Source organism: Candidatus Omnitrophota bacterium (genome assembly GCA_028712255.1).
In the GTDB taxonomy this organism is placed as follows: Bacteria; Omnitrophota; Gorgyraeia; order Gygaellales; family Profunditerraquicolaceae; genus UBA6249.
Genome location: JAQTQJ010000011.1, coordinates 1 through 57,671 on the forward strand (window position 1 = coordinate 1; position 57,671 = coordinate 57,671).

General features: G+C 37.7%; 56 protein-coding genes (1 of these 56 running past the window's edge). 55 read left to right on the forward strand and 1 reads right to left on the reverse strand.

The window, feature by feature from the left end; translation table 11 throughout:
• The 43 genes from PHC29_06005 to PHC29_06215 form a co-directional block, all read left to right on the forward strand.
• Positions 1-180: hypothetical protein (locus PHC29_06005; protein ID MDD5109043.1), on the forward strand; the 180-nt coding region annotated here is incomplete at its 5' end.
• 150 nt (positions 181-330) lie between these two features.
• Positions 331-2,169: a nucleoside-diphosphate sugar epimerase/dehydratase gene (locus PHC29_06010; protein MDD5109044.1), complete on the forward strand. Its 1,839-nt coding sequence runs from the start codon at positions 331-333 to the stop codon at positions 2,167-2,169.
• 2 nt (positions 2,170-2,171) lie between these two features.
• Complete coding sequence (locus PHC29_06015; protein MDD5109045.1) at positions 2,172-3,443, forward strand: O-antigen ligase family protein; 1,272 nt, start codon at positions 2,172-2,174, stop codon at positions 3,441-3,443.
• Between the two features lie 21 nt (positions 3,444-3,464).
• Complete coding sequence (locus PHC29_06020; protein ID MDD5109046.1) at positions 3,465-4,316, forward strand: polysaccharide deacetylase family protein; 852 nt, start codon at positions 3,465-3,467, stop codon at positions 4,314-4,316.
• Complete coding sequence (locus PHC29_06025) at positions 4,313-4,960, forward strand: class I SAM-dependent methyltransferase (protein MDD5109047.1); 648 nt, start codon at positions 4,313-4,315, stop codon at positions 4,958-4,960. The genes PHC29_06020 and PHC29_06025 overlap by 4 nt, the downstream gene beginning before the upstream one ends.
• A complete protein-coding gene (locus PHC29_06030) occupies positions 4,953-5,732 on the forward strand; it encodes a glycosyltransferase family 2 protein (GenBank protein MDD5109048.1) in 780 nt (259 codons plus the stop codon). Before PHC29_06025 ends, PHC29_06030 begins: the two co-directional genes overlap by 8 nt.
• Before the next feature lie 49 nt (positions 5,733-5,781).
• The gene (locus PHC29_06035; protein ID MDD5109049.1) at positions 5,782-6,396 is read left to right on the forward strand and encodes a hypothetical protein; all 615 of its coding nucleotides are present in this window, start codon (positions 5,782-5,784) and stop codon (positions 6,394-6,396) included.
• 7 nt (positions 6,397-6,403) lie between these two features.
• Entirely contained in the window at positions 6,404-7,351 is a 948-nt protein-coding gene (locus tag PHC29_06040) for a GtrA family protein (protein ID MDD5109050.1), read from the forward strand.
• Between the two features lie 11 nt (positions 7,352-7,362).
• Positions 7,363-9,453 carry a hypothetical protein gene (locus tag PHC29_06045; GenBank protein MDD5109051.1) on the forward strand — a complete coding sequence of 697 codons (2,091 nt, stop codon included), beginning with the start codon at positions 7,363-7,365 and terminating at the stop codon, positions 9,451-9,453.
• A 3-nt stretch (positions 9,454-9,456) separates the two neighbouring features.
• The gene (locus PHC29_06050; protein MDD5109052.1) at positions 9,457-10,188 is read left to right on the forward strand and encodes a class I SAM-dependent methyltransferase; all 732 of its coding nucleotides are present in this window, start codon (positions 9,457-9,459) and stop codon (positions 10,186-10,188) included.
• Complete coding sequence (locus PHC29_06055; protein ID MDD5109053.1) at positions 10,181-11,164, forward strand: radical SAM protein; 984 nt, start codon at positions 10,181-10,183, stop codon at positions 11,162-11,164. The genes PHC29_06050 and PHC29_06055 overlap by 8 nt, the downstream gene beginning before the upstream one ends.
• 37 nt (positions 11,165-11,201) lie before the next feature.
• Positions 11,202-11,771, forward strand: coding sequence for a class I SAM-dependent methyltransferase (locus PHC29_06060; GenBank protein MDD5109054.1), 570 nt, complete (start codon positions 11,202-11,204; stop codon positions 11,769-11,771).
• A gap of 42 nt (positions 11,772-11,813) precedes the next feature.
• A complete protein-coding gene (locus PHC29_06065; protein ID MDD5109055.1) occupies positions 11,814-12,476 on the forward strand; it encodes a class I SAM-dependent methyltransferase in 663 nt (220 codons plus the stop codon).
• 3 nt (positions 12,477-12,479) lie between these two features.
• A complete protein-coding gene (locus PHC29_06070; GenBank protein ID MDD5109056.1) occupies positions 12,480-14,558 on the forward strand; it encodes a hypothetical protein in 2,079 nt (692 codons plus the stop codon).
• Positions 14,555-15,253: a glycosyltransferase gene (locus PHC29_06075; protein MDD5109057.1), complete on the forward strand. Its 699-nt coding sequence runs from the start codon at positions 14,555-14,557 to the stop codon at positions 15,251-15,253. The genes PHC29_06070 and PHC29_06075 overlap by 4 nt, the downstream gene beginning before the upstream one ends.
• 1 nt (position 15,254) lies before the next feature.
• Complete coding sequence (locus PHC29_06080) at positions 15,255-15,932, forward strand: glycosyltransferase family 2 protein (GenBank protein ID MDD5109058.1); 678 nt, start codon at positions 15,255-15,257, stop codon at positions 15,930-15,932.
• 4 nt (positions 15,933-15,936) lie between these two features.
• Positions 15,937-17,172: an O-antigen ligase family protein gene (locus PHC29_06085; GenBank protein ID MDD5109059.1), complete on the forward strand. Its 1,236-nt coding sequence runs from the start codon at positions 15,937-15,939 to the stop codon at positions 17,170-17,172.
• 14 nt (positions 17,173-17,186) lie between these two features.
• On the forward strand, positions 17,187-19,019 hold the full coding sequence (locus PHC29_06090; GenBank protein ID MDD5109060.1) for a carbamoyltransferase: 1,833 nt from the start codon (positions 17,187-17,189) through the stop codon (positions 19,017-19,019).
• A gap of 1 nt (position 19,020) precedes the next feature.
• The gene (locus PHC29_06095) at positions 19,021-19,410 is read left to right on the forward strand and encodes an SxtJ family membrane protein (protein ID MDD5109061.1); all 390 of its coding nucleotides are present in this window, start codon (positions 19,021-19,023) and stop codon (positions 19,408-19,410) included.
• A 9-nt stretch (positions 19,411-19,419) separates the two neighbouring features.
• Positions 19,420-19,578, forward strand: a complete 159-nt coding sequence (locus PHC29_06100; protein MDD5109062.1) for a DUF5989 family protein — start codon at positions 19,420-19,422, stop codon at positions 19,576-19,578.
• Between the two features lie 6 nt (positions 19,579-19,584).
• Entirely contained in the window at positions 19,585-20,487 is a 903-nt protein-coding gene (locus tag PHC29_06105; GenBank protein MDD5109063.1) for a glycosyltransferase family 9 protein, read from the forward strand.
• Positions 20,484-21,590 (forward strand): glycosyltransferase family 9 protein, encoded by a 1,107-nt coding sequence (locus tag PHC29_06110; GenBank protein ID MDD5109064.1) that lies wholly within the window; start codon positions 20,484-20,486, stop codon positions 21,588-21,590. Before PHC29_06105 ends, PHC29_06110 begins: the two co-directional genes overlap by 4 nt.
• A gap of 87 nt (positions 21,591-21,677) precedes the next feature.
• Entirely contained in the window at positions 21,678-22,835 is a 1,158-nt protein-coding gene (locus PHC29_06115) for a DegT/DnrJ/EryC1/StrS family aminotransferase (protein MDD5109065.1), read from the forward strand.
• Between the two features lie 53 nt (positions 22,836-22,888).
• Positions 22,889-23,656, forward strand: a complete 768-nt coding sequence (locus PHC29_06120) for a glycosyltransferase family 2 protein (protein MDD5109066.1) — start codon at positions 22,889-22,891, stop codon at positions 23,654-23,656.
• An 89-nt stretch (positions 23,657-23,745) separates the two neighbouring features.
• Positions 23,746-24,282 (forward strand): D-glycero-beta-D-manno-heptose 1,7-bisphosphate 7-phosphatase, encoded by a 537-nt coding sequence (gene gmhB / locus PHC29_06125; protein MDD5109067.1) that lies wholly within the window; start codon positions 23,746-23,748, stop codon positions 24,280-24,282.
• Positions 24,283-24,357: 75 nt separating this feature from the next.
• Positions 24,358-25,449 carry a glycosyltransferase gene (locus PHC29_06130; GenBank protein ID MDD5109068.1) on the forward strand — a complete coding sequence of 364 codons (1,092 nt, stop codon included), beginning with the start codon at positions 24,358-24,360 and terminating at the stop codon, positions 25,447-25,449.
• Positions 25,436-27,280 carry a primosomal protein N' gene (gene priA / locus PHC29_06135; GenBank protein ID MDD5109069.1) on the forward strand — a complete coding sequence of 615 codons (1,845 nt, stop codon included), beginning with the start codon at positions 25,436-25,438 and terminating at the stop codon, positions 27,278-27,280. Before PHC29_06130 ends, priA begins: the two co-directional genes overlap by 14 nt.
• Before the next feature lie 113 nt (positions 27,281-27,393).
• Entirely contained in the window at positions 27,394-28,335 is a 942-nt protein-coding gene (fmt, locus tag PHC29_06140) for a methionyl-tRNA formyltransferase (protein MDD5109070.1), read from the forward strand.
• Between the two features lie 36 nt (positions 28,336-28,371).
• Positions 28,372-29,397 carry a galactose-1-phosphate uridylyltransferase gene (gene galT, locus PHC29_06145; GenBank protein ID MDD5109071.1) on the forward strand — a complete coding sequence of 342 codons (1,026 nt, stop codon included), beginning with the start codon at positions 28,372-28,374 and terminating at the stop codon, positions 29,395-29,397.
• A complete protein-coding gene (gene galT, locus PHC29_06150) occupies positions 29,398-30,396 on the forward strand; it encodes a galactose-1-phosphate uridylyltransferase (protein MDD5109072.1) in 999 nt (332 codons plus the stop codon). It begins immediately after the preceding gene.
• Positions 30,397-30,521: 125 nt separating this feature from the next.
• Positions 30,522-31,574, forward strand: coding sequence for a type I glyceraldehyde-3-phosphate dehydrogenase (gap, locus tag PHC29_06155; GenBank protein ID MDD5109073.1), 1,053 nt, complete (start codon positions 30,522-30,524; stop codon positions 31,572-31,574).
• Between the two features lie 108 nt (positions 31,575-31,682).
• Positions 31,683-32,864 carry a phosphoglycerate kinase gene (locus tag PHC29_06160; protein ID MDD5109074.1) on the forward strand — a complete coding sequence of 394 codons (1,182 nt, stop codon included), beginning with the start codon at positions 31,683-31,685 and terminating at the stop codon, positions 32,862-32,864.
• A gap of 1 nt (position 32,865) precedes the next feature.
• Positions 32,866-33,639, forward strand: coding sequence for a triose-phosphate isomerase (gene tpiA / locus PHC29_06165; protein ID MDD5109075.1), 774 nt, complete (start codon positions 32,866-32,868; stop codon positions 33,637-33,639).
• The gene (gene secG / locus PHC29_06170; protein ID MDD5109076.1) at positions 33,636-34,055 is read left to right on the forward strand and encodes a preprotein translocase subunit SecG; all 420 of its coding nucleotides are present in this window, start codon (positions 33,636-33,638) and stop codon (positions 34,053-34,055) included. The genes tpiA and secG overlap by 4 nt, the downstream gene beginning before the upstream one ends.
• Positions 34,056-34,121: 66 nt before the next feature.
• On the forward strand, positions 34,122-35,267 hold the full coding sequence (locus PHC29_06175; protein ID MDD5109077.1) for an MFS transporter: 1,146 nt from the start codon (positions 34,122-34,124) through the stop codon (positions 35,265-35,267).
• Positions 35,268-35,419: 152 nt separating this feature from the next.
• The gene (locus PHC29_06180) at positions 35,420-36,019 is read left to right on the forward strand and encodes a MarC family protein (GenBank protein MDD5109078.1); all 600 of its coding nucleotides are present in this window, start codon (positions 35,420-35,422) and stop codon (positions 36,017-36,019) included.
• Complete coding sequence (glgC, locus tag PHC29_06185) at positions 36,019-37,239, forward strand: glucose-1-phosphate adenylyltransferase (GenBank protein MDD5109079.1); 1,221 nt, start codon at positions 36,019-36,021, stop codon at positions 37,237-37,239. Before PHC29_06180 ends, glgC begins: the two co-directional genes overlap by 1 nt.
• An 89-nt stretch (positions 37,240-37,328) precedes the next feature.
• Positions 37,329-37,778: an N-acetyltransferase gene (locus tag PHC29_06190; protein MDD5109080.1), complete on the forward strand. Its 450-nt coding sequence runs from the start codon at positions 37,329-37,331 to the stop codon at positions 37,776-37,778.
• A 126-nt stretch (positions 37,779-37,904) separates the two neighbouring features.
• Positions 37,905-39,056: an acyl-CoA dehydrogenase family protein gene (locus PHC29_06195; GenBank protein MDD5109081.1), complete on the forward strand. Its 1,152-nt coding sequence runs from the start codon at positions 37,905-37,907 to the stop codon at positions 39,054-39,056.
• A gap of 80 nt (positions 39,057-39,136) precedes the next feature.
• Entirely contained in the window at positions 39,137-39,919 is a 783-nt protein-coding gene (locus tag PHC29_06200; protein MDD5109082.1) for an electron transfer flavoprotein subunit beta/FixA family protein, read from the forward strand.
• Positions 39,920-39,922: 3 nt separating this feature from the next.
• Entirely contained in the window at positions 39,923-41,125 is a 1,203-nt protein-coding gene (locus PHC29_06205) for an FAD-binding protein (GenBank protein MDD5109083.1), read from the forward strand.
• A gap of 142 nt (positions 41,126-41,267) precedes the next feature.
• The gene (locus PHC29_06210) at positions 41,268-41,447 is read left to right on the forward strand and encodes a helix-turn-helix domain-containing protein (protein MDD5109084.1); all 180 of its coding nucleotides are present in this window, start codon (positions 41,268-41,270) and stop codon (positions 41,445-41,447) included.
• A 58-nt stretch (positions 41,448-41,505) separates the two neighbouring features.
• Positions 41,506-44,736 carry an AAA family ATPase gene (locus PHC29_06215; protein MDD5109085.1) on the forward strand — a complete coding sequence of 1,077 codons (3,231 nt, stop codon included), beginning with the start codon at positions 41,506-41,508 and terminating at the stop codon, positions 44,734-44,736.
• Between the two features lie 115 nt (positions 44,737-44,851).
• Here the strand turns inward: PHC29_06215 and PHC29_06220 are convergent, their stop codons facing one another.
• Positions 44,852-46,018 (reverse strand): sensor domain-containing diguanylate cyclase, encoded by a 1,167-nt coding sequence (locus PHC29_06220; GenBank protein MDD5109086.1) that lies wholly within the window; start codon positions 46,016-46,018, stop codon positions 44,852-44,854.
• Between the two features lie 195 nt (positions 46,019-46,213).
• Here PHC29_06220 and PHC29_06225 point away from each other — a divergent pair, with 195 nt between their 5' ends.
• The 12 genes from PHC29_06225 to hisF form a co-directional block, all read left to right on the forward strand.
• Complete coding sequence (locus PHC29_06225) at positions 46,214-46,930, forward strand: hypothetical protein (GenBank protein ID MDD5109087.1); 717 nt, start codon at positions 46,214-46,216, stop codon at positions 46,928-46,930.
• 137 nt (positions 46,931-47,067) lie between these two features.
• The gene (locus tag PHC29_06230) at positions 47,068-48,435 is read left to right on the forward strand and encodes a hypothetical protein (protein MDD5109088.1); all 1,368 of its coding nucleotides are present in this window, start codon (positions 47,068-47,070) and stop codon (positions 48,433-48,435) included.
• 109 nt (positions 48,436-48,544) lie between these two features.
• Positions 48,545-48,910 carry a four helix bundle protein gene (locus PHC29_06235; GenBank protein MDD5109089.1) on the forward strand — a complete coding sequence of 122 codons (366 nt, stop codon included), beginning with the start codon at positions 48,545-48,547 and terminating at the stop codon, positions 48,908-48,910.
• Between the two features lie 137 nt (positions 48,911-49,047).
• The gene (recA, locus tag PHC29_06240) at positions 49,048-50,037 is read left to right on the forward strand and encodes a recombinase RecA (protein ID MDD5109090.1); all 990 of its coding nucleotides are present in this window, start codon (positions 49,048-49,050) and stop codon (positions 50,035-50,037) included.
• A complete protein-coding gene (locus tag PHC29_06245; protein MDD5109091.1) occupies positions 49,997-50,479 on the forward strand; it encodes a regulatory protein RecX in 483 nt (160 codons plus the stop codon). Before recA ends, PHC29_06245 begins: the two co-directional genes overlap by 41 nt.
• A gap of 72 nt (positions 50,480-50,551) precedes the next feature.
• Positions 50,552-53,161 carry an alanine--tRNA ligase gene (gene alaS, locus PHC29_06250; protein MDD5109092.1) on the forward strand — a complete coding sequence of 870 codons (2,610 nt, stop codon included), beginning with the start codon at positions 50,552-50,554 and terminating at the stop codon, positions 53,159-53,161.
• A complete protein-coding gene (gene hisD / locus PHC29_06255; GenBank protein MDD5109093.1) occupies positions 53,158-54,384 on the forward strand; it encodes a histidinol dehydrogenase in 1,227 nt (408 codons plus the stop codon). The genes alaS and hisD overlap by 4 nt, the downstream gene beginning before the upstream one ends.
• 75 nt (positions 54,385-54,459) lie before the next feature.
• Positions 54,460-55,068 carry an imidazoleglycerol-phosphate dehydratase gene (locus PHC29_06260; protein ID MDD5109094.1) on the forward strand — a complete coding sequence of 203 codons (609 nt, stop codon included), beginning with the start codon at positions 54,460-54,462 and terminating at the stop codon, positions 55,066-55,068.
• Positions 55,069-55,683, forward strand: a complete 615-nt coding sequence (hisH, locus tag PHC29_06265; GenBank protein MDD5109095.1) for an imidazole glycerol phosphate synthase subunit HisH — start codon at positions 55,069-55,071, stop codon at positions 55,681-55,683.
• A complete protein-coding gene (gene hisA, locus PHC29_06270) occupies positions 55,677-56,396 on the forward strand; it encodes a 1-(5-phosphoribosyl)-5-[(5-phosphoribosylamino)methylideneamino]imidazole-4-carboxamide isomerase (GenBank protein MDD5109096.1) in 720 nt (239 codons plus the stop codon). Before hisH ends, hisA begins: the two co-directional genes overlap by 7 nt.
• Positions 56,397-56,529: 133 nt before the next feature.
• Positions 56,530-56,964 (forward strand): peptidoglycan-binding domain-containing protein, encoded by a 435-nt coding sequence (locus PHC29_06275; GenBank protein MDD5109097.1) that lies wholly within the window; start codon positions 56,530-56,532, stop codon positions 56,962-56,964.
• Positions 56,965-57,098: 134 nt separating this feature from the next.
• Positions 57,099-57,671, forward strand: partial view of an imidazole glycerol phosphate synthase subunit HisF gene (hisF, locus tag PHC29_06280; GenBank protein ID MDD5109098.1) — the 5' portion only. It continues 186 nt past the right edge of the window; only the first 573 of its 759 coding nucleotides appear in the window; the start codon lies at positions 57,099-57,101; the stop codon falls past the right edge of the window.

Genomic DNA, 57,671 nt, shown 5'->3' on the forward strand with positions numbered 1-57,671 from the left:
ACGCATAAAGGCAGAACATTGCGGTACCGGCAGATAGCGCAGCGCTCCATAAAGGAGAAAAAGCTGCCCGTAATACACAAGGCTCCTGCTCAGCTAAAAGATAATCCCTGGAGATATTTTAGGCTTGCGGGGTCGAATCCTACGAAGGCCCCGGAAGAAGCATTGGCCGGCGTTCTTTAAAAACCTTAAAATAGGACATTTTAAAGTTGCTAGAAATAGGACATTTTAATCTTGCTAATGCAATCACTAATATTAATATTTACTGAAATCATTCCTTGTTGTATAATAATTGGTTATTACATTATAGTTTAATAGCGGAGTTAGCAGAAAATGCGCCTTAAAAGGTTTCTTTATACTTACCGTAGGTCTTTTATTTTTCTTGCCCATCTACTGATTTTTATTATTGCATTTTTGTTTGCTTTTGTGTTGCGTTTTGATTTTTCTTTCCCCTTGGAGTATAAGTGGTTGATTGTCAAGATATTAGCAATTTTAGCTATTATTAAGACTCTCATATTCTACTACTTTGGAGTTTTCTCTGGCCTCTGGCGTTATGTAAATATTGATGATGTCTGGAGGATTACTAAAGCCTCATTTATTTCCAGTGTAGTATTTGTTATTGTTGCTTTTTTTATTGGTATCAATTACTATTTGCCTTATTCGGTATTTGTCTTGGATTGGATTTTGTGTACGGGTTTAGTTACAGGGATGCGTTTTGCTACGCGCATGTTTAGGGAAAGATTTAGGCCTACTCCTAATATTTTTATGAAAAGGGTTTTGATTATGGGGGCTGGAGAGGCGGGGGTTATGGTTTTACGTGAAGTTAAGCATAATCAAGAGCTTGGGATGAGGGTAATTGGTTTTATCGATGATGATCCTAATAAAAAAAGACAGTATATTCAAGGGTTTAAGATTTTAGGTACCCGAAATGATATTGCTTCTATCGTAAAGGAAAAAAGTATTAATGAAGTTATTATTGCTATGCCTTCGGCAAGCGGGGAATCGATTAGGGATATAATCTCCCGTTGTCAGCTGCCAAATTTGACAGTAAAGATTGTTCCTAAGTTGAATAAAATTCTGGGAGGGGAGCTGGAGATAAGGCCGCGCGAGGTTAAACCGGACGATCTTTTGGGTAGAGAGACGGTAAATATCGATAAGCTTGAGATAAGAAAATACCTAAAAGAGAAAAGGGTTTTAATTACCGGGGCTGCTGGCTCCATTGGTTCGGAGTTATGCAGGAAAGTTGCCAATTTTTCCCCGGAAGAAATTATTTTAATTGATCATAATGAAAACAATCTTTATTTTTTAATTATTGAACTCAAGTCAAAATATCCTAGCCTTAATATCCAATCGGTTATTGGCGATATCAATGATATCGGTTTGTTGAAAGAAACATTCTCTAAATATAAACCGCAGGTAGTTTTTCATGCTGCAGCGTATAAACATGTACCGCTGATGGAGGATAATCCGATAGCGGCTGTAAAAAATAATGCTATTGGCAGCAGGAATATTATTTATGCTGCGCATCATTATCGTGTAGAGAGGTTTGTTTTGATTTCAACTGATAAAGCTGTAAATCCCGTAAATATTATGGGATTAAGCAAGAGATTGGCGGAGATTTTCCTGCAGGCTAAGGCAAAACGAAGCAAGACCAAATTTATGGCTGTGCGTTTTGGCAATGTCTTAGGTTCCGATGGAAGTGTCGTGCCGTTATTTAAAAAACAGATAGAAGCCGGTGGCCCTATAACTATAACGCATCCGGATGCAACCAGGTATTTTATGAGCATAAGAGAGGCTGCCCTTTTGGTTTTACAGGCAGGGGCAATAGGGGCAGGAGGAGAAATTTTTATACTGGATATGGGGGATCAAATTAAGATAGTTGATTTGGCTAAAGACCTGGTGACATTGTCCGGTTTAGAATTAGGCAAGAATATTTTTATAAAGTATGTGGGCTTGCGGCCGGGGGAAAAAATCCGCGAAGAGCTGTTGCTTGATAAAGATAAAGATAAAATTACTAAACATAATAAGATCTACATTAATCAGCCCGATGATTTCGATCTTGTTTCTTTGAGAAAACAACTGAAGGAATTGGAAAGTTATATCAATTCAACAAATAAAGATAAAGTTATAAGGAAAATGAAAGAAATAGTTTTTTCCGCTAAAGGTAATTAATTATGTTAGATAAGAAAAGACTTATTTTATATTGCGACAGGGCAATAGTAGCCTGTTTATGTTTGCTAATTTTTTGTTTACCGTTTACAAAAGCCGCAGCCGAGTCTTTTACTTGGGCTGCTATTTTTTTATGGTTGTTAAAGAGGATACTGGGATATCGGACAGAGGTTTTATGGGGCCTTTTCCCCAAGACAGCTTTAAATAGAGCTTTATCAGTTTATGTTTTTGCTAATATTTTATCAGTTATCTTTTGCTCTAAATTAAATTTATTTTTACGAGGATTTTTTGGCAAAGAATTAAAATTTTTGCTTATATATTTTATGCTAGTTGAGGTTATAAATAATAAGAAGCGTCTTTTGAGTATTCTAATTGCGATAATTGCTTCTGCTGTGTTATTAACAGTCGATGGGGGGGTGCAATATTTTACCGGTAGGGATTTTTTAAGAGGCAATTATATGAATAGTTTCTGCGCTTCTTTTTTCGCAGGTAGCGGTTTTGCCGGCTGGTTAATCATAATCATTCCAACACTCTTGGGGATCTTAGCGGCAAAGATAATTGCGAATGTTAAATTAAAGATTCTATTTTTCGTGATGATTGGCATACAAATTTTATATTTATTATTAACATATTCCCGCGGGGCTTGGATAGGATTTTTAATTGCCATCTTATTTGTGCTGGTTTATTTTATTAAAAAGTTAAGTTTAATAACCAGGGTCCTGTTTTTAACCGCATGTGTTTATTTATTGATTTTATTGATATTTTTGCCGCATATCTTGAACCCACAACTTAAATATGAAATATTAACGAAATTTAAATTTAGTCAAACTCTAAATAATCGCGTAAAATCAATACCACAAATAACCACAGGTTCTAATTTAGAAAGGGTTATGCTTTGGAAAGAAGCTCTAAAAATAATCAGAGATTACCCGATTACTGGGTGTGGGCTGAACAACTATTCCATAGTTGCCAGGCATTATAAAAGCTTTGAAGGAGGCGGCGTCTACCCGCATAATTCTTTTCTTCAAAAGACTGCTGAAATTGGCATTGTTGGTTTATTGGCTTTTCTTTTTCTTTTATTTAGTTTTTTTAAAATCGGAGTTATGCATTTAAAGAAAAAGAAAAATTATTTAGTCTTAGGTTTTTTAGCTGGTATTTTGGCTTTTTCAGTGCAAAGTTTCTTCGACACCAATCTTTATTCATTACAGATGGTGGTTTTATTTTGGTATATACTTGGCTTAACGATTGCTGTGATTAAATTAGATTCTTCAAAATAAGATAGATAACCTTATATCGCCATGAAATGCATATTTTCTGTAGATGTTGAAGATTGGTTTCATATCTCTGGGCTTGTCAATACTCCGGAATTGCCAACTTGGGAATCATTTCCTTCGAGATTAGAAAAAAATTTTATGCAGTTATTGGATATTTTTAGCCAAAAAAATGTCCAAGTAACCTGTTTCTTCCTCGGATGGGTGGCGGAAAAATTCCCCCATTTAGTAAAAGAAGCAAAAGAGCGCGGCCATGAGATTGCTTCGCATGGGTATTCGCATAGGTTAGCATATGAAATGAGCCAGGAGGAGTTTCTAGCGGATGTCCGTAAGGCCAAGCAGATAATTGAGGATGTAAGTAGAGTGGCTGTGCTGGGATATCGGGCTCCGGGATTTTCAGTAACTAAAGATACTCCTTGGTTTTTTAATAAGTTAATGGAAGCAGGTTATACTTATGATTCGAGTGTTTTTTCTGCCCCAAGGGTATTCGGAGGGCTAAAAAGTAAAAGATACGCACCATATGCGGTAGGCAATGGGTCTTGTGAGTTTATTGAATTTCCAATTACTGCGATTGAACTTTTTGGAAAGCCTTTTTGTTTTTTTGGCGGCGGCTATTTAAGGTTAACTCCGTATTTTCTTATTAAAGAGATGGGGTTGAAGGTTATAAAAGAGAAACGCCCGGTTGTGTTTTATATCCATCCTAGAGAGATCGATCCAGATCAGCCGCGTTTACTTATGAATATGCAACGAAGATTTAATTCTTATGTCAATTTGAAAACTACCAGAAATAAAATTATAAAGATACTCGATCAATTTGAGATTACGACTTTTACTAAATTCATTAAAGAACATAAAATCATGGAAGAGCCTATCCAATGAAGAAAAACCAGGTAAAAACATTTTTTAATAAATACGCTGTTGATTTCAGTTTGATTTACGGAGGGGGCAACAATTTTTTTAATAATTTTATAAATAATTATTTCAGAAAGTCGATGAAAGTAAGGTTTATAAAAACAATCCAGGGCTGCCAACCGCTTAGCGCAAAGAAGATAATTGATATTGGTTGCGGAGCTGGGCATTATGAGATTGCATTGGCAAAAGAAGGGGCGCAGTATATATATGCAGTAGATTTTGCCAAAGGGATGGTTGATCTGGCTAAAGAGAACGTTAAAAAAGCCGGTTTCGCAGATAAATGTAGGTTTGATCTGGTTAATTTTATATCGGATACTATTGGCGAGACCTTTGACTATGCGATTCTTATGGGCTTTATGGATTATATTAAAGACCCAAAAGTAGTAATAAAAAAAGTACTTTCTATTACTAAATCAAAAGCGTTTTTTAGTTTTCCAGTACGGGGAGGGATACTTGCCTGGCAGCGAAAACTCCGCTATAAAAACCGATGTGACCTATTTTTTTATGATCAAGAGCAAATATATAATTTATTCGAAGGCTTAGAGTATAAAAATCTAACAATAGAAAAAATTGGGCGGGATTTTTTTGTAACCGTAACCTGCAATGGATAAATATGATTTCTTAGATGCCAAGTCTCTCATAAACTTTATGCCTTATAAGAGGGAAATAGACCTTACTATTTTTGTGCCTTGTTACAATGAGGAAGGAAATATCATAGACACTTTCAATACTTTGACATCGGCACTATTAAAAACTAAGCTTTCCTGGGAAATTATAGTTATCGATGATGTTTCGACAGATAAATCTAAAGAGTTGATTTGTCAGTATATTGATGCCCATCCTGAGTATTCCATAAGGTTATTGGCTAGGAAAGTGAATATTGGTTTGGCTCAGAATTATATCGATGCGGCTTTTATCGCAAGAGGCAGATACTACAAGTTGGTTTCCGGAGATAACGCTGAGCATCAGGAAACCTTAGAAAATATTTTTAGCCTTTTAGGTAAAGCTGACATGATTATTCCCTGCCATCTTAGAGTTCAGGGGCGTTCTTTTATGCGGGACCTGTTCTCTAAAACTTATACTTTTATTGTTAACGCTATCAGTGGTTATAAGATTAAATATTATAATGGCGGGGCATTACATTTGACTCCTAATGTGTTACGCTGGCACACCGATTATCACGGGTATAGTTTTCAGGCGGATATTATCACTCGTTTACTGGACCAGGGGATGAGTTATATCGAGATTCCCGGCACTTCTCACGAAAGAAAAGCAGGGGTATCGCAAGCGCTTAAAGTAAAGAATTTTTTATCTGTCAGCCATTTCTTCCTTGATTTGTTAATCAGGCGGTTTGGCAGGATATACCGGAATAAAGCTAAATAGTTTAGTTTAATCGTTGCGCAGAAATCCCCGCCTTCTAAGGCGGGGCTGAATGCGCAACGATTATCCGCCAACGCTCCAGTGGCGGATAATCCAGAAAAGAAACCACGGGCTAAAGCCTGTGGAGATTCATTTTTATTCGGGAGATTTAATGGGAATTTTATGTTTTTCAGTTGTCCTGGTAATAGCTGCAATAGTTTTGCATTTAATTTTATTGAAGCTTAAGTTTCGTTTACCTAGCAATCCTCTGATAGCAATAATTTTGATTTTCTTTTTCGTTTTGGTAGCCGGTTTTACAATCTCCTTTTTTTTAAGAAATGAATACAATTTTTTGCCAAATTCAATTTGGGAATATCTGCAAGTATTAATTTTCTATTTTCCGGTTATGTTAAGTTATGTCATTACCTATGTTGCGCTGGAAGATGACTCTCCTTCTATGACTATTGCGCGTTTTGTAGAACAGGCTAAAGAAAAGGGGAGAAGCCGGAGCCAAATAATGCAGATTATTACCAATGAAGCTTTAATATTACCCCGAATCAAGATTATGCTAAAAGACGGCTGGATAGAATATAAAAATGGGCAGTATCTTGCAACGAAAAAAGGGCGATCCTATAACCAGTTTTTTGCCTTTGGGCTAAAACTATTAAGAATAACCAGAGAAGGCTAATATAAAAGTGTTAGAAAATTATACTCTATTAGTTTTGGCTCCTATTTTAGGTATGGTGAGCAATATTTTAGTTCATGTAATTGTGTCTCGTTTTAATCAGAGGCGCAGCCAGATAAAATGCCTTATTTTTGGTTTTATTTCCGGTTTAATTTGTGTGGTGATTCTATCTTTGGTAACCTATTGCAAGCAGATTAATAATTTAGATTTTATTGCTTATTTATTGTTGGGTTGCATTGCTTATTCTGCGTTTGCTTATGTTTATTTTCATTTTATTAATATAAATATTGCTTCTCTTAGAATCCGTATTCTGCAGGAAGTCATTGATTCCCCAGATGGCTTGACGGAAGAAGGCATACTTTCTCGATATAATGTTGAACAGATGCTTGATAATCGTATCCAGAGACTAGTCGATAGTGGCCAGCTTATAGAGAAGCAAGGTGTTTATTCGCTTGGAAGTAATCGTATTTTTCTTACATTATTCTGGTTTTTTGAGGCATTAAAATTCATTTTTCTCGGCCGAGGTAACCGTTTATTAAGCCCGAATGATCAGCAGCCATTGTCTTTTGGCCTACTTATCAGAGTTTTATGGCAGAATCAGTTTTTTCGATTTCTATGCATTGGCGCAATAAATACTCTTTTTGGATATTGCGCCTATGCTTTTTTGGTAATTTTGAATATTGATTATAGGATTGCCCTTACCATTAGTACTACTCTTGCGGTTTTGTTTAATTATTATACAAATGGCCGTTTCGTTTTTCGTAATTCCGGTAAAAAAGTTCTTTTGAGGTTTATTCTATTGAATGTAATCATGTATATATTTAATCAGCTACTTCTTATTACCCTGGTTAGCCTTAGAATGGGGAAATTGGTGAGCCAGGCGTTGATAGTTCCTATTGTAATTATTATTACTTTTATAATTAACAAAAGGTGGGTTTTCTTTAAAGGGAAATCCTAAAAGGAAAGAAAATGCAGATGATAAGTTTTATAATGCAGGCTGTAATTGCAATATTTAGTTCCTGGTTGTTTACAAGAGCTTATTTTTATTCACGGTCGTTTAGCGACACAATTTTAACCTGTTTTATATTATTATTTGCTCAGATTGTTTCAGTAGAGCTTGCTTTAGGAATGCTGGGGCAATTCTATTTTTTAAATGTTTTTATAGCGCATCTATTAATTCTAATATTAGCTTATCTGAGCTACCGTAATAAAAAAATCCCCTATCTTTTAAAGGTGGATTTAGGGATTTTTATGGACAGTAAATTATTAATTTTTGCTTTTTCAGTTTTTCTCGCCTTTTTTTCTGTGAAAGGTTACTTTAATCTGATCAATCCTCCTATTTCACCTGATAGTTTGCAAGGCCACCTTGCTTTTCCTGCCACCTGGATTATGCATGGAAATTTAGAGAATCGCCTTTGTATCTTTGGCGCAACCCCAATCCTGCATCCAGGTTCGTTAGAAACTACTGCCGGCACATATTATCCTATCAATGCCCAGTTATTTTTTGCCTGGCTTATGCTTCCTTTAAGAAATGCATTCCTGGCGGATATGGGAGAGGCTCCTTTTTATATCATTGGCATAATAGCAGTATATTCTATACTTAAGAATTATAACGTTGATAAAAGGCTGGCTTTGTTAAGCGGTTTCCTTTGGGTCCTTATTCCGAATATCTTTAAGCAGCTTAAAACTGCATCTCAAGTTGATGTTGTTTGTGCGGTAATGTTTCTTCTGGTGTTCTACGTTGTTTTATTGCTTAAGCAGAACTTCACTTTAAAGAATTCTTTACTCTTTGGTATCACAGCAGGGCTTTTTATTGGAATCAAGATTATTAATATAGTTTGGTTAGCCGCTCTTATGCCAGTGATTTGCTATATGTTTTATCATGGAGCAAGAACCGCCAAGGCTACTTTGAAGAAAATTTTAATTAATTTAAGTGTAATTGTTTTTTTTATTGTTTTATTTGGCGCATATATGTATATAAAGAACTTTATTTTGTTGGGTAATCCCGTATTCCCGGTTGATTTGACAATCTTTGGTAAAACTATTTTTAAAGGTTTAATTGATAATGCGACCTATGCTATAAAAATTGCTCCGGGAGATGGATTTAATTTTATGAGGATAACTTTTAGGGAAGGCCTGGGCTTGCAATTTTTGTTTTTTGTTTTGCCTGGTACCTTTGTACCGTTATTTTTTTATCAGTATTTAAAGAAAAACAAATATTCCATTACCGAATATATGTTGATTTTTGCTACTCCGCTTATAATGTTTATTCTCTATAGGGCTTATGTTAATGTATTTGTCGTTCGCTATCTTTTCCCATATATAAGTTTTGGGCTATTAACGGCAATTATTTTTGTGACTAGATTTTCCAAAGGGAACAGGTATTTAGCTGTTGCTTCGTTTATCTCTATTTTTGTAGCAAGTTTTGAATTAGCTAACAGGTATGAACTGGTAGTATCGATTTTACTTTATTTAATATTTTTTACCTGTTTAGTAGTTTATAAAGAAAAAGTAATTTTGTTCTACAGAAGCAAGAAGTTCGGTAAGTTTATATTAATCTCTTTACTTTTGGTATTTTTATTTTTAATCTATTTTAACGAAAAATATGATCGAGAAGAATTTGACCGCTATCCTAAGGTTTTTAGTAAGAAAGAATCTTGGCAGGTAGATATAGGAAGAGGCTGGAAGCGACTTAATGAATTAACTAATACCGGCTCCCGCGTAGCTTATACCGGCCGTCAGGAAGTTTATCCTTTTTTTGGCAGGAGGCTTAAGAATGAAGTAAAGTATATCTCTATTAACGAGAAAGAAGCCGCTCCTTATAATAAACCTGATGGCCGGTATCGGGAAGTCAAAGATTTTTTGGCTTGGAAAGAAAATTTAAAGAAAGAAAGGATTGAGTATTTGTTTATAGCTCTTCCTTTTGCCATTAATAGAGAGTCGCAAGACCCCAGTAAATTTCCCATCGAAGATGAATGGGCTGCAAATCAGCCGGAAAATTTCCGACTTTTATTTAGTAACTCATTATCCCATATTTATAAAGTTTCATTAAATAATTAAAGAATGAGCTCTCAGTCTAAAATAGAAAGCAGGATAATCCCGGAGGAAACCGGGCGTAACCTTTATATGCAACATCTTAAAGTTTATGAATTCTTAAATCAAAATGCCAAGAACAGGCAAATTTTAGAGATTGGTTGCGGGGATGGGTATGGGGCTGCTTTTTTGGCTAAAACTGCAAGATCTATAGTCGCAGTTGATTACGAAGACCAAGTAATTTTTACAGCACAGAATAAATATAAGGCGAATAATTTGCAATATCGCTGTATGGATGCAACAAGATTAGGATTTAAAGAGAATGAATTTGATCTCGTTTGTTCATTTCAGGTGATTGAGCATATTCCAGAAGATAAATTATTAGTTTATCTTAACGAATTAAACAGGGTATTGAAGCCCAATGGAGAGCTTTATCTTTCTACTTTGAATCTTGGGAAGGTAATGAAAAACCCGCAAACTTATAAAAAGAATCCGGCGCATTGTAAAGAATTTGTTGCGGAAGACCTGAAAGCTATTCTGTCAAAGGTTTTTGATAATTATGTAATATATGGTTTGCACCCAAGCTTAAAACATCAATTCTACCTGGTTTTGAAGAAAAGCGGGATTTTTAAATCGTTCCCATTTTTTCTTAATCCAGTCGAGAGATTTTATAAAAACTTAACCACGGATGATTTTAAATTAACCGCTTCTAACCTTAATAAAGCATCTGATTTTGTTTGTGTTTGCAAGAAAAATGCATAAAGCGCAAAAACGTAAGGCAAAGATATTTAAATTTTTTAAAGTCGCCAGGCTTCCTTATTTACCGTTTATTTTAGGTATTGAACCGGGAAATATCTGCAATTTAAACTGCCCATTGTGCCCTACAGGAGCCCAGTCAGGCGGAGCAAAAAAAGGTTTTATGAAATTTGAATTTTTTAAAAATATATTTGATCAACTTAAAAATAGTTTAGTTACCGTAAATCTTTATAATTGGGGAGAGCCGCTATTAAATAAAGACCTGTTTAAAATAATCAAATATATTAAAGATTATAAAAAAAACATATTTGTCGTCACCAGCACAAATCTTAATATAAATGAGAAGGGTGTATTACTCAAACTTTTGAATTCAGGCATCGATGAAGTTATAGTTTCTTGTGATGGTGCTAGTGTTGAGGCTTACAACAAGTATAGAGTAGGAGGAGATTTTAATCTGGTTATGGAAAATCTTAAATTTTTAGCCGATCAGAAGCGTAAATTAGGCAGCAACGTAGATATTGTTTGGAACTTTTTGGTATTTAAACATAATGAGCATGAAATAGCTACTGCTAGAGGTATGGCTGAAAAGCTTGGTGTTTCTTTTCGGTTAGGATTGATGCGGACTTCGATGAAAGATGAGGTTCTTAAGCCCCACCAAGAGGCAATAAAAAAGGATTTGGATTGGATTCCAGATAATCCTGAATATAGCGCTTACGATAAAGTTGGGCTTACTGCTAAAAAGATAATAAAAACATGCAAGAAACCGTGGCAAGAGATTGCTATAAACTGGAATGGTGAGGTTTTTCCTTGTTGCGCTGTTTACGGTGATAGTTTTAACTTTGGGGATACGGCCAAGGATTCTATAAGCAAGATTTGGAATAATGAAAAGTACATTTTGGCACGCAAAGAGATAATTAATAAAAAAGAAAATCCTTTTACTATTTGCGGTATTTGTAAGAACAATGGTTTTATGCACATGTAGGATTTAGCTAGATAATGATTAAATTAAAAAATTAACGATGAATACAGAAAATTTTAACTTTTTGGATAAGCTTACTTGCTGGTTTCGTTTATCTATGACTGCCAAGTATATTGAACAAAATGACGCGGTGCTTGATCTTGGCTGTGGTGTTCAGCACTATCTGCTTAAATGGGGCAAAGATAAATTCAGGGTTGGCTATGGGTTAGATTATGATGTAGAAGATTCTCAGAAAGAAAATATACATCTAGTAAATTACAAATTTCAAGAAAGCCTGCCTTTTAAGGATGAGTTTTTTAATAAGGTTTTCCTGCTTGCTGTTTTAGAGCATATTGAAGAAACTGGAGCTGGGGTTCTTTTTCTTGAATTTTCCAGGATTTTAAAAAAGAAAGGGCGTGTAATCATTACTATACCGACTCTGCGCGGGAAAGCAACTTTAGAACTTCTTGCCTTAAAATTAAGAATTCTTTCCTTTGAAGAAATTTCCGACCATAAACATTATTATAGCGCCAAAGAGATTTCTGATTTAGCAAGAGCAAGCGGGTTAAAAGTCATTCATTCTAAGCTATTTCAATTTGGGCTAAATAGCCTTTATGTATTGGAAAAGTAGCTTCGGTTTAAATTTTAACTCATTAAGAGAAAGAAAATAAATATGCAGATAAATAAAGAACTTTATAAATTACGTTTTGATGAAAACGAAAAAAATTGTAAAAATAATTTGTGGAAAGTACTTTGCAAAGATTTTTTACAGGATTTTATTAATCCCGATTCAAGTGTCCTTGACTTAGGAGCAGGCTTCTGTGAGTTTATTAACAATATTAAAGCAAAGATTAAATATGCCGTAGATATAAATCCTCAGCTGAAGGAGTACGCCAATAGGGAAGTACATGTTATAAATACCCATTCTGCTAATCTTCAAGGGATAAATACCGGCTCGCTAGATGTTGTTTTTTCAAGTGAGTTTTTTGAGCACCTGAAAAATAAGGAAGAGCTGTTTTTGACTCTTAAAGAGGCCCATAGGGTATTGCGTGAAGGAGGCAGGTTAATTATTATCTGCCCAAATATTCGTTATGTTGGGCATAGGTATTGGGATTTTATTGACCATGGTTTACCACTTACTCATTTGGGGATGCGCGAGGCACTCTTAGTAAATAAATATACTTTAATTAAGCTAATACCAAGATTTTTGCCTTATACTACTAAGAGCTGTTTGCCAAAAAACTTGTTTTTACTTAAAATGTATTTAAAGATGCCATTTTTATGGCGTATATTTGGAAGCCAGATGTTTATTATTGCCCAGAAGGAGAAGGTGTAAATAGTGGAGACACTCTTATTTTTTCTTTTGAATATTAGCCCGGTATGCGGAGCCTATCTATTAGTACGTAGATATTTCTCTTTTAAAGAGGCTGTGGATTCTTTTCTTGCCTACATCGTATTGTTTTATGCGCAGATTATAATAACAGTAATCTTTTTGGGGAGCCTCAATATTTTATCGTTAAATAATATTCTAATATTTAATTTTTTAGTTTTATTCTTTATTTGGTTTATCTTAAAAAAGAAGCAAAATTACAGTTATAAAGCAGATTTAAATATGTCCATTAGCTGGTTACGGAATTTAGCTATAGATGATAAAATTTTGATCTTTTGTTCGTCTTTAATTTTAGGATTTTCTATAGTTAAAATTGCGGTAAGCTTGGTAAATCCTCCATTTGGCTGGGATGATTTGAATTATCATTTTACATTCGCAGTCGAATGGTTTAAGAACAAGTCGCTTCTTACACCGATAGTAGTTAGCGACTATCCTGCGCCAAGTTATTATCCTTTAAATGGCAGCTTCATATTTTTTTGGCTACTGTTGCCTTTTAAGAATGTTTTTCTTGCTAATCTAGGGCAGGTGCCTTTTTATATTGTTGTTTTTTTATCTATGTATTCTATCGGTAAAAAAATTGGCCTTAGCCAAAAATATTCGGTTTATGCTTCTATCTTGCTATTATTGGTGCCTAATTATTTTAAGCAGATGAGGATAGCTTATGTTGATGTTATGGTAGCTGCTTTTTTTCTACTGGCCCTTAATTTCTTAGCTAATTTAAAGAAGGAGTTTAGTATTAGAAATGTATTACTTGTGGGGTTGTCTTGTGGCCTATTAATCGGTACTAAAATAATAGCTATCCCGCATATGTTAATTATCTCAGTTTATTTTCTATTGTTATCTGGTCTCTCATTAATTAAAAATAGACAATACAAGCGGTTTTTTTCTTCAGTTTTTATTTTTATATTAGCTGCTATTGTTATGGGGGGATTCAGCTATATCAGGAATTTTATCATGACGGGTAATCCGCTTTATCCTCTTGAGCTAAAGTTATTTGGAAGAACGCTTTTTAAGGGTGTCTTAGGAGGAGAATTTATCAATAATGATAATGGTGCATTTGCTTTGGGAAAATTTCTTTTCCATGAAGGTGTAGGGGCTGGGTTTATTTTATATGTAATACCTGGTTTAATCCTTGCTGGCATTGCTTTAATAAAGAAAGCCCCTGCGCATAAATGGCTTCTGTGGGCGTTGTTTATATTAATTCCATTTTTATATTTTGTTTACCGTTTTGAAGTTGGTGTTGCAAATATCAGGTATCTTTACCCTTGGTTTGCTATATGCTATATCCTGGCTATCTGGGGCTTGTCTACTTTTAGAATTCCGGAAAAAATACTCAGATACGGGCTTATTGTATGTTCACTTGCTTCAGTAGCTGAATTTGCCAAGCGCAATGAATTGATATTTTCATTTATATTATCATTAATATTATTTGTTTTATTTTTTAATATCCGTAAGGTTAAACGTTTTTTATTATTAAAGCCGCTAGTAACTTTTTTTGTATTTTTTATAATTGGAGCTTCTTTTTTACAATATCTTTATATTGATTATTCTAAGAATGAATTTAAAAGGTATAAGCTTTCGCAGAAGAATTCTGGGTTTTGGCCTGAGGCTATTGATGCCTGGATTTGGCTTGATCAAAACACAGACGGTAACAATATCGCCTATATTGGCAGGCCGGTGCCGTTTCCTTTGTATGGAACTAAGCTCAAGAATAATGTATTTTATGTTTCAGTAAACCAAGGGGCGCCGTATCTGCATGCTTATAGAAATTCCTGGTATTCTTGTAGTGGCGGATATGAGAATTTTCATAAAGTACTCATGGAGCCAAATAATTACCGGGGTAATGCCGAGTACAATACATGGTTAAATAATCTAAAGGAAAAAAATACGGGTTTCCTTTTTATTTATTCACTGCATCAGATTAAGGGGATAGAGTTTCCTATCGAGGATAGCTGGGCTAAAATGCATCCTGAGGTATTTAGCCTGGTATTTAATAACAATACAATACATGTTTATAGGATAAGATGAAATTATCGATAATCGTTCCGGCGCATAATGAAGAGGATAATATTGGCAGCCTTATCGACAAAGCCGAATTAATTTTAAAAATTGATTTTGAATTACTGGTAGTTAATGACCATTCTTCTGATTCTACAGCCAGTATTGTTCTTGATAAGATGCGGCTCTTTGGTAATGTCCGCTTAATTGAAAATAAGTTGGATGCTGGATTTGCCAATGCTTTACGGTCAGGATTTGCCAATGCTTCAGGAGATCTTATTTTACCCCTTATGGCTGATCTTTGTGATGATCTGGGTACGGTTAATATAATGTATAATAAAATTAACGAAGGCTATGATGTAGTTTGTGGTTCCAGATATATTAAAGGCGGCGCAAGGATCGGAGGTTCTAAGCTAAAAGGATTCTTATCCTCTTTGGCTGGTTGGAGTTCATATTATTTATTAGGTGTATCCACTCATGATATTGCTAATGCTTTTAAAATGTATAGGAAAGGGGTTATCGGCAGTATCAATATTCAAGCAAAAGGTTTTGAAATATCCATGGAATTGCCACTTAAAGCATACTACGCTGGCTTTAAGATAACCGAAACACCTACGAAGTGGCGTGAAAGAGAAAAAGGTAAATCCAGTTTTAGAATGTTTGACCTAATTCCCAATTATTTAAAGCTTTATCTTTGGGCACTTAAGAAAAGGATGGGTTTCTAATATGGCATTACTTTCAGTTATTGTACCAGTTTTTAATGAAGCCAAGACCATAAAACAGGTAATTGACAAAATTTATTCTGTGAATATCGATAAAGAAATTATTGTAATTGATAATTGCTCAACTGATGGGACGCAAAAAATTTTAAGCCTGTTACATTATGATAATTTAAAAGTTATTTATCATAGCAGTAACCGCGGCAAGGGAGCATCTTTCTTAACCGGTTTAGATAATGCTACTGGCGAGTATATTGTTACTCAAGATGCTGATTTGGAATATGATCCGAATGATTATCTGCGTTTATTCGAAGAGATTAAAGACGATAAGTATGATATGGTTTCAGGAGCGCGTTTTTTTGAAGGCCACCATGGGTTATTAATGCATGTAGCAGGCAACAAAGTCTTAACGTTTGTGCTGAACTTTCTTTATGGAGCAAAACTAAATGATTGCGCAACTTGTTATAAAATGGCACGCAGGCAGGTGTATAAAACATTTGCATTAGAATCCACTGGTTTTGATATGGATTTTGAAATTATCTGTAAAGCATTGAGGAAAGGTTTGAGAATTAAAGAATTAGCTGTTTCTTATCACCCACGTTCTTATAAAGAAGGAAAGAAAATCAGGATTAATGATGCTTTCTGGGCGATTTTAACTATGTTTAAGTATAGATTTTGGAGGTAAAGCCATGAAAATACTGCAAGTTTTAGATTTTATTATTTATTGGTCAATCGTGATATTTCCTTTTTCGATAGGTATCTCCAATGGTTTTATGAATACCTTTTTTGGATTTATTGTTGTCGCGTTCCTGCTTAAGAAGATAATAAAAAAAGAATGCATATTTTCTAAAACGCATATTAATATTCCGTTACTAGCGTTATTTCTGTTAACCCTTTTTTCACTTTTTTATTCTGCTTACCCGAAAGATACGCTTAGGGGTGGGATTTTCAGGCTTCTGCAATATATTATTTTATTCTTTGCTCTTGTTGGAGAGGTAAGGGATAAAAAGCATATCTGGCGAATAATTTTTTCAATTTTTGCCGGTTTGGTATTTGTTTCTATCGATGCGATTTGGCAGGTAGGTACCGGAAAAGATTTTGTAAGAGGATATAATCCAATGTTGCTTATAGGGCTAGTGCGGGCAACTGCGTCATTTAGCGATCCTAACATTCTTGGTGTATATCTGAGCGCGGTTGCACCGTTATTTTTTGGACTTGTACTTTATCATTTTAAAGGATCAAAAAAAGTTTTATTTGGATTGTTTAGTTTATTGGTATTAGCAGGAATTGCTTTGACATATTCACGCCCCACATTACTTGGAACATATTTAGCGCTGTTATTTTTAACAGTCGCCAGAAAAAGTAAATGGCTAATAACTGGCTTGGTTATTTTTATTTTAATTGCGCCATTTTTATTGCCTAAATCAGTTAAGCAGTTTGCCAAAGAAGTTGATTATAACCCGGTAAGGTTTATGTGCAATGATGACCGGATTTCAATATTCAGGAACTCGATACAGATGATTAAGGCCAGTCCAATTGTCGGGCATGGCGCAAATACTTTTATGAAAAATTATAAAAAATATAAAGAAAATCCAGAGTATCGAAATGTTGTCACTTCGGACTTTTTATATGCCCACGATAATTTTTTACAGATTGCAGGAGAATTAGGTTTACTGGGTTTAGGAGTTTTTATTTGGTTACTCTTTGAGTTATTTAAAGGTTGCGCATCTATATATAAACAGCTCAAAGATAGCCAGCTTAAAATTATTTTTCTTTCCTTGATAGCTTGCCTGATTGCTTTTTTAGTCAATGGCCTTACTGAAAGCAGCCTTAATTCCGCCCGTGTTGCAGGAATTTTCTGGTATTTAATTGGATTTTCATTTGCTTTTCAGAAATTTATCTGTGTAAATGAAAAAACAAGTTAAAAATATCTTTTTATATGTTTCTAAAGCCAAATAAAACTTATATTTTAGGAATATCTTGTTTTTATCATGATAGCGCAGCATGCCTGATTACAGACGGCCAGGTTGCTGCTGCTGTTCAGGAGGAACGTTTTAGCCGAAAAAAACACGATTTTGACTTTCCTAAAAACGCCATAGATTATTGCTTAAAAGAAGCAGGTATAGAAATAAAAGATTTAAATTTTGTGGTTTTTTATGATAAGCCATTTGTTAAATTCGAGCGTATACTGGAAACTGCCCTTGTTTATGCGCCCAGCGGTATAACTCAATTTGTTCGGGCTATTCCATTATGGCTGAAACAAAAACTTTGGATCTCTGAGCTTATTAGAAAGGATTTGAGTTACAAGGGGAAAATTTTATTCAGCCAGCACCATGAGTCGCATGCGGCCAGCGCTTTCTATCCTTGTCCATTTAAAGAGGCAGCGTTTTTAACTATGGACGGGGTAGGGGAATGGGATACAGCAAGTTTCGGGGTTGGCAGGGATAATGAGCTGGATATCCAATATTATCTTCGTTTTCCACATTCTCTGGGATTACTTTATTCGGCATTTACTTACTACGCTGGTTTTAAAGTCAATTCAGGGGAATACAAGCTTATGGGTTTGGCTCCATACGGCAGGCCCATTTATAAAGATTTAATTTTAAATGAATTAATAGATCTTAAAGATGATGGTTCTTTTAGGATGAATATGAAGTATTTTGGTTATTGCAATACTTTGCGTATGACAAACTCGCATTTTAATCATTTATTTGGCGCGCCCCCCAGGCAACCTGAAACCAGGATAACTCAAAAATATATGGATATAGCTGCTTCAATACAAGCTGTTACAGAAGAGATTGTGCTTAAAATGGCTCGTTATGTTCATAAGGTTACCGGCCAGAATAATCTTTGTTTAGCTGGGGGAGTTGCTTTAAATTGTGTGGGAAATGGCAGGATTCTGCGGGAAGGCCCATTTAAGAATATCTGGATCCAGCCGGCAAGCGGGGATGCCGGTGGGGCATTAGGTGCGGCACTTTTGATTTGGTACAAGTATTTGGGGAATAAGCGTATTGTTGATGGTAGCCATGATTTGCAAAGGGCTTCATTATTGGGGCCATCTTATAGTGATAGTTATATTGAGAATTTTTTGAAAGAATCAAGCGCTGTTTATAGGCAATTAGGGCAGGATTCTATTGTCAAGGAAGTGTCGGATTTAATTATAGAAGGCAAGGTTATTGGTTGGTTTCAGGGAAGGATAGAGTTTGGGCCTAGGGCGTTAGGGGCAAGGAGTATTATCGCTGACGCGCGTAAGGCTGATATGCAGTTAAAGCTGAATTTAAAGATTAAATACCGTGAATCATTTCGGCCATTTGCGCCTACGGTTTTAAGAGAGAAGGCAAATGAATGGTTTGATTTAAAGGGAGATAGCCCATATATGCTTTTGGTCGCTGCGGTTAAGGAAGAAAAAAGATTTTATGTATCCGAAGAAAATAAAAGCGGGTTTGAAAGGTTAAAAGACTCACGCTCTAGTATTCCTGCTGTGACGCATTTGGATTATACAGCTAGAGTTCAGACTATTGCCAGAGAAGACAATCCTCTTTATTATGATCTTATAAATCAGTTTTATCAGAAAACAGGATGCCCGGTTATAATCAATACTTCTTTTAATGTCAGAGGAGAACCTTTAGTTTTGACTCCTGAGGATGCCTTTAGGTGTTTTATGCGCACTGAGATGGATTATCTGGTTATGGGTAGTTTTCTGCTCGATAAAACTAAGCAGAAGCCCATAGAAAAAGATTTAAAATGGCAGAAAGAATTTACGCTTGATTAAGATGAAGAATGCCAATACGCAAATACTTAAAAGTTTTGGGATAACTATGGGGTTTATTTTTATAGTTATAAGTGTGGTCTTATTTTTTAAGCATGAAAATATTTTTTTTGTTGCAATAGTATCGATCTTGTTTTTTTTAGTAGCTTTTATTTTGCCTAGCCTGCTTTATCCGTTATACATATCCTGGATGAAATTAGCCCTTGTTTTATCTTGGATTAATACCAGGTTGGTTTTATTTTTGATGTTCTATTTTATTTTTACTCCAATAGGCGTGATCCTGAAATTATTACGAAAAGATTTGCTAGATATAAAAATAAATAAAGCTGAAAAGACATACTGGAGAAAAAAGGATAAAGGTTCTGGTATCTCTTCTTATGAAAAACAATTTTAGGAGGATAAAGTGGGTAAATTTTTAATTTTAAAAGAGTTAGGGGAGTTTCTGTGGATAAGGAAAAAGTGGTGGCTAACTCCGATTTTAATTATGTTTGTTTTGTTTGGGATGTTGGTATTTTTTACACAGAGTAGTGCAGTAGCTCCATTCATTTATACGCTTTTCTAATTTTTCATGATAGATAAACATAAGATTAAAAGGATTTTAGCAGTCCGTAATGACAGGTTTGGAGAGTTTTTACTGAATATTCCGGCTCTAAGGGCACTGAAAGAGGAATATCCCCAGGCAAAGCTTACCTTGGCGGTAAATCCTGTAGTTTGTGGATTGGCAAGTATAGTTGAGTGTATTGATGAGGTAGTAGTTTGGGATCAAATTAAGAAGAATTTGAGGAAATATAAATTTGAACTTGGAGTTGTTTTGAATCCTACCAAAGAGGCGCATCTGAATATTTTTCTGGCAGGCATTCCTGTCAGAGTAGGCTATAATAGGAAGTGGGGATTTTTGCTTACTCATAAGCTAAGAGATACAAAGGATATTGGCAAGAAACATGAAGTAGATTCTAATTTAGAGTTAGTTGCTTTAGTTGGAGCGTATACTCAGAATAAGTCTATTTTAATTAAAGTTAATGAAAAGCTTTTTCCTGAACTATCAAATCAGAAAATAATAGCAATACATCCTTTTACCAGTGATCCGGTAAAGCTTTGGGCGATTGATAATTTTAAAGAATTGGCAGGGCGTATTAGGCGGCAATTAGGCCTCAAGGTTATATTAGTTGGGTTATCTCAAGACGCTATAAAAGTAGAGGGCGATATTATAAATATGATTAATAAGACTTCTCTATTGGAATTAGCCGCATTATTAAAACATTGTTCATTACTTATTTCAGGTGATAGCGGGCCAGTGCATTTAGCTGCGGCTGTAGGTACCCCAGTGATAGCGTTATTCAGGAATGATTTAGCCGGTAAGGCTGCTAAACGTTGGGGGCCATATGGAGAAGGACATATTGTGATTGAAAAGAGTAAACTTAGCGATATAAGCATAGATGAAGTATTTAATAGAATAAAGGACAAGGAATGATTTTTAAAAGTGAGACGGATGCTGCGCCTAAAAAATTTAATTTTTTGATCATTAATCCTTTTGGTATCGGGGATGTCTTATTTACTACGCCGGTAATTAAAGCATTAAAGTCTCAATATCCAGATTCCTTTATCGGTTATTGGTCAAATCTAAGGGTTAAGCCGATTCTTGAAACTAACCCTCAGATAAACAAGGTTTTTGCTCTGTCACGCGGCGACTTTAAGAAAATTTTTCAGGAATCATTTTTTAAGGGAATATGGAATGCAATTAAGTTAACTTGGCAGATAAAAAAAGAGCATTTTGACATTTGTCTTGATTTCTCTCTTGATCACCGCTATAGTTTATTTACAAAAATAATCGGTATCAGCCAACGCATTGGATTTAACTATAAGGGAAGAGGCAGGTTTCTTACCAAGCGAATTGATTTGACAGGATATCAGGATAAACACGTAGTTGAATATTATTTAGAGCTTTTAAAATTTCTGAATATTCCTGTGGCAGATAAGAGTCTGTGCCTGAATATTTCTGCGCAGAGCCGGAGGAAGGCGCTAGATTTATTAACTGTTGTCGGAATCCAAGATAATGATTTGATAGTTGGTATTGTCCCTGGAGCAGGAGGTAGTTGGGGTAAGGATTCAGTCTATAAGCATTGGCCGGCATTGAAATTTGCTCAAGTAGCTGGTATGCTTGCCGGGGAGCTTAAAGCAAAAATCGTAATTTTAGGAGATGAATCTGAGCGCAAGATTGCTGAAGTTATTACGCATGTTATGCGTAATAAGCCAATAGATTTTACAGGTAAGATTGGATTGGAGATTTTACCAGCAGTAATTAAAAATTGTAATTTACTCATTACTAATGATGGCGGCCCTATGCATATGGCAGTAGCTTTGGGGGTGAAAACAGTTTCTGTATTTGGCCCGGTAAGCGAGCTGGTGTACGGGCCGTTTCCAGATAGTTTTAAACATGTAGTTTTAAAATGGGATATGTCTTGTCGGCCATGCTATAATAATTTTAGGTTAAGCCCATGTGATAAAGACAGGGAATGTTTAAAATCCGTAAGTGTGAAAGCAGTTTTTGAAGCAGCAGTGAAGTTATTGAGTTAAATAAAGGGGTCGGTTCTATTTTTTAGAACTGGACTCGGGAAAAATAGAACCGTCCCCTTTATTTTATCAGGATATCAAAGGAGATTCATGAATATACCGACATTGGATTTAAAGAAGCAGATTGAGCCGATTCGTCAGGAATTGGATGCGGCAATAAAAGAAGTAATTGATAATACAAGTTTTATTCTTGGATCTGGTGTCGATAAGTTCGAGCGGCATGTTACTGAATATTCCGGCGCAAAATATGCAATTGGAGTTTCAAATGGTACCGACGCTATTTCTCTTGCAATGTTAGCGCTGGGAATTAAGCCTGATGATGGTGTAATTTGTCCTGCGTTTACCTATTATGCGACAGCTGGAGCGGTGGCAAATATAGGGGCTGTCCCGGTTTTTGCGGATATTGATTGCGATACTTATAATATTTCGCTTGAAAGTGTGGAAAAAATATTATCTAGAAAGAATAAATTCAAAATAAAAGCAATTATTCCAGTGCATCTTTACGGGGCTTGTGCTGACATGGATGGGGTTTTGAAGCTGGCGCGTCAGTATAAAATCAAGGTTGTGGAAGATACAGCACAAGCATTCGGGGCAGAGTATCGAGGTAAAAAAGCAGGTACGCTTGGTGATTGCGGCACTGTGAGTTTCTACCCTGGAAAAAATATCGGTGCCTTTGGGGATGCAGGATTAATATTAACAAATATTAAAAACCTGGCAGAAAAAATAAGAATTTTTCGTAATCAAGGTAATAAGGATAAATATTATCATTTATTTTTGGGCCGTAATAACCGCTTAGATTCAATTCAGGCTGCAGTTCTTGATGTTAAGCTGAAATATCTTGATATATGGAATAAAAAGAGGCAGGAGGTTGCGCAGTACTACAATAGGAATTTAGCCGGGCTTAATCTTAAGTTACCGGTTGTAGCTAGAAATTCTACGCATATTTATCATCAGTATGTTCTTAGAGCACAGGTTTCAAATAAAAGCTTCGTGGATTACTTGCAAACAAAAGGAATTGATTCACGGGTATTTTATCCGGTTCCTTTGCATTTGCAGAAATGTTTTAAATATTTAGGATATAAAACAGGAAATTTTCCGGAAGCAGAAAAAGCGGCAAAGCAAACCTTTACTTTGCCGATTTATCCGGAGTTAACTCTGGAGGAAAAAAATTATATCATTTCTCAAGTCGAAACTGTTTCCCTGCCTTGCCGGCAGGCAGCTCAATCGGGAAATAGGGTAAAAATATGACCCTTCCTTAAAAGGTATAGGAAGGCCTACCCTTGCGGGATAAGGAGTTATTGATGGCAAAATTATCGGTTGTAGTTTTAACTAAGAATGAGGAGTCATGTATTGGGCAGTGCCTTGAATCGGTGAAGTGGGCTGATGAAATTATCGTGGTAGATGATGAAAGTACAGATAAGACAGTCGAGATTGTTAAAAAATATAACTGTAAAGTTTTCTTTAGGAAAATGGATGTGGAGGGTAAGCATAGAAATTGGGCTTACGCACAGGCAAAAAATAATTGGGTATTAAGCCTTGATGCAGATGAGACGGTTACGCCTGAATTAAGAATAGAGATTGAGAGCGCAATAGCAACAGATGAATTTGTTGCTTATGACATTCCTTTGCGTAACTTTATTAGTAATTATTGGGTAAAATACGGTGGTTGGTATCCGGCAGCGAAGGTAAGGCTATTTAAAAAAGATAAATTTAAATATGAAGAATCTGAGGTGCATCCGCGCGCCTTTATTGAAGGCTCCTGCGGACATCTAAAATTTGATATCATTCATCGAGGATACCCGGATTTAGAGCATTTTTTAAATAGTGTGAATCGTCAGTCTACTCTTGAAGCGGTAAAATGGATAAATACCGGCCGTAAGATGACGCTACTTTGGGTTTCTTGGAGGGCGGTGGACAGATTTTTTAGAAGATACATCCGTAAGAAATCATATAAGGATGGTATGTACGGGTTTGTTATTGCTTATTTTGACACCTTGTATCAAATATTAAGTTATGTAAAGTTTAGAGAGATGCAGAATAAAAATAAGCAAAGCTTGAATAGGCACTGAATTAAAAAGGGGACGTTTCCCTTTTAGAAGTATAGAATACTAAAAAGGGAAACGTCCCCGTTTAAAAGTTACTTGATTGGTATTAAATTATGAAAGCAATTTTTTTAGATAGAGATGGCGTAATAAATAGGTATCCTGGGGATAAGCTATATGTAACTTCAATAAAGAAATTCAAGTTTTTGCCATATGCAAAAAAAGCAATTGCTTTATTGACCAAAAATGGTTTTAAAATATTTGTAGCATCCAATCAGGCTGGAATAGGTAAGGGTATATATAGCCAGAAAACTTTAAATATGATAACTGTCAAGATGCTCTCTGATATTGAGAAAGCGGGAGGCAGGATTGATAAGGTTTATTATTGTACTCATCGTAAAGAAATAGGTTGCTCCTGTCGTAAGCCAAAACCAGGGTTGTTAAAGATGGCTGCAGAAGAGTTTAAAATTAATTTAAAAGACGCTTATTTTATTGGCGATGCCATACGCGATATCTTTACTGCGAATGCAGCAGGATGCAAGTCTATTCTGGTGTTGACTGGGAAAGAAAAACAAAAAAATCAAAAAAATTGGAAAGTAAAGCCGGATTTTGTATTTAAGAACTTATTGGCGGTAGCTAAATTTTTAAAATAAAAGGGGACGGTTCTATTTTTCTAGAACTGCTCTCTGGAAAAATAGAACCGTCCCCTTTATTTAACAAGTAAAATTATGAAAGTATTAATTACTTATGTTTCAGCAGGCGCCGGGCATCGTAAAGTAGCTGAGGCAATATATGATTACCTAAAAAATAACCGGCAGGATTTAACTCTTGAGCTGGTTGATCTTTTGCCTTTTACCAGCCGATTTTTTCGTTTTTGTTATAATCGCGGTTATCCATTCTTAGTACATTCTGCTGTCTGGTTTTGGGGTTTTTTCTTCTGGATGGCAGAGTTTAACCTGACTCGTCGATTTATCCGTAAAATTTCTTCTATTATAAATTATTTTAGCTGTCAAAAATTCGTAAAATATCTTGAGGATGAGAATTCTGATTTTATCATTTCTACGCATTTCCTTAATTCAGAGCTGGCAGCTGGTTTAAAATTAAAAAATAAAATTAAGTCAAAGCTTATTACTGTGATTACGGATTTTGGGGTACATCCGTTTTGGGTATCTAGGGGAACAGATATCTATATTGCTGCATCAGGGTTTACCAGGGATGAATTATTAAGATCAGGGGTAGATGAAATCCAAATTATGGTTTTAGGGATTCCCTTCAGCCAAAATTTTAGTAAAACTCAAGATAGAAAGCGCTTGGCAGATAAATTTGGTATTTTGGTAGATAAGTTTACGGTGTTGATTATGACGGGGTCATTTGGGACAGGCCCGCTTGAGAAAATTACCCAGAGCCTTTGTGATGAAACGCAAGTATTGGTAGTTTGTGCGAATAATAAATCTCTATTTACGAGGCTGAGGAAAAAAGATTATAAGAGTGTGAGAGTTTTTGGATTTGTGGATAACGTTGGCGAGCTGATGGCGGTTTCTGATATTATGATTACTAAGCCTGGTGGTTCAAGTATTACCGAGTTGTTGGTTATGGGATTAGTCCCTATATTTATAACGGCAATACCCGGCCAAGAGAAAAATAATGCTAAAATTTTGGCTGCTTATGGAGTAGGATTTACACCTGAGAATATTAAGCAGATTAAGAAGTTAGTTATTGATTTAAAGAATGACCCGAAGAAGCTAAAAAGTTTAAAAAACAATGCTATGGCATTGGCTAAGCCATTTGCCTGCCAGGAGCTAGCTGATGTTATACGCTAATGTTGTATTGGGGCTGCCTATTGACGGGCCATTTGATTACCTTGTTCCGCCTGATTTAGAGAATAAAATTACTGTTGGGATAAGGGTTTTGGTAAATTTCCGCAATAAAAGAGAAGTAGCCTATGTAGTTGGATTAAATAAAAAAACCAAGATTAAAAAAATAAAAGAAATTTTGTCAGTTCTTGACCAAGCACCTATTTTAGATGAAAGTATGCTTTTGTTAACTAGGAATTTGGCTCAATATTATTGTTGTTCCTGGGGAGAGGCTATTGAAACTGCGCTTCCTGAAGGATTAAGAAAAGGTAAAGAAACTAAAAAAGGGGACGGTTCTCTTTTTTTTAATAAAGTTACAGGAAAAGAGAACCGTCCCCTTTTTCTTCAAGGGCAGGAGCGTATGTCGGTTTATTTAAAAGAGATTAAGCAATTTTGTGCAGATAGGCGTTCAGTGATTGTTTTGTTTAGTGATATTTCTGAGGCAGAAAGGGCGAAGAAATTAATTGAGCAAGATTCAGGTTTAGAGGTCTTTTTGGTATTCCGTAAACAGCTAAAGGAGCTGGAAGTCTGGGAAAAAATCAGGCAGGCACAATGTTGCATTGTTGTTGGAACACGTTCAAGTATTTTCTCTCCGGTAAATAATTTAGGGTTGATTATTGTTGATCAGGAGGATGATTCTGTTTATAAACAGGAGCAGGTGCCGCATTATCATGCTAGAGAAGTTGGGTTGATGCGTGCTCAAATTGATGGAGCAAAGATTATTTTGGGCAGCTACTGCTTATCTTTGAGAAGCTTTTATCTGGCGCATAAAGAGAATCATGAGTTTAGAATTGTTCCTTCTGAAACAGCATACCCGCTTGTTAAAGTTATTGATTTGAGCCGGCTTGCTTATGCCGAAAGAAAAATTAAATCTATTTTTTCTAAGTTGTTGGCGGATGCAGTATATTCTACGCTTGGTGAAAGAGGAAAAATTCTTCTGGTGATTAACCGTAAAGGTTTTGCAACTTCTGCAAGCTGTCATAATTGCGGCGTGGCTTTGAAATGCCCGCGTTGCAATATTAATTTGGTATTTCATTTTGGAGAGGATAAATTAAAATGCCACCATTGTAATTTCAAGATGGAGCTGCCTAAGATTTGCCCTAATTGTAATGCCGGCTATATTAAGTATTCCGGTATAGGAACAGAAAAAGTTGAAAGCGAATTAGCCCGGATTTTTCCTCAGGCATCCGTTAAGATAATAGATGAGCAAAAAGGCATGGTTAATTTATCTGATGCGGATATTTTTGTGGGCACAGGCTTTGTAGCAAAACAGCAGGGTTCTATAAGGTTTGATTTAATCGGAGTTTTGGCTATAGATAATTCGCTTAACCGGATAGATTTTATGGCTTCTGAAAAAACATTTTCCATGCTTATGAGTTTGGTTAGTTTGACCGCTAAGAAAATGATTATTCAGAGTGCCAACGCCAGCCATCATTGTTTTCAGGCATTGATTAAGAATGACCCTGAATTATTTTATGAAAGAGAATTAGCGCAGCGTAAACAGTTAAATCTTGCACCGTTTAAACATATGATTTTGCTTAAGATTAGGGGAATAAACCCAGAGAAGGTTAAAAAGGCATCCGTTGATTTATTTCAGAGGTTAAATGCTCTAAAGACGGCCAGTATGAAAATATTATCTCTTAATTGCGGCCAGCCTGCTAAGTTACGGGGTAATTTTTATTATCAAATATTAATGCGCGCATCTAGTCCACAAAAAGCCAGCCATTTTTTAAAATCTCACTTAAAAGAATGGCATTATTCAGGTATAATAGTTACGATAGATGTGGATCCGGTTTAAAGAGCGTTAAATTTTGGATTAGCTATAAGCCGTAAGCGTTAAGCATTAGGCCTACAGCTTATAGCTTAAAACTTACAGCTTGTTTTTAGAATTTAGTGCTTGAGGGAGTTAATATGAAAATAGTATTTTTTGGTAGTTCACATTTTGCTGTTGCTTCTCTTGAGGCCTTGATAAAAAACAATTATGAGGTTGTCTGTGTGGTTACTCAGCCGGATAAACAAAGAGGCAGGCATTTGCATCTGTCGGGTACGGATGTTAAGAGCATTGCCTTTGATGAAAAGCTAAAAATTTTCCAGCCGAAGGATATTAAAGCTAGAGAAAGCGTAAAATTTTTAAAAGCTATCGGTGCGGATGTTTTTGTGATCGTAGCCTATGGGCAGATATTATCCCAGGAGGTCTTGGATATTCCTAAAATTATGCCAGTTAACATTCATGCCTCGCTTTTACCGCGCTACCGTGGGGCAGCCCCGATTAATTGGGCAATAATTAACGGAGAGAAAAAGAGCGGGATTACGGTTATTTACGTTGCCCGCTTGATGGATGCCGGCCCAATTATTATGCAGGAAGAGGTAAAGATCGAAAATGAAGATACATCGATAACTCTTGAAGAAAAGTTGCGTATTTGTGGAGCTAGGCTTTTAATTGAGGCCCTTAGGTGTATTGATAGCAGGGATTATCATTTAGTTGATCAGAAAGAAGAGGATGTTATTTATGCTCCAAAGTTAAAGAAAGAAATTGGTTTAATTGATTGGGGCAATTTTGCTGTAAATATTCATAATCAGATAAGAGGGGTCTTGCCTTGGCCGGGAGCCTTTACTAGCTATGGCGGGAAAATACTAAAGATTTTTCATTCGGAAGTTTCCGCAATATTTCCTAATCATAAACCTTTACCCGGTGAAGTAGTCAAGGCGGATAAACATGGTATTGTTATAGCTTGCGGTAGAGGGTTTTTAAAAGTTGACCAACTTCAGCTGGAAGGAGGCAAATGCATGAGCGCGCAGAATTTTATTATCGGCCATAAACTTGCTGCAGGAGAAGTTTTGGGTAAAAAGTAGTTGCAAGATTTAGCCCTTCTGTTATAATTATTCCCTATGCCAGAATTAAGAAAAGATCCAGTTATAGGTAGGTGGGTAATTATTTCCACTGAACGTGCTCGTCGTCCTGATCAATTTGCAAGCCAGACTAAAGATCAGGAGAATCCGTTGGACTGCCCATTTTGCGAAGGCAAAGAAGCAAAAACTCCCCCTGAAATTTATGCTATTCGTCCGCATAATTCTACTCGTAATGCTCCGGGTTGGGATTTACGTGTCGTTCCTAGTATCTCACCTTTTTTAAGAGTAGAAGGCGATCTGGAGCGCCGGGGAAATGGTGTTTATGACGTAATGAACGGAGTAGGCGCGCATGAGATTGTAATTGAAACTAATCAGCATATAGCCAATATGGCGGATTTGAGTGAAGAACAAATTACTAAAATACTTAATTGTTATTCTGATAGAATAATTGATTTGGAGAAAGATATCCGTTTTAAATATGTTTTAGTATTCAAAAATTATGGTAAGGGTTCAGGAGGCACGGCAATCAGGCATACTCGTTCACAGTTGATTGCTACTCCGGTTAACCCTAAGCGAGTAAAAGAGGAGTTAGCAGGCGCGCGCCTCTACTATGAATATCATGAACGCTGCGTATTCTGTGATTTGATTAAACAGGAGTTGGCGCAAAAGGAGAGGGTAATTTTGGATTTGGATGGTTTTTTAGCGGTTACTCCGTTTGCTGCGCGTTTTCCTTTTGAAACCTGGATTTTACCGAAGCAGCATTGTTCGGATTATACCTGTATGGATGCCGAATCACGCAGAAACCTTGCTCGCCTGCTCAAAGCTGTTCTTTTAAAAATGAAAATCGGGTTAAATGATCCGGATTATAATTACGTAATTCATACTGCACCATTCCGAAGACAAAAGAGCGGTTATTGGAAAACTATTGATCAGGATTATCATTGGCATATTGAGATTATGCCTCACTTGACCAAAGTTGCTGGTTTTGAATGGGGAACAGGTTTTTATATCTGTCCTCTTCCTCCGGAGGAAACAGCTAAATTTTTAAGAGAGGTAGAAATTTAAATGGGTGAATTAAGAAGGGATCCGGTTGTTGGCCGATGGGTGATTGTGGATACAGAGCGCCCAAAGAAACCACAAGACATTAAATATGAACAGCATATTCCCGAAGGTGGATTATGTCCGTTTTGTTATGGTAATGAATCTATGACTCCTCCGGAGATAAGCTGTTTTCGTGATCCAGGTACTGCAGCAAATTCTGTCGGCTGGCAGGTACGTGTGGTTGCCAATAAATTTCCGGCTTTACAGATTGAAGGCGATCTTAACCGCAGAGGAATAGGTATTTATGATATGTCAAACGGAATAGGAGCGCATGAAGTTTTAATTGAAAGCCCATACCATAATAAGGATATTCCAGAGCTCTTAGAGCAGGAAATTGAAAGCTATCTTAAAATGTGCTGCGAGCGCCTGGCGGACTTAAAAAAAGACAGTCGTTTTAAATATATTATGGTTTTTCGTAATTATGGAGCTGCCGCCGGGGCGACATTAGAGCATCCTCATACGCAATTGATAGCCTTGCCTATGGTGCCAAAAAATACGCTGGAAGAGATTCACGGCGCGCGTGATTATTATAATTACCGTGAGCGTTGTATATTCTGTGATATCCTTCGCCAGGAGATTGGCGATAAATCAAGAATAATCTTAGAAAATAAATATTTTATTTCTTTCTGTCCTTTTGTTTCCCGGTTTCCATTTGCAATCATGATCATGCCCAAGCAGCATAGTGGTTATTTTAGCCATATTTCATCAGGTCCGGAACTATCGGCCTTAGCACAGATTTTAAAAGATACATTAACAAAACTAAAAAAAGTATTTGTAAATTTATCATATAATTATATAATTCATTCTGCGCCTATTAACGGTGAAGCTGATGTGGAGTATTACCATTGGCATATTGAGATTATGCCAAAGCTTACGCAAGTTGCAGGTTTTGAGTGGGGGACCGGTTTCTATATTGATCCAACCTCGCCTGAATTAGCCGCTCAGTATTTAAAAGCCGTATAGAAGAATTGGGGTAAAGATTACCCACGTTTGCCGATTAGCTGCGAAACAGTTTCCGCTTCAATCGGGAAACTGTTACCAGATTAGGTTGGAAACTGTTTCGTCAAAATATAAAGAGGAGGAGTCAGATGGCAGTTAAAGTCGGTATTAATGGTTTTGGTAGGATTGGTCGTCTTGTGGCGCGCGCAATTTTAGAAAAAAATAGTAAAAACATAGAACTTGTGGCAATCAATGATTTAACTGATGCCAAAAGTAATGCCTATCTTTTTAAGTATGATTCTGTGCACGGACGTTTTAATGGTGAAGTAAAGGCAACTGCTGATGATGTAATCTCAGTTAATGGCAAAGATATTAAAGTTTTAAGCAAAAGAGATCCGGCTGAGCTTCCCTGGAAAGATTTGGGAGTGGAGATTGTAGTTGAATCCACAGGGTTATTTACAATTAAAAAAGATGGAGTGAATAAAAAAGGCAAAGAAGTAAAAGGCGCAGAGAATCATATAACTAAGGGTGGCGCTAAAAAAGTGGTTATCTCTGCTCCGGCTGAAGGAGAAGATATAACGATTGTTATGGGTGTTAATGAGTCAAAGTATGATCCTAAGAATCATCATGTAATTTCCAATGCTTCCTGTACCACCAATTGCCTTGCTCCTGTTGCTAAGGTTATCAACGATAACTGGGGTATTGTGAAGGGGCTTATGACTACGATACATTCCTATACTAATGACCAAAGATTGCAGGATATGGCACACTCAGATTTACGGCGTGCCCGCGCTGCTGCGGTTTCCATGATTCCTACTTCTACCGGAGCTGCTAAGGCAATATCATTGGTTATCCCGGAATTAAAAGGCAAACTTGATGGTTTTGCAATCCGTGTGCCTACACCTAATGTTTCGGTCGTGGATTTGAGCGCAACCTTATCTAAGAAAGTGACTGTTGAGGAGCTAAATGCTGCTTTTAAGGCAGCGGCAGAAGGCTCGATGAAAGAGATACTTGGATACACCGAAGATCCGGTAGTTTCAATTGATTTTAATCATTGTTTATTAAGCTCGATAGTTGATGCCAAAATAACTAAAGTTATTCAGGATGATTTTATTAAAGTGTTGGCCTGGTATGACAATGAGTGGGGTTATTCTAACCGTGTAGTGGATTTATGCGATTATATTGTTAAGAAGGGATTATAAGTCTAAATGGCTGTCCCAATAGTGACTGTCACTATTCTATTTTTTAAGCATTACACCCAGCGCTATAAGGAATTGCGCTGGTGTTACCCTGGTGGGTAAGGAGAAAAGATGGCAAAATTAACCTTAAAAGATATTGATATAAAAAATAAAGTAGTTTTGGTGCGTGCGGATTTTAATGTGCCGCTTGATGCCAACCTTAATATTACTGATGATATACGTATTCAGGCAACTCTGCCTACCTTAAAATATATTTTAGAGAATGGCGCAAAGAAGCTGGTGATTATGAGCCATTTGGGCCGTCCTGATGGCAAGCCGGTTGCCAAATACAGCCTTAAGCCGGTAGTAGCTCGCCTGAAAGAACTCTTAGGGCAAAATGTACTGTTTTTGAGCGATTGTGTAGGTGATAATATTAAGCAGGAAATCGATAAATCGAAAGATAGGGTAATTTTACTGGAGAATCTACGTTTTCACGCTGAAGAGGAGGCTAATGACGCTGGTTTTGCCAAGCAGTTAGCATCTTTGGCTGATATTTTTGTTAATGATGCTTTTGGTACCGCCCATCGCGCACACGCATCTACTGAAGGGGTTACACATTTCTTAAAATCTGCCGCAGGTTTTCTTTTAGAGAAAGAGATTAAATATTTAGGTAGTGCCGTGAGTAATCCTCAGAAGCCCTTTATGGTTATTTTGGGCGGAGCAAAGGTGACGGATAAAATCGGCCTTATTCAGAACCTGCTTCCTAAATGTGACGCCATTCTCGTCGGAGGAGGCATGGCTTATACGTTTCTAAAAGCTCAAGGCAAACAGATTGGTAATTCAAAGCTGGAAAAAGATAAGTTAGATCTAGCTAAATCAATTTTAGACCAAGCTAAAAAATTAAATAAGGAAATCTTGTTACCCATTGATAATGTGGTTGTGGACAATATCGATCCGAATGCCTTAACTGAAATTGTCGCAGATAATATTCCTGATGGCAAAATTGCCGTTGATATCGGACCAAAAACAATTAAGTTATTTGAGGGTAAATTAAAATTCGCTAAAACTATTGTTTGGAATGGCCCTATGGGAATATTTGAAATGGATAATTTTAGCAAAGGGACTCAAAGCCTAGCTGAATTTATTGCTACGTTAAAAACTACCTCGATAATCGGCGGAGGAGATACGGCAGCAGCAATTGCTAAATTTAAATTAGAAGATAAAATGTCACATATCTCAACGGGGGGAGGGGCAAGCCTGGAATTTCTGGAGGGAAAATCTTTGCCAGGGATTGCTGCGCTTACGGAAAAATAAAATGAGGAAAACAATTATTGCCGGAAATTGGAAGATGTATAAGACAATCAATGAATCCATTAATTTAGCCAATGGTTTAAAACGCGAACTCTTTAAATTAGATTTTGCGAAGGTTGATGTGGTGTTATGCCCAGTATTTACCGCTTTAAATGAAGTAGCTGAAGTTTTGAATGAAACGGATATCCAGTTAGGAGCTCAAGATATTTATTGGCAGGATGAAGGGGCTTTTACCGGAGAGGTTTCTGGGCTTATGCTTAAAGATGCCGGCTGCCAGTATGTTATTATCGGGCATTCTGAACGCAGGCAGTTTTTTGGCGAGACTAACGAAACTGTGAATAAAAAGATTAAGGCTAGCTTAAAACACGGATTAGCTCCTATTGTATGTGTGGGTGAGAATCTACAGGAAAGAGAGTCTAATAATACATTTAAGGTGATTAAAGATCATATTGAAAACGGTTTAGTTGACATTAATGTAGATGATATGCTTAAAATAGTAATTGCGTATGAGCCGGTTTGGGCAATCGGCACTGGTAAGACTGCCACCGGCCAGCAGGCGCAGGAAGCGCATAAGTTCATACGTGATTTATTAAAAAAGATTTATGGGGAAGAAGTTGCCAGCCAAGTTAGGATTCAATATGGCGGAAGTGTTAAGCCTGAAAATATTGTAGAATTGATGGGTAAACCGGATGTAGATGGAGCATTAGTGGGTGGAGCAAGCTTAAAGACAGATTCTTTTAGTTCAATAGTAACTAAAGCAAGCGAGGTTGTGAAATGATGACATTTTTGATTATAATCCATGTGACTGCCTGTATAATTTTAATTGGTTTGGTTTTAATTCAGCGTGGAAGAGGAGCAGGGTTAGTCGAGAGTTTTGCCGGAGTTGAGTCGATGTTTGGTACAAAGACAAGCGTTTTTCTTACGCGTACAACTACGATTATGTCTATTGTTTTTTTTATAACCTGCTTGAGCTTGGCGGTATTGTCAGTTAAACAGAGTAAGTCATTGATGCGTGATGTGCGTACTGTTAGGCCAAAGGCAGAATTGCCTAAAACGGCAACAACTAATACTGAAGCAGCTAAGACAGAACAAGTCAAGACAGAACCAGCAAAAGTCCAAGCAGTAAAGGCTGAAACAGAAAAGGTTCAGACGCCAGCACCAACAGCCAAGCCGGATGCAGCAAAAACTAAATAAAGCAGAATAAAAGAATAAAGGGGACGGTTCTCTTGTTCAAGAGAACCGTCCCCTTTTAATTTAAAGATGAAAAATAAAAAATTATTTTGGGTTTTTGCTTTAAGTAGTGCGGTTTATTTTACGCAAGGCATAGAAGGCCTGCCTGCTCAGGGGCTGTTTTATTATCTTAAAGAAACTTTGCATTTTTCTCCTGAAAAAATAATGGTTTTAGGCAGCCTCACTACTTTTGCCTGGCTGGTTAAACCATTAATTGGTTATGCTATAGATAATTCATTTACTAAACGTATTTGGATATTTATTTCTCTTTTACTGGATATAGTTTTTGTTTTACTTTTAGGCTTAATGCAGCTGCCGCTTATTATTTTGGTAGTATTACTCGTTCTTAATTCTTCGGGTGCGGCTTTTCGGGATGTGGCGGTTGATGGAATCATGTGCGTAGAGGGGAAAAAATATCAGGCTACAGGAAAAATCCAAAGCATCCAGTGGGCCTCAATATTAGTGGCTGGATTATTTACCGGCATAGGCGGAGCCTTTATTGCGCAGAAGTGGGATTACAGAATAGGTTTCTTATGTTTAATTCCGATTTATCTGTTAGTTGGTTTACCAACATATTTTTATCAGGAAAACAAAGCAGAAAAGAAGTATTCAACCTTATTTACGGATTTAAAGAGGCTTTTTAGCGATAGAAAGATATTAATTATTGGCCTGTTCATATTTTTATATAAATATTCGCCTTCTTTTGGCACTCCTTTATTTTTTATCCAGCGTGATAGTTTTAAATGGGGCAAGATGTGGATTGGGACACTGGCTACGATAGGTACTTTATTTGGGGTTATTGGTGCGCTGCTTTATTATAAATTTAGCCAGAGGATAAACATTAAGAAATGGTTGTATTTTTCGGTGTTTACCGGCGCCCTGACTACGCTAAGTTATTTATATTACACTCCATTAACCGCGGTTGCCTACGATATAATATATAACCTTATAGGTATGTTTATATTTTTAATGGTTATGGATTTTATGGCCAGGCATTCAATCAAAGGATTAGAGGCGACCTCATTTGCGCTTTTATGCAGTATAAATAACCTATCTGATGTATCAAGTAATCTGTCAGGTGCGTTTTTACTTCCAATAATCGGCTTAAAATGGCTGATCGTTCTATCTGCATTAACTAGCTTTTTTTGTCTGTTCCTCATCAATAAGATTGAATGACCTTAGCAGCTAAATAAAGGGACCGTTTCTATTTTTCAACTAAGTCTGGTGAAGGAAAAATAGAAACGGTCCCTTTATTTAAAGGAAAAATAGAACCGTCCCCTGATTTTTTCTATTGCCATTTTAGGGACTATTCGATATAATATTTAACTATGATGGAACTATTTAAGCCTTATATACTTAGCTTTATTCCGCTTTTTGTGGCGGTGGATGCCATTGGCAATATTCCTATCTACTTATCTTTGGTTGAAAATTTTTCTAAGGCTCAGCAGAAAAAGATAGTTTTGGATGCGGTTACTACGGCTACTGCGGTTGCGGTTATTTTTATGGTTGTAGGCAAGTGGATATTTTCGCTGTTGGGCATAACTATTCCGGATTTTCAGATTGCAGGAGGGGCGCTTTTATTTATTATTGCTGTTCGCTTATTAATGCCAGGGGCTCAGAAAAGTACTTTAACCAACTCGCATGCTAAAGATATGGGTGTATTTCCATTAGGGACCCCTTTAATTACGGGCCCGGCGGTTTTAACCACGACGCTAATGATGATGAATAGTTTTGGCGCCGTACCTACTTTAGTTGCATTGATATTAAATATGATTTTTGTCTGGCTTGCTTTGGTTAAAGCGGATGTAATTATAAAGTTTATCGGCCCAAGCGGTATTCGAGCATTCTCTAAAATAATCTATATATTGTTAGCTGCCATTGCGGTTATGATGATTAGGCATGGCATAGCCGGAGCATTTTTGAAGTGATGCGTAAAGTTTTAACTTTTATTATGGCAGGTGGTAAAGGAGAACGGCTCCTGCCTTTAACCAAAGACCGCACTAAACCGGCAGTCCCTTTCGGCGGGATTTATCGGATTATCGATTTTACTCTAAGCAATTGTATTAATTCAGGGATGCGTAAGATTTATATCTTAACACAATATAAATCCGCTTCTTTGCAAAGGCATATTCGCTTGGGTTGGAATTTTCTGCCTTCGGAGCTAGGCCAGTTTATTGAATTACTTCCTGCCCAACAGCGTATAGGAGATTCCTGGTATTTGGGTACGGCCGATGCCATCTATCAGAACCTCTATACTTTAGAAATGGATAAGCCGGATGAAGTTCTGATTTTAGCCGGTGACCATATCTATAAAATGAATTATTATTCTATGATTGATGTACATCGTGAACAGAATGCGGATCTGACGGTGGGAGTTGTAGAGATCGATAAAACTAAAGCCAAACATTTAGGAGTTATTGAAACGGATCCTAATGGAAGGGTCACGGGTTTTCAGGAGAAACCGGTAAATCCTAAAACTATTCCCGGAAGTCCCGATAAAATTTATGGTTCAATGGGGATATATGTATTCAATCAGTCTGTCCTGATGCAGGAGTTATTGGAGGATGCCAGGAATCATAAATCATCACATGATTTTGGTAAAGATATTATTCCTCAGATGTTAAAAAAAGGAATGAAGATTATTGCCTATGATTTCCGTAATAAAGACAAGGAAGAGGAATATTGGCGGGATATTGGAACTATTGATGCCTATTATGAAGCAAATATGGAGCTAATTCAGGTAAATCCCACATTTAATCTTTATGATCAGGAGTGGTTAATCAGGACTTTTCAGGAGCAATATCCACCGGTTAAAACTGTGCATTCGGGGGACAAAGAAGAAGGGCGGGTGGGATTGGTGCTTGATTCGATAGTTTCCGAAGGTTGCGTTGTTAGCGGCGGCAGAGTGCAGCGTTCAATATTATCACCGAATGTTCGAATAAATAGTTTCTCTGAAGTGTATGATTCAATTTTAATGGAAGGGGTTAATGTCGGCAGGTATGCTAAGATTAAACGCGCCATTATTGATAAAGATGTGAATATTCCACAGGGGATGATTATCGGTTTTAATTTAGAAGAAGATAAAAAGAGGTTTTTTGTCAGTGAATCAGGAATTGTTGTAGTCGCCAAAGGAACAGAAATTAAGTGACCACGCGTAGCGTGGTCATCCCCGTGAAAAGCGGGGATCTAAAAGAATGGATTCCCGCTTTTCACGGGAATGACTAAAGTAAGGAAACGATGATTAGAAAAGCCAAAATAAAAGATATTAAACAAATTCAGGGGTTGATTGGTTATTTCGCAAGGCAGGATGTTATGCTGCCTCGTTCACTTAATGAGCTTTATGAGAATATCCGTGATTTTTGGGTTTATGAAGATAAAGGAAAGATAACCGGTTGCGCTGCCTTACATATCTCTTGGGATGATTTAGCGGAAATTAAATCTTTGGCAGTTGCTAAAAATAAGCAAGGAAAAGGTTTGGGCCGTGATTTAGTTTTGGCTTGCCTTGCAGAAGCCCAAGTGATGGGAGCAAGAAAAGTTTTTGCGTTAACCTACAAACCCAATTTTTTCAAAAAGTTAGGGTTTAGAAAGATAAAACATGAGGCACTGCCGCATAAAATCTGGGCGGAGTGTATTAACTGCTGTAAATTCCCCAACTGCCAGGAGATTGCCCTGCTAAAATCATTGTAAAAATAAATTTATATGCTATAATTTTTGATTTGCAATTATAAGCATAAGCTTTAAGCTGTAAGTATTAAGTTTTAAGCTTACAGCTTATAACTTAAGGCTTACAGCTTAACAATCAGGAGGAAACAAATGGATTATTTATTGACCGATGAACAAAAGATGATCAAGGATTTGGCGCATAAGATTGCCGAAGAAAAGATTCGTCCGGCAGCGGCTAAATATGATATTAGCGAAGAGTACCCCTGGGATGTTTTAAAGGTCATGGGTGAATCTGATATGTTTGGTTTATTTATTCCTGAAGAGTACGGCGGTTTTGCCAATAGCACAATGAATCTATGCTTGGCAACCGAAGAGTTTTCCCGTGCCTGCGGCGGTATTGCAGTTTGCTATGCGGCCAGCGCTCTGGGGACAATCCCGATTGTTTTGTTTGGTACCGATGAACAGAAGAAAAAATATTTACCTGACCTAGCTAAAGGTAAAAAGGTTGCGGCATTCGCCATTACTGAACCTGAGGCTGGATCTGATGCTTCAGGAATTAAAACTGTTGCTAGAAAAGAAGGAAAGCATTATATTTTAAATGGCCTCAAGCATTTTATTACTAACGGCGGAGATGCCGAAACTTATGTTGTAATTGCCATGACTGATAAAACAAAAGGAGCTCGTGGGGCAACTGCATTTATCGTTGAAAAAGGAACTCCTGGTTTTACTTTTGGTAAAAAAGAGGATAAATTTGGTATTCGCGCCTCAAGTACGCGCGAACTGATTTTTACTGATTGTTTGATCCCAGAGGAGAATTTATTGGCAAAAGAAGGCATGGGTTTTATCGTCACTATGAGGACTTTTGATATGTCGCGGCCGGGTGTTGCGGCTCAGGCATTAGGTATTGCCCAGGGGGCTTTGGAGTTAGCAGTAAAATATGTGCGCGAAAGAGTACAGTTTGGTAAACCGATATCCAGTTTCCAAGGAATCCAGTGGATGATAGCAGATATGGCTACGGAAATCGAAGCAGCCCGCGGTTTAGTTTATTCTACCGCTAGAATGCTTGATGCCGGAGTAAAGGATGTATCTAAAGAATCGGCAATGGCCAAGATGTATGCTTCAGATGTAGCGATGAAGGTTAGCGTAGATGCTTTGCAATTATTCGGCGGATACGGATATATGAAAGATTATCCGATTGAAAAATATGTACGTGATGCTAAAATTACCCAGATCTATGAGGGGACAAACCAGGTGCAGCGCGGTATTATTGGTTTGAAAGTAATTAAGGAAATGGCCAAATGAGTGGTAAACTATAAGTCCTAAGCTTTAAGCTTACGGCGGCTTATAGCTTATAACTTACAGCTTACAGCTAAAGATTAAATATGAATATAATCGTTTGTATCAAACAGGTTCCTGAGACTACTGAAGTAAGGATTAACCCTGAGACCAATACACTGATGCGCGAAGGGGTCAAGGCGATTATAAATCCTTTTGATATGTATGCTATTGAAGAAGCAGTGAGGCTTAAGGAGAGATTTGGCGGTAAGATTAGCGTGCTTACCATGGGGCCGCCTCAGGCAGATCAGGCTTTGCGTGAAGCAATTTCTATGGGTGCTGATGAAGGTTATTTAGTTTGCGACCGTGCCTTTGCCGGAAGCGATACTTGGGCAACCAGCTATACTTTGGCAGGAGCAATTAAGAAGCTGGGAGCTTTTGATTTGATTATTTGTGGCAAACAAGCTTCAGATGGAGACACGGCGCAGGTTGGCCCGGGAATATCCACGCATTTGAATATTCCGCAGGTAACTTATGTTAAAAAAGTAGAAGAGGCAACGGATAAGTCTATGCGCCTGGAAAGAATGCTGGAAGAGGGATATGAAATTATTGAAACACCGCTTCCTGCGCTTTTAACCGTAGTTAAGGAGATCAACGAACCAAGGATTCCTTCGTTAAAAGGCTTAATGCGCGCAAAAAGCGCCAAAATTACTATGTTGACTCAAAAGGAGCTGGATTTGGATCCGCAACAGATTGGTTTATGCGGTTCACCTACTCAGGTAGTAAAGATATTTACTCCAACACCAAGGGTTGGCGGCCAGATACTTAAAGGCGAGATTGACGAGATTGCCAAAGAGCTGGTGAGTTTAATTAAAGACGAGGTTAATTAAAAAATGTCTATTGCTATTATCGTTGAGAAATGCACCGGTTGTTCTTTGTGCGTTAAAGCCTGTCCTTTTGATGCTATTCGGATTATGGATAAGAAGGCATCAGTTGATTTGCATAAGTGTACACTTTGCGGCTCATGTAAAGATGTATGCAAGTTTAAAGCGGTTTTACTAGAGAAGACCCCGGCTCAATGTGAATTGCCTGATATAAAAGATTATAAAGGAATTTGGGTTTTTATCGAACAGAAGAATGGCCGGGTGCAGTCGGTTTCATACGAATTATTAGGCAAGGCTCAAGAGTTGGCTAAGAAATTAAATTGCCAGGTAAGCGGGGTATTAATTGGAGATAAAATAGAAGATCAATTGGATGAATTAATTTTCTGCGGGGCAGATAATATCTATTTAGTAGAAGCTCCTGAGTTGGCTAATTTCCAGGATGAGCCATATACGAATATTTTAGTAGAGTTGGTTAAGAAATATAAGCCTGAAATTCTCTTGTGTGGAGCAACAAATATTGGCAGGAGCTTGATTTCTCGCGTGGCTATAAATATCAAGGCAGGACTAACCGCAGATTGCACGGGGTTGGATATTGACCCGGATAAAAAGATTCTATTGCAGACGCGCCCGGCTTTCGGCGGCAATATCATGGCTACAATTATTTCTCCCAATTACCGCCCGCAGATGGCAACAGTAAGGCATAAAGTTTTTGTCCCCATGCCCGCTGATAAAAAACGCAAAGGTAAGATTATAAAGGAAAGTTTCGACAATTCTCTTTATGTTTCACGCACAAGGCTTATTGATATTGTTGAAGAGATTGAATCTACGGTAAATTTATCCGAAGCAAATATTATTGTTTCCGGAGGCCGCGGGATAGGCTCTCATGAAAATTTTAAATTATTAGAAGACCTGGCTCATGTTTTAGGGGCTGCAGTCGGCTCATCGCGTGCGGCGGTGGATTCCGGTTGGATGCCTTATTCGCATCAAGTTGGACAGACCGGCCGTACAGTTGGCCCGAAGATCTATTTTGCATGCGGGATAAGCGGCCAAATTCAGCACCTTGTTGGAATGCAGTCTTCAAAAATTATCGTTGCCATCAATAAAGATCCTGAAGCTCCAATTTTCAAAGTTGCTACCTATGGAATTGTCGGCGATCTTTTTCAGGTTGTTCCTGCTTTAACGCAAGCTTTCAAAATAGCTCTCCGGAAATAAAGTTAAATCTAGGGGACGGTTCTCTTTTTAAAATTTAAAAAAGAAAACCGTCCCCATGTTTTTGGTATTATTTGCATGTATATGTTAAAGAATGTAAAGATTCTCCTTGACAAAAAAGGGCTTTTTTGTTTATAATAAACCTATGGTAAATAACAATTTGATGACTATTGAAGACCTGGCGGACTATTTAAAAGTTACCCGCCGCACTATTTATGATTGGCTAAAGCATAATAAGATACCTGCGCTAAAACTTGTAGGCCAATGGCGCTTTAAAAAAGATAAGATTGACGACTGGCTTGATGGCCAGTCCCAACCTCATTAACATGCGGCGCTAATTGGTATTGCGCCGGTGTATGTTTCTACATTAGGAGGAATTAAATATGTATTTTAAAAGACTAGAATTGGTTGGTTTTAAATCATTTTGCGATAAGACTACGCTTAATTTTGAGCCGGGAATTACCGCTGTTGTCGGGCCGAATGGCTGCGGAAAATCGAATATTTTTGATTCTATCCGTTGGGTTCTAGGGGAGCAGTCGGCAAAATCATTACGCGGTTCAGAGATGCTTGATGTTATCTTTAATGGTACGGATAACAAGGAGCCGCTGAGCATGGCTGAGGTAAGCCTGACTTTTGATAATACCAGCCGTTTTTTTAATGTTGATAATCCGGAGGTGTTGATTACCCGCAGGCTTTTTCGATCAGGGGAAAGCGAATATATGCTTAATAAAGCCACAGTGCGGCTTAAGGATATTCTGGATCTGTTATTAGGAACGGGTATTGGTGCTGAAAGTTATTCTATTATTGCCCAGGGGAAAATTGATTTGGTATTAAGTTCTCGCCCGGAAGACCGCAGGATTGTTTTTGATGAGGCAAGTGGAATAAGTAAGTATAAAGCTCAGAAAAGAGAAACTATGCGTAAGCTGGAAGAGACCGAACAAAATCTTCTGCGTGTAAATGATATTGTTACAGAAGTTAGGCGTCAGATTGGATCTTTAGAGCGCCAAGCTAATAAAGCGCGAAAATATAAGGAAATTTTTGAAGAACTGAAATTGAAAGAAATTGACTTGGCTGTCCTTGATAAAAAAAATCTGCTCAAAGAAAAGGACGAACTTATTCATCAACTGGCTGTTTTGGAAAAAGAAGAGTCATCTTTGAATGAATTAGTCAGGCAACAGGAAGAAAAGATTGCTAACCGTCAGTCGGAGTTAAAAACTTTAGAACAAGCCTTAATGGATGTGCGCAGTCAAATGCTCAGTTTGGAAAACAGCCTGATACGCAATAACGAACATATTAATTTTAATCAGCAGCGTATAGTCGAATTAACCCAGAATTATGGAGTTTTAGTTGGGCAGATTGATCAGGCTCATGCCAAGCTCGTCCAGGACCAGGAGAAGCTGCAAAAGGTACGTAGTGAGTACGCAAGCCTCAAAGAGAATATAGACAGTAAACAATCTGTTTTGGAACAGAAGGAAGATGAAATCAATAAGCTAGGCGTTCTTATTAAAAACTCCCTAGAGGTTATTTCCGAAAGCAAAAAATTAATTTTAGATTTAGAGGCTGCAATTTCCAATGTTCATAATGAAATAGGGAATTTCAACTCTAGGCATCAGGTATTCTTGGCGCGTAAAAAAAGGTTAGAAATTGAAAAAGCTAAAGTTTATGAAGAGAAGGTGATCACTGAGGAAGTCCTCAAAAAGGTTGCTGAGGAGTTGATAGCTACCCGTACGCTGGTTGATGAATTTAGTAAAAAGATATCTGATGTAAAGATAAGCCTCCAGCAGGAAGGGCAAAATTTGAATGAGATTAATAAAGAGATTGCCAATCTTGAAAATGAAAAAATTACCCTGGTTTCCCACAAGGAATTTTTAGAGAAATTAAAGAGTAAATATGATGATATTGGTGAATCTTTGAATGCGGTGATTTATCTGGATAAGGCGCCAAGTGAGAGCCTGACCGGATTGGTGGTAAAGATTCAGAATCAAGGCCTTTTTGAAAAAGATGGTCATATAGCGGATACCTCTGTTTTTAAAATAAGCGGAGAGGCCAAGCCCATCGAATTAGATACGCGCAATATTGATGAAAAGATTTTAAAAATAGAGGAGAATCTTGGTGAACTGAGGAACAAAATGATATTGCGTCAGACCTGCATTTCGGAGTTAACTAAGATGTCCGTGGATCTTGAGCAAGAACTGCGCAATCACGAGATTACGTTAGCTAATAAAGAATCTAGCTGCCAGGCGACTCAGGAACAATTTAATAAAATTAAAGAAGAAGAGGATGTTATTGTAATGGAGCTTTCTGATGTAGGGCGCGAGATTACTGCAATCGAGCAGAATTTAGCTACTTTTCAGGAGCAGCTTTCTAGTTTAAATAACCAACAAAGGCTTAAACAGGATTTAATTGGGCAAGAAGAGGACGCCATTACGTTAAACAGTAAGGCGCGTGAGGAAGTCCTGGTTTTGATTACTCAAACTAAAACTGAAATTGAAGCGCTTAATAAGCGTTTTAGTTCCGATGAGGCGACTCTAAAAATCTTAGATGAAACCTATGCTCAGGATAAGGGGAGCCTGGAGAATATTGAGAGGCAAATTAACGAAGCCAAAGAGCGCCAAGATGCTTTGAAGTTTGAAATTACGCAATGCCAGGATTTGATTAAGCAGTCAGAAATTTTAATTGAACAAAAAAAAGGTGAATTTTATCAAGTTGAACTTAAATACAATGAGGTTTCCGGGGGAACAGCCGGGTTAGTCAAGAAGATTGAGGCTGACCGTAAGGCGCTTGACCAGGTTAAAAACCAATTGCATGATTTAGCGATGCGTGATAAAGATTTGGATTATCGCTATGCGACAATAAAGGAAAGGATGCTTTCTGCTTATAGAATAGATTTAGATCAACAGAATCAACAAGATAAAGAATTAGGCAAAGAAGGGCTCTCTGAGGAGATCAATGAATTAAAAAGAAAGCTTGATTCCTGCGGCTCGGTAAATTTAGTTGCCATAGAAGAGTACGATGAGTTAAAGAAGCGTTACGATTTTCTTATTCAGCAACAGACTGACCTTGGCCAGGCAAAAGAATCTTTGCATCAGGCAATTTTAAAAATTAACCGTACTACAAAGCAGATGTTTATGGAGACATTTGAGAAAGTGAAGGTGGAATTTAAGAACTATTTTCGCCTGCTTTTTAACGGCGGTGACGCGCAGCTTTTCTTGCTTGATGAGAATGATCCGCTTGAGTCGGGGATTGAGATTATCTGCCGGCCTCCGGGAAAGAAACTGCAGAATGTACTTCTTCTTTCCGGCGGCGAGAAAACCATGTCGGCAATTGCTTTGATATTTGCGATTTTTAAAGTTAAGCCTTCGCCATTCTGCATTTTGGATGAGATTGATGCTGCTCTTGATGAAGCCAACGTTGACAGGTTCTCAAGAGTCTTGCAGGAGTTTGCCAAGAGCTCCCAGTTTATTGTGATTACCCATAACAAAAAAACAATTGTTAATGCCAATATTATGTATGGTATTACTATGGAACAGTCTGGAGTTTCTAAGATAGTTTCCGTAAAATTGTCGCAGAATAAAGAAAAGGAAAAACAAGAGGAACCAATCCTGTCATCCTGAGGGAGCATGGTGATTTCCGTCATTCTGAGCCCGAAGGGCGAAGAATCTAAAGACGAGATCCTTCCCCTTCACTTCGTTCAGGGTCAGGATGACGTTATGACGCAGTCAGAATGACTCATGCGCAACAAGTATTATTTTTGCCTTTGTTTTTGGCTTGGTAGAGTGACTTATCGGAAGAAGTAATTAATTCTGCTGGAAGTTGTCCATCTTCGGGGAAAGTAGCAATCCCTAAGCTTGCCGTCAACATCTTATTGGGAAAAATTTCTTCATTCAGGAAAGGGGATTTTTGGATATCCATCCTTATGCGTTCAGCGATTAAAAAAGCCTCTTTTTTATCAGTACGGGGAAGGATGATAGTAAATTCTTCTCCTCCGTAACGGCAGACAAAATCCATTTTACGCGATTGATTACGTAAGAGGGTAGCTAGGTCTTTTAATATTTTATCTCCTGCCTGATGTCCAAGCGTATCATTATAGATTTTAAAATCATCTATATCTACCGTAATTAAGCTAAGTGGGCTTTTATTTGCTTTAGTCTTTTCAATCTCCGTGTGTAGTAAGTACTGAAAATACCCATGGTTCCAGAGGCCGGTCAAATAATCCGAATGCGCCCGTTCCGCGGTTAATTCAAAGAGTTGAGAGTTTTCGATTGCCAGGCCTGCTTGGTTGGCAAGCATAGTTAGCATGCGGATATCATCTTTGGTAATCGGGTCATTGGTAATAAAATTATCTGCCACGATTATTCCATTTACTCTGTCTTTTGCTTTTAGAGGAATGAGCACAAGTTCATCGCTTTCCAATATTTGGATTACCGGTGAATTTCGGTACTGATGGAGAGTTTGACCGGTTAAATGCAGAGGCATGCCTTCTAATACCGCCAAGGCGAGCGGATTTTCATTCTTATTAAGCATAGATACTTTTAAATCCCTAACCTGCCGGTTAAAACTTGATTCTAATACAACATTAGAATTTTTAAAGGCGCCGATTAGGTCATCAAGATCCATTTTTTCCTCTTCGATTTTTGTCCAGGCAATGTTAGCTTCTTCCCCATTTTCCGGGCCGATTCCCATCTTGCCTTCGATGATTTTTTCTTTCTCATTAACCAAGAAAAGCATGGCGCGGTTAAAACCTAAGCCTGTATGCGCGGTTACACCGGTAAGGATAATATAGAGGATTTCATCTAGCTTTAGTGTGGTGCGCATAGCATTAGAAACCTCATAGAGTATCCCTAGCTCAGTTTTGGTACGTTCAAGTTCAACTTTGAGTTTATTTAACTCTTCCATAAGGCTAAATCTAGCATATTCTGTTCTGCTTGTCAAGGAAGGCGAAAAGAAAGCGAAAAGAACTATAAGTTTTAAGTCCTAAGTTGTAAGCTAAAAATAAAGGGGACGGTTCTCTTAAAAAAGAGAAGCGTCCCCTTTATTTCTTTGACAGAATAAAAGGTATGCATTATAATATAAATAATACTGGAGAAGCATATGGGTAGGTTATTAAAAAGTATTTTTCTAATTTTTTTTCTTCTGTTTTTTTGTTCAATTAGTGTTTTTGCAGCCGAAGAAATTACCATTACTACTTACTATCCTTCGCCTTATGGTTCGTATAATCAATTACAGGCTAGTACTCTGGGAGTGGGAGATAATAATGGCAATGGAGTACTTGATAGTAGAGATGTCCCTAATCCAACTACGAATCCCGGAGAGGTTTGGATTAGGGGTAGGGTCGGTATTGGCGGTTCCTCAACGTTTATAGATATTTTTAAAGATCCAAAATTGACTCTTTGGGCTAATAATGGTGTTGATGGCGGCGGCGATCTGATTTTTAAAGATAATGGAAATGATGCTGGTGATATTGTTTGGATTAACTCAAGTAATACGCAGCTTGGCCGCATATGGACAAACACTGGTGGCCTTTCAGAGCTCTATTTTAGCTCCGGAGATATAACAGCTGATCTTACAATAAAAGCTAATGGCGACGTTGGTATTGGGACGACGGACCCGAATAGTAAGTTCCAAGTAGTAGGAAATTATCTGCAAATACCAACAATGGCGAGTTTTCCTCCGGCTAGCGATTGCAATGAAGATTCGGAAGTAGGCCGAATGGTAGTATCCGGATACCCTTCGGAAGGGTTTTTATGGGTGTGCTTGCATGGTAGTGATAATATTATTCGTTGGGTTAAAGAAAACCATACATATTAGGGCTGCGTGAAGCAGATATTTTCATGTTAGATCTCCCCTTCTTTTTACGTCAATTGAACTAAAAAGAAGGGATTTTTATTTGTTGTTTTGACAGGCAAAGCGAGTGCATTTATAATATAATCAATCCTGGAGGCGATATGTTCAAATTATTTAAAAGTATTTTTCTAATTTCCTTTATTTTGTTTTTCTGTCTAACTTATCTTTTTGCTGTTGAAGAAATTACTATTACTACTTATTATCCTTCGCCTTACGGAAGCTACAATGAGTTAACAGTAGCAAGTAGGCAGGCTATAGGAGATGTTAATGGAGACGGTGGAGTAGATAATTCTGACCTGGGAGTTGATGATTCTGGAAATCCCTTACCCGGAAGCCTGATAGTGGCAGGCAATGTCGGAATAGGGAAACGGTCACCATTTCGTAAATTGGACGTGGCAGGAGGAGCAAGCTTAGAGGATACTTTGTTCGTATATGCTACCCAAAATGCGGATTATAACGTTGGCGCTCAAATTATGACAAACAGGAGCAGCGTAACCGGTAGTAATACTGCTTTGAAGCTTTATGCTGCCGGCGCAACGAATAACTATGCTTTAATTGTTCAAACTGGCGATGTCGGTATTGGGACGACGACTCCGCAAAGAACTTTAGATGTTAGTACAAATGGGCAAATTACTTTTGGCAATAATGGTTATTCTTCTACCAGTTCGCCTGGAATGTTTTGGTATTCCGACAACGTAAACTATGGTATTTATAAATCTGCCGGTTCTTGGTCAAGTCCGAATTATCAGCAATTGACCTTAGCCTTCGCAACTGGTATTGTTATCGATGGCGGCAGTGTTTATGGTAAAAGCGGTACAGTTTTGCAGCCAAATGGCGGCAATGTCGGCATTGGGATGACGACACCGTCGACTAGTAAACTAGCAGTTGCAGGTTCAATTGCCGGAGGGGAAACATCAACGGGTTGGGTGCTAGGGAAAGGCGCTTGGGGTCCGGATGTATGGTTAAGACTTACAACAACACAGGCAGGTTCTACTTATCATAATTTTGCTGTCGGTCCTTTCTGGGCTAACGGTGCCACACGTTATGATTTAGCTGAAGTTACTCCGGTAAGAAAAGAGGATATATTAGAGGTTGGAGATGTAGTTTGTATAGATCAAGAAGCAAGGGTGAGGATGAGACGCAGCCAGAAGGCTTATGATTTTCTTGTTGCCGGTATTGTTTCAGATCCGAATACTGCCTCTATGGTAATCGGAGGAGATACCCCTCCGGAAAAAATTAATTCCATTAATGATAAGAAACCTATTGCTTTAGTCGGACGGGTGCTGTGTAAAGTTAGTACAGAAAATGGACCGATTGAAATAGGAGATTTATTGGTTACTTCCAATAAACCCGGTTATGCCATGAAGGCAAATATAGATAAGCTAAAGCCGGGTATGGTATTGGGAAAAGCTATGGAATCTTTAAAAGATGGCGAAGGCAAAATTGTTGTTTGGGTAACATTGCAATAATATTTTTTTAGTTAGATTTCCCTCCTTTTTACGTCTATTGAAGGTAGAAAGGGGGAATTTTTGTTTATAGCTGTAAGTTTTAAGTCCTAAGCTGTAAGCTAAAGACAATATGGCAGGAACCTTCAAAGAAATAAAAGTTTGGCAGAAAGCTCATGAATTAGTCCTAGAAATATACAAAATTACCGAAGGCTTCCCAATTTCAGAAAGATACAATTTAACTTCTCAACTAAGAAGATCATGTGCCTCGGTTCCTACTAATATCGTTGAAGGCTACAAGAGAAGAAGCGATAAGGATTTTGCGCATTTTCTTAATATGGCCGATAGTTCTTTAGAGGAAACAAAATATCATCTGCTTTTGGCTCATGATTTAACGTATTTAGATAAAATTAGTTATGAGCGCCTATTAATATTAGCCGATGAAATCGGCCGAATGCTTTATGGTTTTCAAAATAAGCTTAAAACTTACAGCCTATAGCTTATAGCTTACAACTTACAGCTAGGGTAATATTCGTTTGACAGTATGAAGTGGGCAAGTTATAATATTTTATTAAATTCGAAAAATTGGAGGTTAGGATGGTTACTAAAGAGAAAAAAGAAGAGGCGCAGCAAAATATTTCTGATCGCAGCAAGGCGCTGGAATTGGCTTTAGCGCAGATAGAGAAGCAGTTTGGCAAGGGTTCGATTATGAAGCTGGGTGCGCATACTAAAGTCAATATTGAAACGATATCTACAGGTGCTTTGACCCTGGATCTGGCTTTGGGGATAGGTGGCCTTCCTCGTGGAAGAGTAGTGGAAATATTCGGGCCGGAAGCTTCCGGTAAAACTACTTTGACTTTAACGGCCATCAGGGAGATTCAGAAAAAGGGAGGAGTGGCAGCATTTATTGATGCGGAGCATGCTTTCGATTCAACTTATGCCAAGCTTATCGGAGTCAACTTAGATGATCTTTTGATATCACAGCCGGATACCGGTGAGCAAGCTTTGGAGATTGCCGAAACCTTGGTGCGTTCTAATGCTGTAGATTTAGTGGTAATTGATTCAGTGGCGGCATTAACTCCGCGCGCTGAAATCGAAGGAGAGATGGGAGACTCTCATATGGGCCTTCAGGCGCGCCTGATGTCGCAGGCCTTGCGTAAATTGACCGGCTGCATTAGTAAATCGCGCACTACTTTAATTTTTATTAATCAGCTGCGCGAGAAGATTGGCGTGATGTTCGGTTCGCCGGAGACTACCCCGGGAGGCCGGGCGCTTAAATTTTACGCGTCAGTAAGATTAGATGTGCGTAGGATTGCTTATTTAAAAGACGGAGATAAAATTATTGGCAATCATGTCAGGGTAAAGGTAGTTAAAAATAAAATTGCTCCGCCTTTTCGTGAAGCTGAGTTTGATATTATGCATAATGGAGGTATTGCCAAATCCGGAGCAGTGATTGATGGGGCGCTAAATTTGGAAGTAATTGCCAAAAGCGGTACCTGGCTTTCATTTGAAGATAAAAAGCTGGGCCAGGGTAGGGATGCAGCGATAAAATTCTTAAAAGAGAATCCAAAATTACAGGAAGATATTGAAAAAGCAACTCGTAAAAAGTCAAGCCTGGCTGAATAATACGGAAAAAGCCAAAGCCTATGCTTTTCTGCTGCTTAAGTTTCGCCTGCGTAGTGAGAACGAGTTATTAGCGCGTTTAAAACAAAAAGGCTTTTCCCAAGAGCTAGCAGTAGACACGGTTAATTTTTTAAAAGATAAAGAGTTTATCGATGATCGTGTTTTTGCCAAGGGTTGGGTAGCAGCTCGCCTTAAACGGCCGTTTGGTATAAGAAGAATAAGGCAGGAGCTTTTGAGTAAAGGCTTAAGTGAGCAGATTATTGAGGATTCTCTGGTTCAAGCCAGAGAAGATTATAGTGAAAGCCAGATAGTCAGTCAGTTAGCTAAGCAGAGATTTTCAAAATTAGCTGGTATAGAGCCGCAGAAAGCAAAAGCGCGCGTATATGGTTATTTGATACGTCGGGGGTTCTCACCGGATATAGTGAGTGAAATAATCAAAAAATAAGGGAGACGGTTCTATTTTTTCCGTCGCTTTATATGATTAAAAAATAGAACCGTCACCTTTATTTTCATAATTATGACCGCGGATATTTTAAGAGAAAAATTTCTTACTTTTTTTAAAGCCAAGAAACATAAGGTTATTGATAGTGATTCTTTAGTTCCTAAGGATGATCCTACGGTATTATTTACTCCCGCCGGAATGAATCAGTTTAAAAAAGAATTTTTAGGGCTTGATTCTGGTTTTAAACGAGCGGCTACTTCACAGCGTTGCCTGCGCACGGATGATTTGGATAAAGTAGGTAAAACCAGCGTGCATCATACTTTTTTTGAGATGTTGGGAAATTTTTCTTTCGGCGGCTATTTTAAGAATGAGGCGATATCCTGGGCTTGGGAGTTTTTAACTGAAGAATTAAAAATTAGCCCGGATAAACTTTGGATTTCAGTTTATCAAGATGATGATGAGGCTTATGATATTTGGAGGAATGTTATAAAAATTACTGAAAATAAAATTATTAGATTAGGGGATAAGGATAATTTTTGGCCGGCAGAAGCAAAAACCAAAGGGCCTAATGGCCCATGCGGCCCATGCTCGGAGATATTTTATGATTTTGGAGATGATGTAGGATGTAAAAAACCGGATTGTTCGCCGGCTTGTAGTTGTGGAAGATTTGCCGAGATTTGGAATTTAGTATTTACCCAATTTAACCGTAAACCCGATGGCTCTTTAGAGCCATTACCTAATAAAAATATCGATACCGGAATGGGGCTAGAAAGGCTAGCTGCGGTTATCCAGGGAGTAAAAAGTAATTTTGAAACTGAATTGTTCCAGCCGGTAATAAAAGAGATAACTAAGGGACTGCCCCCGACCTGCCCGCCGACGCGTCAGTGGCGGGAGGGGACTGTCCCCGTTGAATCGCTTTATGCCATAGCTGATCATGTGCGGGCAGTAGTATTTTCCATCTTTGACGGAATATTGCCTTCTAATGAAGGAAGAGGTTATGTAATAAGAAAAATAATACGTAAATCCATTTTACATTTAAATAGCTTGGGAATTAAAGGCCCTTTTCTTTACCGTTTAGTGGCAACAGTGGTTGAAATTATGCGCAAACCTTATCCTGAATTGACTAATCGACGGGAAGAAATTGCCCAGATTATTTTAGCCGAAGAAAAAAATTTTATTAATACGCTTAGTTCAAGCGAAGAATTATTCAGGAGTAAATTTATTGAATTTATAAATAAACCAAATCCCGAAGCCGTGGGGAATATAGTTTTCCTGTTGCATGATACCTATGGAATTCCTCTGGAGTTAACTAAAGAATGGCTGGATAAGCATAATATAAGTTTCTCCGAAAATGCTTTTGAGGCGGCTATGAAGGAGCAGAAGGCGCGTTCAAAGGCTGGTAGCGCAATGAAAGGCGATGTATTTGGCGCCAAAGGCCTGGATATAAAAGTTAAAGAGAGTAAATTTGTTGGTTATAAAGATAATTCCGCGGAAGCTAAAATTCTGGCCATATTAAAAGATAATAAGGAAGTGGATGAGATTTTATCTGAGGACAAGATACAGGTTGTTTTAGATAAGACCCCGTTTTATGCAGAAAGCGGCGGCCAAGTTGGGGATACTGGGGAGTTAGTGAAAGGGGAAAATGTTTTTGAAGTTCTTGATACTAAAAAAATCGATAATGTTATTTTACATATTGGTAAGGTCAAATCCGGTAATTTTAAAAAAGGTGATTCGGTAGTTGCTAAGATAGATGTCGAGCGCAGGTTAAATATTTCCAAGAATCACACGGCAACGCATTTATTACAGGCATCTTTACGGGAAGTTCTAGGAAATCACGTCCAACAGCAAGGATCCCTAGTCACTGAGGAAAAACTTCGTTTTGATTTCACACATTTTAAAGGGTTATCAGGCCAAGAAATTACCAGGGTTGAGGAGCTAGCTAATAGCTATATTATTAAAAATTATGTGGTGGATTCTAAAGAGATGGCGCTTAAAGAAGCTAAGAAAGCTGGAGCTTTAGCTTTTTTTGAGGAAAAATATGGTGAAAATGTACGTGTGGTTGAAATTGGAGGTATTTCAAAAGAACTTTGCGGTGGTACGCACCTCAATGATATTAAGCAAATCGGTTTGATAAAAATAATCAGTGAAAGTAGCGTCGCCAGCGGAATAAGAAGGATTGAAGCAGTTACTGCGAAGTTTGCCGAACAGTTTGTTAAGGATCAGGAGCAAAAAGCGATTGAAGAATCCAAAAAGAAGATTAAGTTGGAAGAGAAGAAAGCACAAGAGAAGAAACGTAGCGCAGAGATGAATAGTGCGCTGCCTGCTCGGGCGCTTGAACTTTCAGAGAAGTACGTAAAGATAAACGGAATAAATGCTGTTTTTTCGGTTGAAAATAATTTAGATATGAAGTTACTGCGTCTTTTGGCGGACACGGTTAAGGCTAAGCTTACTCAGGCAGCAATCGTTTTAGGATCTAATGATGGCAACAGAGCTTTTCTAGTTGTTGGTTTGACTGCGGATTTATGTTTAAAGGGATTAAGCGCCAAAGATATTATTCTTGAAGTTGCCTCGCTTATTGGCGGTAGCGGTGGCGGAAGGGAAGATTTTGCGCAAGCCGGAGGCAATTTACCGGAGAATTTTACGCTGGTATTTGATAAAATAAAGGATATAATAATAAAGTTATGAAAATAATCCGTTTTACCAGTAAAAAATTAGAAAAGATTTACAATCGAGGGCAATCACGGCAGAGGCGCGTTGAAGAGAAAGTCAGAAAGATTATTGACGATGTGCGTTTTTTCGGCGATGAGGCATTACTTAAATATACCCGTAAATTCGATAAGGTTAAATTAAGCTTGCGCCAACTGAAAGTTTCTCAGATTGAGATTAGTGGGGCTTATGCGAATATTAGTCCGGATTTTGTTCCTTCTCTAAGAGTAATTATCGAAAATGTAAACCGTTTTTATCGTAAACAACTACGTAAATCCTGGAGGATTAAAGGGGCCGAAGGAGTGGTCTTGGGAGAAAACTATACGCCCTTAGACAGGATAGGCGTCTATATACCTGCCGGTACGGCACCACTAGTTTCTACCGTATATATGACTGTTTTACCGGCAAAACTGGCGCAGGTTAAAAAAGTTGTTTTGATCAGCCCTCCGGATAAAAACGGGTATATTAACCCGCATATTTTAGTTATTGCTGACCTGTTAAAGGTTGATGAGGTTTATCGGGTTGGCGGGGCGCAGGGAATTGCTGGCTTGGCTTATGGGACTAAAACTATTCCTAAGGTAGATAAGATTGTTGGCCCGGGCAATATTTATGTAAGCGAAGCAAAACGTCAGGTATATGGGGCAGTTGATATTGATATGATTGCCGGGCCTACGGAGCTAGTGATTATTGCTAATCGTTTCAGTGACCCGAAATTTGTTATTGCTGATTTACGCGCTCAAGCCGAACATGCAAAGGGCCTGGCAATATTAATTACTAATTCTAAAAGTTTGGCCAATGAAGTAAAGTCTAAGCTTTCCGGGGATAATGGTTATATTATTTTGACAAAAAATTTAGAGCAGGCTGCTGAGATTGCTAATAGAATAGCTCCTGAACATTTGGAGATTTTGGTACAGAATCCTAAGACTTTACTTAAGAGGATAAAAAATGCCGGAGCAATATTCTTAGGCCCTTATAGCCCTGTAGCCCTAGGTGATTATGTTGCCGGGCCTAGCCATGTTTTACCCACAGGAGGCTCTGCTCGCTTTTTCTCAGGGCTCAACGTTTATGATTTTATTAAGAGCAGCCATATAATCAGTTATTCAAAAAAAGCATTAGAAAAAATACGTGAGCCATTGGAAAAAGTTGCTGGGATTGAAGGACTGCAAAAACACGTGGATTCTGTAAGGAGCAGGTTTGTATAGCTATAAAATAAAGGGGACGGTTCTCTAGTTTTAGAGAACCGTCCCCGGATTTCTAATTCTTTAAGGAGTGATTTTATGAACAAGAGGACTTTTAATTATAGGAGAGCTAGCAAGGAAACTGTCATTGACGTTAAATTAAACATTGATGGTTCAGGGGAAGTAAAAATTAATTCGGGTATCGGTTTTTTAGATCACATGTTTGAATTATTTGCTTTTTGGGGGCATTTTGATTTAGAACTTACTACTATTGAAGCTGACTTAAAAGTAGATGTTCATCATACAAATGAAGATTTAGGTATTGTTTTGGGGCAAGTTTTTAAAAAAGCATTGGGAGATAAAGTAGGTATTAATAGGCTTGGATCTATGTCAGTACCTATGGAAGATGTAACAGCGAGTGTGGCTGTTGATGTTAGCGGTAGAGGTTCGTTTAAATTGACTATTGGGCAATTAGGCTACGAGATTCAACCTCAGGATGGATATGATATTAAATACGCGGAGCATTTTTTTGAGGCATTTGCCAAACAACTGGGGATGAATTTAAACATAAAGATCGATCATCCTAATCGTGATTTACACGCTACTCTGGAGCCAGTTTTTAAAGCCCTGGGTATTGCTTTGGATCAAGCCACCCAAATTGACCCACGTAGAAAAGGGATTCCATCGACCAAAGGCGTAATTGACTAAATGAAGATTGCGATTATCGACTATGGTATGGGTAATGTTCATAGCGTGGCTAAGGCAATTGCGTTTTTTGGGGCTACTCCTGTAATAACAAATAAAAAAAGCAATATAAGTTCTGCTGCTAAAATAATATTGCCAGGTGTGGGAGCTTTTGATGATGCAATCTTTGAATTAGAGAAGCAAGATTTAATCAGTGTGATTAAAGAGCAGGTTAAGCAAAAAAAACCGTTCTTGGGAATTTGTTTAGGGCTGCAACTTTTATTTGAAAGCAGCCAGGAAGCTAAAATTAATAAAGGCCTGGGTATTTTAGGTGGAAGCGTAGTTAAATTTATTACCGCAGATAATTTGAAGGTTCCACATATGGGTTGGAATGATCTTAAAATTATAGCAGGAAAATGCCCTTTGTTAAACGGGGTAACTGATAATTCTCAGGTTTATTTTTGTCACTCATATTATCCTAAGCCTTTTGATGAATCTGTGGTTGCTGCAACTACGGATTACGGAATAAAATTTGCCTCTGTTTTATGGAAGGATAACGTTTACGGAGCGCAGTTTCATCCGGAAAAGAGCCAGGGAGTTGGGTTAAAGATGATTGAGAATTTCGTAAAGTTATGTTGATTATACCGGCGATAGATTTAAAGGAAGGCAAAGTTGTCAGGCTTTTTCAGGGTAAGTTTAACCAAGAGAAGGTTTATTCCAGCGACCCGGTAAAGGTAGCTAAACATTGGGCCAAACAGGGGGCAAAGTTTTTACATATTGTGGATCTGGATGGCGCTTTATCTGGAGCGCCTAAAAATTTAAAAGTTTTAGGAGAAATTGTAAAAGAGGTCGGTATACCGGTTGAATTTGGTGGAGGAGTAAGAAATACTCAAACAATATCTAAGCTCTTGGCCTTGGGAGTGCAGAGGGTTATTTTAGGGACAAAAGCTGCCAGTGATGGAAAATTTCTAAAAAAATCTCGGGAAAAATTTGGTGATAAAGTTATTGTGAGCATTGATGCAAAGAATGGAAAAGTTTTGACGCAAGGTTGGAATCGCAATAGCGTTAAAACTACTCTTGATTTTGCACGTCAATTAAAGAAAATAGGTTTTAACCAAGTTATTTATACGGATATTTCTAAGGATGGTACTTTAAGGGGCCCAAATATCCTGGGGATTAAAGAGTTACTTAAGGAAACAGGGCTAAATGTTATTGCTTCAGGAGGAATTTCCGGTTTAAGAGATTTAGTAAAGCTTGATAAACTTAAAGCGCAAGGATTGGCAGGAGTTATTATCGGTAAAGCCCTGTATGAAGGTAAATTTACCTTAGCCCAGGCATTGAAGTTAAAATAATAAGGTGTCCCGTCTCGTAATATGTGCCAAAATTCTCTTCGATAATTTTGGCATACTCGGAGGGATAATTCACGCAATGACTTACTCACACTGCCGTGTTCGTAAGTCAAACGTTCATTAAAAAGGAGGGGGGATGGCAAAAAAAGTACTGTTTTTGGGGTTAGCGGCGATATTTGTTTTTTCTTTAAGTGGGTGCGCTACAATGCGTAAAAATAATGATTTAGAGATTCAGGCGTTAAAGGATAAGGTTTCCGTGCTTGAGACACAGTTACGCGAAAAAGATGATGAGATTAGCGGCTTAAAAGGTTCTATAGTAAAAAGTAATGAAGAAGTTAATATGAGTGTTCCTAAAACCGATGGAGTCAATGAACAACCAGATGGAAAACAAATTCAGACAGCTTTAAATAATGCTGGTTATTATGCAGGCACCGTTGATGGTAAGTTGGGTAAAAAAACACGAAAAGCAGTAAGAGAATTTCAAAAAGCCAATAATTTGCCTATTGATGGTAAGGTGGGCAAAAAAACTTGGCTAGTTTTAAAGGATTATTTGGAGAAAAAAATTAAATAAGGCTATGTATCCGTCATTCTGAGGAGTACCGCCAGCGGTGGAACGACGACGAAGAATCTAGAAACGAGATCCTTTCCCTTCGGCTTCGCCTCAGGGTCAGGATGACAGAAAATTAGACAGTAATAATTGTATTTATGCTTAGTAAACGTATTATTCCTTGTTTGGATATTAAAGAAGGCCGCGTTGTTAAGGGAGTAAAATTTCTAGGTCTTCGTGATGCCGGGGATCCGGTTGAGGTGGCAAAGGTTTATGACCAGCAGCAAGCTGATGAATTGGTTTTTCTGGATATTACTGCCAGTGTTGAAAACAGGAAAACTTTAGCTACCTTAGTGCAAAGAATCGCTCAAAATATCTTCATGCCTTTTACAGTTGGCGGAGGTATAGGCGAGACTGAAGATATTCGCAATATTTTAAATGCCGGAGCTGAAAAAGTTTCAATTAATACGCAAGCGGTAAAATTTCCTCAGTTAATAAGCGATGCCGCAAAGAGATTTGGCAGTCAGTGCGTTGTGGTGGCTATTGATGCCAAGAAGCAGGATGGGCATTGGGAGGTGTTTATTAATGGAGGCAGAACGCCTACGGGCCTTGATGTGTTAGCTTGGGCTCAAAAAGCAGCTCAGCTTGGAGCTGGTGAAATTCTTTTGACCAGTATGGATTTTGACGGGACCAAAGATGGTTATGATTTAGAATTAACCAAGGCAGTTACC

What these genes read in the sequence shown, in the direction of transcription:
- gmhB (MDD5109067.1), top strand. Translation starts at nt 23,746, where the DNA reads ATGAAAGCAATTTTTTTAGATAGAGATGGCGTAATAAATAGGTATCCT.
- PHC29_06110 (MDD5109064.1), top strand. Translation starts at nt 20,484, where the DNA reads ATGATTTTTAAAAGTGAGACGGATGCTGCGCCTAAAAAATTTAATTTT.
- alaS (MDD5109092.1), top strand. Translation starts at nt 50,552, where the DNA reads ATGACCGCGGATATTTTAAGAGAAAAATTTCTTACTTTTTTTAAAGCC.
- PHC29_06230 (MDD5109088.1), top strand. Translation starts at nt 47,068, where the DNA reads ATGTTCAAATTATTTAAAAGTATTTTTCTAATTTCCTTTATTTTGTTT.
- galT (MDD5109072.1), top strand. Translation starts at nt 29,398, where the DNA reads ATGGGTGAATTAAGAAGGGATCCGGTTGTTGGCCGATGGGTGATTGTG.
- PHC29_06060 (MDD5109054.1), top strand. Translation starts at nt 11,202, where the DNA reads ATGAATACAGAAAATTTTAACTTTTTGGATAAGCTTACTTGCTGGTTT.
- PHC29_06160 (MDD5109074.1), top strand. Translation starts at nt 31,683, where the DNA reads ATGGCAAAATTAACCTTAAAAGATATTGATATAAAAAATAAAGTAGTT.
- PHC29_06210 (MDD5109084.1), top strand. Translation starts at nt 41,268, where the DNA reads ATGGTAAATAACAATTTGATGACTATTGAAGACCTGGCGGACTATTTA.
- PHC29_06275 (MDD5109097.1), top strand. Translation starts at nt 56,530, where the DNA reads ATGGCAAAAAAAGTACTGTTTTTGGGGTTAGCGGCGATATTTGTTTTT.
- PHC29_06090 (MDD5109060.1), top strand. Translation starts at nt 17,187, where the DNA reads ATGTTTCTAAAGCCAAATAAAACTTATATTTTAGGAATATCTTGTTTT.
- PHC29_06030 (MDD5109048.1), top strand. Translation starts at nt 4,953, where the DNA reads ATGGATAAATATGATTTCTTAGATGCCAAGTCTCTCATAAACTTTATG.
- PHC29_06115 (MDD5109065.1), top strand. Translation starts at nt 21,678, where the DNA reads ATGAATATACCGACATTGGATTTAAAGAAGCAGATTGAGCCGATTCGT.
- PHC29_06080 (MDD5109058.1), top strand. Translation starts at nt 15,255, where the DNA reads ATGGCATTACTTTCAGTTATTGTACCAGTTTTTAATGAAGCCAAGACC.
- PHC29_06260 (MDD5109094.1), top strand. Translation starts at nt 54,460, where the DNA reads ATGAACAAGAGGACTTTTAATTATAGGAGAGCTAGCAAGGAAACTGTC.
- hisD (MDD5109093.1), top strand. Translation starts at nt 53,158, where the DNA reads ATGAAAATAATCCGTTTTACCAGTAAAAAATTAGAAAAGATTTACAAT.
- gap (MDD5109073.1), top strand. Translation starts at nt 30,522, where the DNA reads ATGGCAGTTAAAGTCGGTATTAATGGTTTTGGTAGGATTGGTCGTCTT.
- PHC29_06050 (MDD5109052.1), top strand. Translation starts at nt 9,457, where the DNA reads ATGAGCTCTCAGTCTAAAATAGAAAGCAGGATAATCCCGGAGGAAACC.
- fmt (MDD5109070.1), top strand. Translation starts at nt 27,394, where the DNA reads ATGAAAATAGTATTTTTTGGTAGTTCACATTTTGCTGTTGCTTCTCTT.
- PHC29_06015 (MDD5109045.1), top strand. Translation starts at nt 2,172, where the DNA reads ATGTTAGATAAGAAAAGACTTATTTTATATTGCGACAGGGCAATAGTA.
- PHC29_06045 (MDD5109051.1), top strand. Translation starts at nt 7,363, where the DNA reads ATGCAGATGATAAGTTTTATAATGCAGGCTGTAATTGCAATATTTAGT.
- PHC29_06225 (MDD5109087.1), top strand. Translation starts at nt 46,214, where the DNA reads ATGGGTAGGTTATTAAAAAGTATTTTTCTAATTTTTTTTCTTCTGTTT.
- PHC29_06105 (MDD5109063.1), top strand. Translation starts at nt 19,585, where the DNA reads ATGATAGATAAACATAAGATTAAAAGGATTTTAGCAGTCCGTAATGAC.
- PHC29_06095 (MDD5109061.1), top strand. Translation starts at nt 19,021, where the DNA reads ATGAAGAATGCCAATACGCAAATACTTAAAAGTTTTGGGATAACTATG.
- PHC29_06200 (MDD5109082.1), top strand. Translation starts at nt 39,137, where the DNA reads ATGAATATAATCGTTTGTATCAAACAGGTTCCTGAGACTACTGAAGTA.
- PHC29_06065 (MDD5109055.1), top strand. Translation starts at nt 11,814, where the DNA reads ATGCAGATAAATAAAGAACTTTATAAATTACGTTTTGATGAAAACGAA.
- PHC29_06020 (MDD5109046.1), top strand. Translation starts at nt 3,465, where the DNA reads ATGAAATGCATATTTTCTGTAGATGTTGAAGATTGGTTTCATATCTCT.
- PHC29_06055 (MDD5109053.1), top strand. Translation starts at nt 10,181, where the DNA reads ATGCATAAAGCGCAAAAACGTAAGGCAAAGATATTTAAATTTTTTAAA.
- PHC29_06120 (MDD5109066.1), top strand. Translation starts at nt 22,889, where the DNA reads ATGGCAAAATTATCGGTTGTAGTTTTAACTAAGAATGAGGAGTCATGT.
- PHC29_06085 (MDD5109059.1), top strand. Translation starts at nt 15,937, where the DNA reads ATGAAAATACTGCAAGTTTTAGATTTTATTATTTATTGGTCAATCGTG.
- glgC (MDD5109079.1), top strand. Translation starts at nt 36,019, where the DNA reads ATGCGTAAAGTTTTAACTTTTATTATGGCAGGTGGTAAAGGAGAACGG.
- PHC29_06175 (MDD5109077.1), top strand. Translation starts at nt 34,122, where the DNA reads ATGAAAAATAAAAAATTATTTTGGGTTTTTGCTTTAAGTAGTGCGGTT.
- galT (MDD5109071.1), top strand. Translation starts at nt 28,372, where the DNA reads ATGCCAGAATTAAGAAAAGATCCAGTTATAGGTAGGTGGGTAATTATT.
- PHC29_06235 (MDD5109089.1), top strand. Translation starts at nt 48,545, where the DNA reads ATGGCAGGAACCTTCAAAGAAATAAAAGTTTGGCAGAAAGCTCATGAA.
- PHC29_06130 (MDD5109068.1), top strand. Translation starts at nt 24,358, where the DNA reads ATGAAAGTATTAATTACTTATGTTTCAGCAGGCGCCGGGCATCGTAAA.
- PHC29_06215 (MDD5109085.1), top strand. Translation starts at nt 41,506, where the DNA reads ATGTATTTTAAAAGACTAGAATTGGTTGGTTTTAAATCATTTTGCGAT.
- PHC29_06025 (MDD5109047.1), top strand. Translation starts at nt 4,313, where the DNA reads ATGAAGAAAAACCAGGTAAAAACATTTTTTAATAAATACGCTGTTGAT.
- PHC29_06010 (MDD5109044.1), top strand. Translation starts at nt 331, where the DNA reads ATGCGCCTTAAAAGGTTTCTTTATACTTACCGTAGGTCTTTTATTTTT.
- PHC29_06180 (MDD5109078.1), top strand. Translation starts at nt 35,420, where the DNA reads ATGATGGAACTATTTAAGCCTTATATACTTAGCTTTATTCCGCTTTTT.
- PHC29_06195 (MDD5109081.1), top strand. Translation starts at nt 37,905, where the DNA reads ATGGATTATTTATTGACCGATGAACAAAAGATGATCAAGGATTTGGCG.
- PHC29_06035 (MDD5109049.1), top strand. Translation starts at nt 5,782, where the DNA reads ATGCGCAACGATTATCCGCCAACGCTCCAGTGGCGGATAATCCAGAAA.
- PHC29_06205 (MDD5109083.1), top strand. Translation starts at nt 39,923, where the DNA reads ATGTCTATTGCTATTATCGTTGAGAAATGCACCGGTTGTTCTTTGTGC.
- tpiA (MDD5109075.1), top strand. Translation starts at nt 32,866, where the DNA reads ATGAGGAAAACAATTATTGCCGGAAATTGGAAGATGTATAAGACAATC.
- PHC29_06075 (MDD5109057.1), top strand. Translation starts at nt 14,555, where the DNA reads ATGAAATTATCGATAATCGTTCCGGCGCATAATGAAGAGGATAATATT.
- priA (MDD5109069.1), top strand. Translation starts at nt 25,436, where the DNA reads ATGTTATACGCTAATGTTGTATTGGGGCTGCCTATTGACGGGCCATTT.
- PHC29_06220 (MDD5109086.1), bottom strand. Translation starts at nt 46,018, where the DNA reads ATGGAAGAGTTAAATAAACTCAAAGTTGAACTTGAACGTACCAAAACT.
- PHC29_06190 (MDD5109080.1), top strand. Translation starts at nt 37,329, where the DNA reads ATGATTAGAAAAGCCAAAATAAAAGATATTAAACAAATTCAGGGGTTG.
- secG (MDD5109076.1), top strand. Translation starts at nt 33,636, where the DNA reads ATGATGACATTTTTGATTATAATCCATGTGACTGCCTGTATAATTTTA.
- hisA (MDD5109096.1), top strand. Translation starts at nt 55,677, where the DNA reads ATGTTGATTATACCGGCGATAGATTTAAAGGAAGGCAAAGTTGTCAGG.
- hisH (MDD5109095.1), top strand. Translation starts at nt 55,069, where the DNA reads ATGAAGATTGCGATTATCGACTATGGTATGGGTAATGTTCATAGCGTG.